Source organism: Allomesorhizobium camelthorni (genome assembly GCF_011045125.1).
Lineage (GTDB): Bacteria > Pseudomonadota > Alphaproteobacteria > Rhizobiales > Rhizobiaceae > Allomesorhizobium > Allomesorhizobium camelthorni.
Map to the genome: position 1 here is coordinate 1 of NZ_JAAKZF010000039.1, position 57,377 is coordinate 57,377.

Below are 57,377 nucleotides of genomic sequence, written 5' to 3' on the forward strand. Positions count from 1 at the left end.
TTGTATCGCTGCCTTGAGCAGTGTGCCACCGCTGGCGCCAGCTCGTCTCCCGTGGAAACCCGGCAGTGGCGAAATAGAGAAGCGGGTCCTGTTCAACCTTGCGTCGGGATGGAAATGCTAGAGCGCCGGCGGCGCGAAAGCGATCAGCACCCTGCATCTTACCGCGTAGATAGAGCCTCGAAGTTTCCGCGTGGATTTCGTCGCCACGGTGGTCGTACTCGCGACGGTGCCCGCCCCAAGCCAGGTAATCGGAAAGCCGGTAGCCGGCGACCTTATCATCAATGATGACTTCGTCGGCCTCGGTCACACTGAATTGGTCCACGGCGCGATCGGCTGCGTCGGCAAGTCGGTAATAGCCGCAGTGGGCGACCACGAACTCTGATGACGTGTGTGCCACGCCCTCAATCATGGCCCCGGGTGCGCCCATGGCGGCATGGACCATCTCCGAAACGTAACCAGGCTCATAAAGCGTATCTGCATCGGCCTGCAGGATGAGCACATCATTGTCCGAACATCCGTCGCGCGCGACGCGATCACGTGCGACCAGAACACCGCGATGCCGGGGCGGAACGTAGCCTCGCTCGGCTTCCTGTGCGAGGATTACCCGGTCTGGGCTCGCGCGCTGTACCGCTTCCATTACCTCCAATGTTCGATCGTCGGAACCGTTGTCGACAAGGATCAGGGTTGCATCCGCCGGCGGCGAAACATCGGGATCGCCAAAGCCGAGGGAGGTGCAGGTCGACCTCAGCGTCGCTTCTTCGTTGAGGCAAGGAATGACGATCGCCGCATGCATGGCCGCCCCACATTGGCGAGTCCGCGCCATCGCGATCGCCCCGCAGTATACTCAACCCTTTCGAGCATTTTGGCTAACTTCAACGAAGCGACGCAATTTGGTGCGCATGGAATATGGCTGATCATTGCCTTCCCCTCGATATAGCGGGTGACGTCAATGGCAGCGAATTGACCAATGAACCGCCGCCGTGCCAGTCGATCGGCCCAAGCGTCCAGCTTGTCTTCTCCGACGCGGCCAGCGGCACGCGTGCAACATGCGGGGTAGCCAAGCCAGTGCCCCAACCACGCCGTGTGAGTGCCGGGCGCACGATCGATTGCCATTGCGCGGGCGGCATGGCCTGGATGACGGGACATCACGAGGAAGTCCTCTCCGTCACGAATTCCATACAGCCCCAGCCCTCGACACCAACGGCCTAGTTCGGCGTCGCTGACGACACTCGCAATCTCAGTGCGCAGAGCAGGTCGAAGACTGGCTAGCACTTGGCGCAGGTCAACGATGGCTGAAGGCTTCAACCAAAAAGGCCAAGGCCTCATGGGCGACGTCGCCATACCAACAGGAGTTGGGGATGCCCGGGCCGCGGGTCTTCTGCAAAGCCCGCTTCTTCCGCGGCGCGGCGAGAGGCATGGTTGGATTTTCGCATGTGGGCGTAGATGACGTCGTAGCGGCTGGCCTCGCAAGCCTTCCTATATGCGACTCTGCCGATGCGCCGGCCCTGGTTGGGCTTGTTTAGGTAAATCTGGATGGATGCATGAGAGCCAATTGGGGGTTCATCGATCTTGTTGATGAACACGATACCAGCGCGCTGTCCCTCAACTTCGATTCTCCAGGCTTCTCCGCCGGAACCCCCGCCACGATCCTGTGTTCCCTTGGTGGCGATGAGCGTCACTTGGTCGGGTTCCACGGGGTCCAGGATCTTCGTCGGTCGTGTTGCCTTCGGTTTTGGAGTCGGGCGTTTAGGGGCCGCTCTGCGGGCGTGAGCCTTTGACCGCGGCTTAGTGCCCATAGAGCTGCTCGAGTGCGGGGCGGAGGCAAGCCTCCGCGGGCCGCCAGAATTCAGCCGGGAAGAAGCCCGGCGAATAAGCGACCACGATATCTTCAATACGGGCGCCAACGCCGGTCCGACGAAGTGCATCCACGACCTCGTCAATCTTGCTGATGATTTGATCGAGGGGAGGATCGAATAGGTTCGGTCGGGTTTGCCAATCGGTGTCGCCATCGAAACGGTTGTTGAAGTAGTCCATATCGATATGCAGCAGCATCGGACCGTCGCCGAGGCCGTCAAGCCAAGCGTTGGTGTCCGGAGTTAGTCGATAATATCCAGGGCCGATCTCACCTGGGGTTTCGACGAGCTCTATTGCCGGTCGCGATTGGCTAGGATCCAACAGGGTGTCCAGTTGGCTTGTCGTCTCGATACGGAAGTCTGATGTAGCCGTCACCTTGGGCGGCTGGCAGAGATGGCGGACTTCTGTCTTTGGGAAGGAATGCAAAAACGGTGTCAGAAAACTCCCCATACCCAAAGCTCCGCTCTCGATCGCCATTTGCACACTATCGGGCTGAGTGAGGCTACAACTCGCGCCCGTGATCGGGTCTCGCCATTGACCATCTTCAAGGAAGAGGCGAGGGCTCGCAAGATCGCGATGGTCATCGACATGCAGGACAACGGTGTTGCCTGTCGGCTGGGGCCTCCGGCTTGCGATCCATTGACTCCAGCTGTGCAAGGTCCAAGTGTCGTAAAGAGCGCTTAGGATTCGGCCACTGCGGCGTTGCGCAGCGGCCATGGTTGGTCGGGCGACGCCACTGCCCCACCAAGCCAAGCCCTCGTCGAGCATTGGATCGACGTGGCGGGCGTCGCCATCAGGCCAGGCTAAACACAAGGCCCAGCTTTCGGGCTCGGGGAGCGCCTCAGCATCCTTGTCGCAGAAATAGTCCCGCAGGGCGGCGTGGCGCATCGACGGAGATGAGGGCAGGCGATCTCGGGGGATGCGTAATATGCTCACGCCGGCTCTGGTACGAGCTCAGCAGCGCGCTTCAGCACGTCTGTCAGCCGGCGCCCGGTCTCTGTGAGGGGGCAAGCCTCAAGGGTACGAAAGGCCTCCGCAAGATGCTCGTTGGTGTCCTGCAGTTGATTGACCGCACGGTTATGCAGACGGCCGGGGCCGTGGTCGCGAATATGCGCCCAGAGCCTTCGAAGTTCGACGAAGACGAACACCGCATGAAGCAAACCGGACGGTGGTCGTAGGTCTTCACGCCACGGTGAGACCACAGTCAGGTCCGTGGGTTCGACCGTCGGAGACAGGCGCTCCAAGAGATAGAGCTTCTGGTGCCGATGCTCGTGGACAAGGGAGTCTGCCAGATCGTATGGGTCGATCAGCCGATCTCCCTGCCAAACCGACACATAGAGCGCACCCGGCACAGAATTGTCGCTGAAGGAGACGATCTTTTCCGGATGAGCTACGGGGTCGCGCACGAATTGAACGGCGCGGCAGGCCATGCGAATCTCCGCAGCCAATGCGGGACGCCAAGCTTCGACGATGGCCAGGGCCTCCTCGACCACCGGCCGCGCTTTTCTGGCAAGGTCTTCATCCTCAAAGTAGATCGCCCCCCCGAACGGTATGCGGAGCCAGGGATCAGCGGCACCGATAGCCAGACGTTCCAAGGCATTAGTTGGGCGTTCAAGAAGGTCTGCGAGGTACGAGGTGTCCGCGACAATGGGCTGGCCGTCGACGGTATGAATTACACGGCCGGATGCTGCTGCCGTTAGCGTTTTTTGCCAGGCAACCGCTCCTGGTTGCAGGCTAAGCTCAGCGAGATGTTCCGGATCTAGGCCAGACAATGTTTCAACAAACGCTTGTGAGTCACTCGATCGTAAGGCGGCGACCGCCGCAAGGAATTCCTGGGTAAGCGTATTTCGGGCATCCGTGCACAGCTCGGCCATCTCGGCATGGCCGAGTTCAGCGCGTTCAAAGCGCTCGATATCGAAGCCAGCGGGCAGCTCGCCATTTCGTCCGGGACCGGCTGTGAGCAGCCCATCGAGGCGCGCCCGTACATGAGTCACAAGCGCGGTCATCTCGCCACAATAGACGGTAGGGTTGTCAAAGCCGTTGGCGCCGTAGCGATGGGGGAGTGAACCCCCGCCGCAGATGTCGACGATCAGACAGCTCTGGCACGTTGCGCTCAGACCCGATTTGCTAAGCAGTCGCCGATGGGCCTCGATCTGTTCGGAAGCAGCAATCATTGCGATAGGTGTATCTCGCACCGTACCGCCGATTTTGGTCAAGCCCTCTTGGGTAATCTTGAGAACGTCGAGATCATGATAACTGCCGTCAGTCTCGATGCTAATCAAGCTGACATCACCGAGACCGAAAGCGTCGGTTGTGGACGGCAGGCCAGCGACGGCATCGAGGAGGGCCTCGAAGGTGCGCACAGGAAGATGAGGATATTGATCGAGCCAAAGATCGAAGGCATCGCAGAGCCAAGACTCGTAAATGTCAGGCTGGTCGCTTCGTCCGGGAGGAGGACGCAGGTGGTGGGCGTCAGGCAGCAGAAAGTCGAGCTTTGGCGGTTGGTGTTCGTCGAAGAAGGCTAGGAGTTCCTCAGGCGGCGTCGAAACGTCAATCACCGCGATCACGCCCGCGAATACTTTGGGATGCTGCTTCAGGCGCTGAAGGGCACCAACCACTTTGTCGAAACTCGACCTGCCTTTGCGCGTCGTCCGGTGCTTGTCGTTGGCGGTCCTCGGACCGTCCAGGCTGATCGAGACGGCGATGTCAGCGTCTTCGAAGGCCTGGATTACAGCTTCCGTCAGCAAGAGACCATTGGTCTGAAGACCGATATCGACATCCGCAGTAGTAGCCTTGCGGATTTGTCGCGCGAACGTGACCAGTGTGTCCACTCCAGCCAATAAAGGCTCGCCGCCATGAAAGATTACTGTGCAACGAGTGATGTTCTGTTCGGTGATGTAAGCAGCTAGACGCTGGGCAAAAGCATCCTGGTTTTCAGAGGAGAGCATCTTCGGCATGGCACGCCAGGATTGATCTGCATGGTGATAGACGTAACAATAATCGCAATCGAGATTGCAACGCGAGGCGACCTTCACCAGAAAAGATGTGATCCGGGAAGGTGCCACGCGCGCAACGATCACGACCGGCTATGACGATGGTGCATCCGGTCGTAGCTCGTGATGACATCGCTCGGCTCTGCTTGAGCGAGAACCCGGCCTTGCAAGCGCTGGAGCGCTGGGTTGGCCGGACGACCGCGAAGCAGAGCGGAACGAACGTCGCGGTCAGGTTTGGCAGCGACGATTTTCGGGGCGGCTGTCGACATTGGAATCTCCCTTTTCGACGCACGCTGCATAATAGCGCGAATTTTCCAAGAATCCACGAGTTTCATATCATGCCCACAAAGTCGCCGCTTTATGGTTCCCTCGGAAAAATTAGGCTGCTGAGCGACAATTCAGGCATATGAATTTAGGATATCGTGTAATATCTCGATACATTATAGGTGAACTACAGCGCAATCTACAAATATATCATTATAATATGCGATTTGGCGATGCATATATCATAATATATTGCATTATATTCTAACTACGATTAGGGCGTTAAGATAACCGCCACCAAAAAAGCAGGACGATTACAGGTGTATCGTACCGTTCCTCTTGTTTTCTTCATGGTTGCGGAATTATCGTAGTGTTGCACAATGGCCGGAGGCAAGCCATAAAGATGGTGCTCTCCCTCACTCTCAAATGGCCTCGTCTCAATGGAAGCTTTTGCTACAGCGACGGACGGGCCGATCCCGGCTGAAGTGCGGGATCTCGCCATCCAGCTGCGACTCGCAAAGAATGGGTGCGAATGGAACAATAACACTGCCTGCACGGGCGCTGTTTTCCTCATAGGCGCGGGGTGCTCACGATCAGCAGGTATTCCTATGGCGAGCCAAATTGCTCAGGAATTGACGGTTGAGTTGGCACGAACCGAAGATGCTCCCGCCGCCGCTGTTCACGATCCGCAAAGTGCACTGACCTGGCTCGACGATCGTGATTATCTAAAAGGCATCGATTCGCTTCTGCCTGGCTTCAAAGTCAACACGCCCGATTGGGGGCGGCTTTATGGGTTTTTGTTCGAGCGGTTTTTCCGATCGGCGAGCAAGCAGCGGGCGATAATTAAGAGAGCGATCGACAGCGGCGATGGCAGGGTCAATTGGGCTCATATCTGCCTCGGTGAACTCGTGCGTCGCCACTATGCACACACAATTCTGACTACTAATTTTGACCAACTGGTGTTGCAGGGGATCATCCTTGCCGGGATGATCCCTGTAGTTGCCGACGGCCTTTCAGCGCTCAGTCGGATCGCTTCCCGTCCAGACTATCCGCAAGTAGTTCACCTACATGGGTCGATGTACACTTATGAGCTACGCAACAGTTTGGGGGACACAACGGCGACCCAAAACGAGCTTTCCATGCAGGGTACAATGTATGGCTTGAAGGATGCCGACATGCTTGTCGTGGTTGGTTATTCTGGGAGCGAGGAGGGTGGTGTGGTGACCCTTCTCGAACGGGCGTGTCACGCCTTTCCGAACCTTATGGTCTACTGGATACTCTACGATGACTCAATTGATACGCTTAATTGGCGGATTCGTCAGATGCTCGTGGGGAGAAACAAGTTCGTCATATTGCGTCAAGACGCAGACAATTTCTTTACTCAGCTCGCGCAGGATCTGGGGTTCGCGGCGCCAACCTGGGTGACCGACCCTCTATCGGTTATTGACGATCGCTCGAAATCCATCGCTCACTCGGAAAATCCTCTGATTGAGAACCTGATAAGTAACTATGGGCTCCGTCTTGGTCTCCTCCGCCGAGCCCCTGAACCCAGCGCCGACAACGTCATCAAAGAACAGGCCACAATCGACAGCTTGGGTGGCAGGGATGAAAAGGTCGTTGCCGACGTTACGCGCGCCATGGCGGAGGCCGATCCTGAAGCCGCGCGACTGCGGGCGATTAGTCTGGGACGGCTCGGCAATATCAGAGAGAAATCTGACCTACTCGCGGACAGTGTTCATGCTTGGGAGACGTTCTTTAAGACAGGTGGTGCGGACGATGGCCGGGCTCGAGCAAAACTTGCTCAAACCCTTCTGGATCTTGCGGAGTCCCTAGACGACAATCATGATGACGCCCAGTCCCAAAAGACATTCCTATCCGCGATGGAAGCGTTTCGTGATGTGACAAACGCCGTGGATCCCTCGCGGTCCCAATCGGATTGGACCGAATCCGCGCTGGGCTTCGCAGACTCAGTGATAGAACAGGGAAGCGAAGGCGCGGCCGAGCGGGAGCTGACGGCGGCAATTGAAATCCTGGAGCGTAGCCTGCCAATCATCCCCCGCGATACGCGTTCGCATCAACGTGCGTTGGTTCAAGACCGCCTGGGCGTGCTGTTGAGTATGCGCGGTCATCGTAATTCGAATGAACGTGACTTCCGCCACGCGGTAGCAGAGTTGGACGAGGCTGTAACACGAGCTAAAAGCCCCGAGTCTTGGGCGGTAGGCATCCGCCGGCACTTGGCTGGGGCGCTGCGTGGTTTGGGTGAGGTCCTCCTAAATGCTCGGCCTGACGAAGCCGAAGATTCCTATCGGCGCGCTGCTGCCCTGTATGTCGAGGCCGCATCATCCTATCTCGCCGGGCTACGTGACTTAGATGAGCATGATGCTAGATTGGCCGCGCTGTGGGCCTATGAAGAAGCTGAAAAGCTCTACCGTGCGCTGAGCGATCAAGTGAATCTTGATACCGTCAGAGTGGAAGTCCTTCGGCTGCAGGGCACAGTGACGCTATCAACAAAAGCAGAGGATGCGACAAGTTCAAATTCAAGTCGCATAATATGATGTCTGGTGGGCAATTGCGGGAGCGCGCGGTAAACCGCAACGCTTCCAAATTTGCTAGCTGGGAGAAGCTGGAACCCGCCATTGCTGGCGCTTCGGCATTTCTGTCCGAAATATGTAGACATTTTTCGGACGCCTCAAGGCTGGTCTTTGTCCGAAATTCGTGTACATATTTCGGACATGAGCGAGACTCGATCCGACCTGAAGGCTCTTATCCAAGATCGCATGGCGACAAGTCCACCACGCACGGTCTGGACGCCTGCGGATTTTCTTGACCTCGGCAATCGCGATGCGGTGGACAAAGTGCTGCAGCGGATGGTCAAGGCCGCTGAGCTGCGGCGGATTGATCGCGGACTCTACGATCGACCGACGTTCAACACGTTGACCCAGCAGAAAAGCCCACCAGACCCCCGCGGCGTCATCGACGCCGTGGCGCGGCGCGATCAGATCCGGGTCCTCGTCGACGGCATGACCGCAGCAAATGACCTCGGCCTGACCGACGCGGTGCCGGCCCGCATCGTCGTTCACGCCGACGCGCGGTTGCGGCCGATTCGCCTTGGCAACCTCGACATCACCTTCCGGCCCACGTCGGCCAGCAAACTCTATTGGGCTGGGCGCCCGGCAATGCGCGTCGTCCAGGCGCTGCATTGGATGCGCGATATGCTGGGCGAGGATGAGGCGAACCAGAAACTGTTGCGGCGCCTACGCCGATTGCTGAACGATCCCGACCAAGGTGACCGCCTCCGCGCCGACTTGGCCGAAGGCCTGCCAACCCTCCCCGCTTGGATGCAAGTTCTGTTGAAGCCCCTGCTGAAGGACGCCGCTGAGGTATCCCAAGGCCAGATCCAGCCGAGCGGGACGACGCCCCTGAGAATGCCGAGCCAATGAATTCTGCTTACGACCAGGTCCTGAGCGCCGACGCCGAGACAAGAGCGGGCCTGTTTACAACAACAGCTCAGCGTCTCAACTCCACGCCGCAGAATATCGAAAAAGACTTCTGGGTCTGCTGGACCTTGGACGCGCTGTTCAATGGCCTGCCTAGCGACAGTCCACGGCTACTCTTCAAGGGAGGCACCTCCCTTTCCAAGGGATTTGGCCTGATCAGCCGGTTCTCGGAAGACATCGACGTCACTGTGTTCCGCGATGACCTGGGGGAGGGGACGTCGATCGCCGAACTTCAGAACCTCAGTCGCACCAAGCGCGAGGGCAAGCTGGATGCCATCAAGGACGCCTGCACGGCCTACATCCAAGGCCTATGGCGACGGCCCTAACCGGCTTGGCAGCAGCCGTCGCAGAGCGCACGGGACTGCCGCCCGAAAACTTCCAGGTACGACCCGACGACGATGACAGGCAGACCCTCCTGCTTTGGTATCCGGCCGCGACGCCGGTTAAGGCGTATGTCCGTCCGGCGGTAAAGATTGAGTCAGGCGCGAAGTCGGCACTCGATCCGAACTCGCCGCAGATCATTCGACCCTATGTCGATGAGGACGCGCCAGGTCTCGATCTGAGCGTGGCCAACGTCACTACGGTCGATCCGGAGCGGACCTTTTGGGACAAGGTCGTGATCCTTCATGGCCTGCGGCGCTGGTTTGAGCGTCGGGGTGAACTGCGTGGTGGCGGACAACGGATCTCGCGCCACTATTATGACATTCATCGGCTCATGGAGTCCGAAACCGGCCGCCGGGCGATCGCGAACAAGGATCTTGGCGCCGACTGCGTGGCCCATGCTCGCATGTTTTTCAACCGCAGGGACTACGACCTTGCATCAGCCGAACCGCCGACCTTCGCCCTGCTGCCACATGACGAAATGGTTGACGCCCTGCGGCGAGACTATATTGCCATGACGGCCATGATCTTTGGGCCTGTGCCGAATTTCGACTTGGTGCTCGAGAGCGTCCGACGGTTGGAAACCCTGTTGAATGCGCCAGAATGCTGACGTCTAGCCTCCCGCATGTTCGCTTTTTGTGCTTCAAAAGTCGCATAAAAGGGCAGTCTGGAACGACATACCTCTCGGTATGATAAACGGGCCACTTCTCGGGCTCTATTCGGCAGCTTCTTGCCATGCCGTCGGGGCAACGCGGCGCGGTGCAGTATTGAATTCCGGGATATTGCCGTATGGATCCAGCATCGGATTGGTCAGCTTGTTGGCCGAGCATTCGTGAAGCAGAACGGCATGAAAATCAAACCGTCGGCGACTTCCCGCTCGGCGCGAAGGATGGGCCTCGACCGTGCCGCGGCGTGTGCTATCTCAGGTCATGCGTGCGCGTTGCATCATCGGGGATACGCCGTGGGCCGCACGATAGACACGGGAGAAATGTCCACAATTTGAAAAGCCGCAAGCAAGCGCCACCTCGGCGATCGCGCATTCAGTCTGCAGGAGCAGATGACGCGCGCGTTCCAGACGCATTTCCATCAAGTATTTCTTGGGCGAGGTGTTGAGGTAGCTACCGAACAGGCGCTCTATCTGGCGGGTTGATATGCCGAGTTCCTCCGCTACAGCCGATGGCGAAATCGGGTCGTCTATCCTCTTGCGCATGATCTCGATCGCCTTGGCGAGATGTTTGTTGCGTACGCCGTTGCGGGACTGAATAGAGACGCGCTGAGCCGCGGTGGCATCGCGCACGGCGTTGTAGACCATCTGATCAGCGACTGCGACCGACAGGTCATAGCCATGGTCAAGCTCGATCAGGTGCAGCATCAAATCGGCAGTGGCGGTGCCGCCGGACGCAGTGATGAATTTCTCATCCGCGACGAAAACGTTGCGCACCAGATTCACGTCGGGGAACTCCTCCATGAAGCCGTCGTGGTACTCCCAATGAATCGCGGCCTTCAGGCCATCGAGAAACCCCGCCTTTGCTAGGACATAAGCGCCAGAACACAGTGCCCCGATCCGGGTCCCGTGTGCCCGTTCGCGGCGCAGAGCGGCCAGCAGGCTGCGTGTGTCCTGGCGTTGCATGTTGATCCCGGACAGGACGAACAGCCGGTCGCAGGAAGGCAGCCTATCGAAGCGATGATGGACCAAGGTGACGATGCCGTTCGAACTGACGGCCGTCTCGCCGTTGGCCGAAGCGAAGGACCAGCGATATAGCTCCTTGCCGCCGATCAGATTGGCGATACGCAGCGGCTCCACGGCGCAGGAAAACGCCAGGTGGGTAAACTCCTCGACGAGAGCAAAGACAAAATGTTGCGAGCCCGTCATTCGCAGGCATCTCCGACATGATGCGCTGCGCGGCAGTTTTCCGCGTAGCGCCTTGGTCGCACTATTTCGCCGCGGCGCGGGCGGCTTCCAACCAGCCGTCGTAATCGGCGCGGTGTGCTTCGATCCAGTCATCGACATGGCGGTCGATGTCTGCCGAGCTATCTTCGCCGTCTGCGATCTGCTTGTTCTCGGCCGAGATGTCCTTGATGTCGATCTTGGCGATCTCGAACAGCTTCGCGGCAGCGGGATTTGCCTTGAGGAAATCGTTGCGGGCGACGATCCGCAGGTTGTCCACGGCAAAGCCAAGGTTCTTACCGTCGAACTCAGTGTTTCCCTTGCCGCCATCCGGCAGAGAGGTGTAGGGCACGCTCAGCCATTCGACGTCCTTGCCGGGAACCAGAGCGCCAGATACCCAGTAGGGCGTCCAGGTATAGTAGAGAACCGGATTGCCGTTCTTTTGGCGTGCGATCGTGTCGGCGATGATCGCGTTGTATTCACCCTGGTTGTGCGTGATGGTGTCGCGCAAGCCAAACTCGGTTAGCTGGTGCTCGATGACGCGTTCGCAACCCCAGCCCGGAACGCATCCAGCGAGATCGGCCTTTCCGTCGCCATTTTCGTCGAATTTCGCGGCAACAGCAGGGTCCTTCAGATCGCCAAGGTTCTTGATGCCGGAATCGTAGCTTGCCTTGTCGATGAGGTAGCCCTGAAGGGCACCTTCAACGAGGGTGCCGACCTTGGTCATCACCTCTGTACCGCCAGATTCCTGGAAGAACGTGTCGTGTAGTTGATCCCAGCTATTGGGGAAGAAATCCGCATCGCCAGTGCCTACAGCGAGATGTGCGGTCTGCGCTATAACCTCCTGAGGCGTTGCTACGGTGTAACCGAGATCTTCGAGCGCCCGGAAAACGATCCGCGCCTGGAACATTTCCTCGATGGTTGGCTGTATCACGGGGCGGGCAGTGACCCCATCGCCCGGCTTTTCCTGTGCCAGAAGCGGGGACGTAGCGAGCGACAACGCGAGCGCTGTCGTAGTTGCGAAAAGTCTCATGTTGCTTCTCCATGTTGAACTTGCGAGCGGTTGGTTTCTTGGCGACTGCGTTGAAGCAGGCGCAGGACGAGCCCGATCGGCCCCGACTGCCACCAATGGCGGTGTCCGCGCTCCCGCCCGGAGCGGCCAAGCCCTTGAGTGATGCGGTCGAGAACGATGGCGAGTATGACAATGCCGAGTCCGCCGACGATGGCCTTGCCCGCATCGAGTCGCCCCATGGCGCGAAGCACCTCGTTGCCGAGACCCTGAACAGCGATCATCGAAGCTATGACGACCATGGAGAGCGACAGCATGATCGTCTGGTTGAGCCCGGCAAAGATCGTTGGCGTCGCCAGCGGCAGTTCGACCTTGAACATGATCTGGCTGGGCGAGGCTCCGAAAGCGCGCGCAGCCTCGACAACACTGGGGTCTACCCCGCGGATGCCGAGCGAGGTGAGGCGCACAAGCGGTGCTAGGGCGAAAATGATTGTCACAATCACGCCGGAGACATTTCCAATGCCGACAAGCATCACGACAGGAACGAGGTAGACGAAGGCCGGGATCGTTTGCATTGTGTCAAGGACAGGTCTGATCGCAGCTTCAAAACGATCGCTCTTGCCTGCGAGGATCCCCAGGGGCAGGCCGATAATCACGCACAGGATGACTGCCGAGATCACAATGGCGAGTGTCGTCATCGCAAGCGACCAGGCCGTCGGATCGAGCAAGCCCAGCGCTATGAGACATGCGGCAACCAAGATCGCCACCCGTCCCCCGGCAAGCTGCCACGCGATCAACGCCAAAAACACAAGCATGATCGTCGGCGGCACAGCATGCAACGCAGCGTCGATCTGGCCGATCATCTGGCCAAAGAAGTTCTTGATCGGCTGGATTGCTTCGCGATTCGCGATCGCCCATTGCTTGATGCCGTCTGACCGCGCGTCGATATCGAGGTCTATAGAGGCAAAAGGATTGAGCCAGTCGAAAGTTTCGTTGTCCGCCATCACTGCGCCCCCATTGTCGCGGGCGCTACGTCCTCACGCCCTTGAATGCCGCGCAGAAGCGCCTTCTTGGTCACGACCCCGACGCTTGCGCCCTCGGCCTTCACAAGGATCGGATGGTCAGTGCCGATGGCGAGATCAACCAGCGTGTTGAGCTTGTCTTCCGGCTTCGCCACCGGCCATTGGCCAGGATCAGTCTGCCCGTTGGCCTGGCAGTACTGAGCGAAAGGCTGCATGATGCGCGCAGCCGTGACGAGATCCAGCTTGGAGATGCCGGCCACGAAATCCGCAACATAGTCGTCGGCAGGCTGGGTCACGATCTCCTCCGGCGTGCCAATCTGCACCAGAACGCCGTCCTTCATGATCGCGATGCGGTCGCCGATGCGGATCGCCTCGTCGAGATCATGGGTGATGAAGACGGTTGTCTTGTGCAACTCAGCGGAAAGCTCCATGAAGGTCGTCTGCAATTGCCGGCGGATCAGCGGATCGAGCGCGGAAAACGGCTCGTCCATCAGCAGAATCGTGGGATCGGCGGCGATGGCTCGCGCGAGGCCCACGCGCTGCTGCATGCCGCCGGAGAGCTCGTCCGGATATTTTTGATCCCAGCCGGTGAGTTCCACGGCATCGATGGCGCGTTTGGCGACCTTGACGCGCTCCGCTTCCGCAACTCCGCGCACTTCGAGCGCGAAGACGACATTGTCGCGCACCGACCGGTGTGGCATCAGCGCCATGTTCTGAAAGACCATGCCGATCTTCTCGGCCCGCAGGGCGCGCAATTCCCTCTGCGACATCGCGTTGACGTTCTGGTCCTCGATGAACACCGAGCCGGCCGTAGGCTCGATCAGCCGGTTGATATGCCGGATCAGGGTCGATTTGCCCGAGCCTGATAGGCCCATGATGCAGAAGATCTCACCGCGAGCGACGCTGAAGGACGCGTCGCGCACGCCGACAATGCAGTTGCAGCGGTCCCGGATTTCGTCCTTCGACAAACCCTGGCTCCGCACCGCGTCCATCGCCTGCTGCGACTGCACGCCAAAGATTTTCCAGATGCCGTCGCAGCGGATCACGACTTCTCGGCTATTTCCGGTCAAACGGCTGCCTCCCTTTTCCGGTTGAGGCTTTTCCCCTGAAGGATCAAAACCACAAAAAAGCCCTGTAGACAACATGTATTTCTTCAGACTACAACATGGTGCCAGCGGACACTCTGTGAAACCCAGAGACGCCAGCTATCGCGTGACGCCGTTTCGGACGAGACAGAGGCGGGAGGAGGCGTGCAGTGAGCGACGACACCAGGAGTAAAAAGGCGATCTGCCTGGAGGATCTGCAGCGGCGGATCCTCACCCAGGAACTCGATCCTGGCAGCTACCTCGACGAGTCCAAGATCTCCGAGGCCTATCAGATCTCCCGTCCCCCGCTGCGAGAGGTTCTGCGCCAACTCGCGGGCGACGGCTATGTCGTGCTCCACGAGAACCGCGGCGCGCAGGTCGCGCCAATGACGCACAAGACGCTCAGGAATTTCTTTGTCGCCGCGCCGATGATTTATTCGGCCGTGACGCGACTGGCCGCCGAGCACGCAAAGCCCAGCCAGATCATGCGGCTCAAGGATACGCAGCTTCTCTTTCGCGCCGCTATCCGCGACGGCGATACGGCCGGGCGCGCGCTGATGAACGAGCGCTTCCACGCGATCCTTGGGGAGATGGCGGACAATGAGTATCTGATGCCAAGCCTGCGCCGCCTTCTGATCGACCATACCCGGATCGGCATGACCTTCTACAATTCGCGCAAAGTGGCACTGGCTGAGCAGCGCGCGGTCGCCGCCGACCAGCATGACCAGTTCATCGCTTTGATCGAGGCAGGCGACGCTGATGCGGCCGCCGAACTGGCCGTCGCGCATTGGGAACTGTCGCGCGCCGAGATCGAACATTTCGTCACCCCCACAGCCATCAATATTCCGCTTGGCCGCGCGCCGGACGTTCAGGATCAAAGAGGAGCGTCATGAAGTTCGAGGGCATCTACACACCCGTCATCACACCTCACCGTGAGGACGGCACCATCGACCGCGACGCCTTCGCCGCGATGATCGAGCATCTGATCAACTCGGGCGTTCACGGCATCATCAACGGCGGTTCGACCGGCGAATACTACGCCCAGTCGATGGAGGAACGGATCGAAATGGCGACGCTCGCCAGCGAGGTGATCGGTGGCAGAGTGGTGCTGGTTATCGGCACCGGCGCGATCCGGCTGCCGGATTCGATCACGATGGCTGAGACGGCTGCCAAGATCAGTGCCGATGCGATCCTAGTAGGCTCACCGCCCTATTCGGTTCCGACCGAAGGTGAGAATGCTCTCAATGCTCTCGCAATCGACCGGGCAGCTGACCTGCCGATCATGCTCTACAACTATCCCGGCCGCATGGGCATCAACATGGGCGAGGAGTTCCTCGACCGCGTCGGTCGTAGCCGCAATTTCTGCGCCATCAAGGAAAGCTCGGGCGACATCAACCGTGTCCACCTGCTGGCGCGCGACTATCCTCATATACAAATGTCCTGCGGCATGGACGATCAGGCGCTGGAATTCTTCGCCTGGGGTGCACGGAGCTGGGTCTGCGGGGGATCGAATTTTCTGGCGGCCGAGCACATGGCGCTGTGGAAGGCCTGCGCGGTCGAAGGCAACTTCGACAAGGGCCGCCGGATCATGTCGGCGCTGATGCCGCTCATGCGCGTTCTCGAACAGGGCGGAAAGTTCATCCAGTGCATCAAGCACGGCTGCGAGATGGACGGTTTGCGCGCCGGGCCGCCGCGTCCGCCGCTGAAGGCCCTGAACAAGGACGACAAGCGGCAGCTTGAACAGGTGGTGCGTGTCCTGAAACGAGCCGTCGCCGCCATTGATGACGAACCCACGTTAAAACTGAGAGCTGCCGAATGACCGATCTTCTGACGACCGAGGAATACAAGGCCATCGCTGCTGGACTGAACTTGCCGACGCAGGCTTTTATCGACGGCAGTTTCCGTCCTGCGAAGTCGGGCAGGACTTTCGACACGCTCAACCCGGCGACCGGCGAGGTGCTCGCGAAGGTCGCTGCGTGCGGCGCCGAGGACGTAGACTATGCCGTCCTAAAGGCGCGCGACGCCTTCGAGGATGGCCGCTGGTCTCGCCTGCAGCCGCGCGAGCGCAAGGAGGTGCTGATCCGGCTCGCCAAGCTGATCAAGCGCAATACGCGCGAACTGGCGGTCATGGAAAGCCTCGATAGCGGCAAGACGATCTACGATTGCGAAACCGTGGACGTGCCGGAGACCATCCACTGCCTGACCTGGCACGCGGAACTGACCGACAAGATTTACGATCAGGTCTCCCCGGCCTCGGACAACCACATCGCCATGATCGTGCGGGAACCCGTGGGCGTCGTCGGCCTTGTCCTGCCGTGGAACTTCCCACTCCTGATGCTCGCCTGGAAGATCGGACCGGCCCTTGCTTCCGGTTGCTCGATCATCGTGAAGCCCGCGGAGGAGACCTCGCTCACCGCGCTGCGCGTGGCCGAACTGGCGATGGAGGCGGGGGTGCCATCGGGCGTTTTCAACGTCCTGCCCGGCAGCGGGCCGGATGTCGGCGAGCCCCTCGGGCGTCACATGGACGTGGACATGATATCCTTCACCGGCTCCACCGAGACGGGCCGGCGTTTCCTGCGCTACGCCTCGGACTCGAACCTGAAGGAAGTGACGCTCGAGATGGGGGGCAAGAATCCGGCGATTGTACTGGACGATGCCGATAACGTCGATCGCGTGGCGGCCCACATCGTCAACGGCGCCTTCTGGAACATGGGCGAAAACTGCTCGGCATCGTCGCGGCTGATTGTTCAAAAGGGCATCAAAGACGCGCTTCTGAAACGTATCCTAGCCCATGCCCGCGAATGGCCGGTTGGCGATCCGCTCGACCCCGCGAACCGTGTCGGCCCCCTGGTGTCGAAGACGCATTTCGACAAGGTCTCCTCCTATCTCGGCAAAGGACCCAAGGTGCTTCTGGGCGGCAAGGCAGATGCAGGCTTCGTGGAGCCTACCATCCTCGACATTTCCGACCGCGATGCTCCGCAGGTCCGCGAGGAGATCTTCGGCCCCGTCCTGTCGGTCCTGACGGTGGATAATTTCGACGAGGCGATCGCGCTCGCGAACGACACGCAGTATGGGCTTGCCGCCTCGATCTTCACGTCGAACGCAAAGCGCGCGATTCGTGGCGCGCGGGCGATCCGGGCCGGGACTGTCACCGTCAACAGCTTCGGAGAGGGCGATATCTCGACTCCTTTCGGCGGCTTCAAGGCGAGCGGCTTCGGCGGGCGCGACAACGGCGTCCAGGCGCACGATCAATACACTCAGATCAAGACGATCTGGGTCGACCTTTCCGACGATGCCGACGAGGCCGTGGCTTGACGATCAGAACCGCGCGCCGGTTGCCGGTCCACAGGGGGCCGGCCGCATGGAGCGCCATCCTGCCAATGCAGGAGGCGCCAGACGTCCTTGCCACGACGCTGATCGCCGATTTTGTGGTGATCGGCGCAGGATTCGCCGGCCTTTCCGCGGCCCGACGGCTGAAGCAGCTCAATCCGGGCGCCCGGATCGTCGTGATCGAGGCCGGACGGCTGGCGGAGGGAGCGTCAGGCCGCAATTCCGGTTTCATGATCGACCTGCCGCATGACCTCTCATCGGAGGACTATGCCGGGCAGGGTGTGGAGAGCGACAGGGCGATGACCACGCTCAACCGCAGCGCGATCGCCTTTGCGCGCGAGGCGGTCGAGGAATACCGGATCGATCCAGCTTTCTTCGATCCTTGCGGCAAGGTGAATGGCGCGGCGAGCGCGGCGGCCGACGCCAACAACCAGAGCTATGCCGACCATCTTACACAGATCGGCGAACCGAGTGAAATGCTCGACGCCGACGCCATGCACGAACTCACTGGCAGCCGTCACTATTTATCGGGCCTCTCCACGCCGGGAACTGTGATGATCCAGCCCGCCGGCTACATCCGCAGCCTAGGCGCCGGACTTCGTCGCGACCGGGTCGAAGTGTACGAAAACTCGCCTGTAAGCGAGATCGCACGGACCGGCTCCGAATGGGTATTGACGACCCATGAGGGACGCTTAACGGCGGGAAAGGTGATCCTCGCCAATAACGGTCACCTGGAAAGCTTCGGCTTCGCGAAGCGCAGGCTGATGCACATCTTCCTCTACGCCTCGATGACGGTCGATCTCGACGTCGATGCGCTGGCGAAGCTCGGCGGGCGGCCGCGTTGGGGCATCACGCCCTCGGACCCGATGGGCACCACTGTGCGGCGGATCGATGCCGCCCAGGGCGGCAACCGGATCATCACGCGCACATGTGCGAGCGTCCGCCCTGATATGGAGGTGACCAACGCAGACCTTGAACGTGCCGCAGCCGTGCATCGCCGGAAATTTGACGACCGGTTCCCGGCGCTTAAAGACGTGCGCATGGAATACAGTTGGGCAGGTCATCTCTGCCTCAGTCGTAACGGCGTCTCGGTGATGCGTGAACTGGAGCCTGGCCTTTTCGCCGCCTGTGTCGACAACGGGCTAGGCACCACGAGGAGCACATTGGCTGGTATAGCGGCGGCGGAACTCGCAAGCGGCGAGTCCAGCCCGATCTCCCGCCATTTCTGTGCGGAAGAGGCTCCCCTGAAGCTCCCGCCGCCGCCGATCGCGGAGATCGGCGCGAACGCCTATCTGTGTTGGCGGGAGTGGCGAGCATCTAAGGAATGAAGGCAGCTACGCGGCATGAAGTCAGTCCGATGGCGCGAAGCGCTGTCAGTTGACTACTCACGTCGTCGACAGCAATAGCTGCTGCGGCGCTTTGATTGACTAACGGGATTTTGCGTTATCCCTACCATCAAGCACATCGAGTCCGTCGAACGAGGGGCTCTCTGACAACTCACGGGAAACCCAATCTTTGAACAGGGAAAGCTTGGACTCCGAGCCAGGATGGCCAGTCGTAACAAGATAATAGCCTACGCCTTGGTCGACCACGGAGCGGAACGGCATCAATAAGCGCATATCACGCAATTCTTCCTGGATGAGGTTGTAGTCAGCCATTGCGATGCCGAACCCACTGGTCGCAGCGAGCAAAGCCGCATCAAGCGTATCGTATTCTTGGGCCGCCTTTGGCTCTATCCCATCTTCACCCACTGTCTCCAACCATCGGCGCCAGTAACTGCGACTATCCTCGTCCTTTGCATCATTCGGAACTTTCACGGCGATAACCGCGTGGCCCAATAGATCGCTCGGACGACCGAAAGGACCGTATTGGTCAAGAAATTCCGGAGAACAAACCGGTACAAGCAGCTCTTTCATAAGCAACGCGGCCTTGAGCCCCGAGGGAGCCGACGCTAGTGTAACAATTGCTGCGTCAAACGCGTCGTTTCGAAAATCAATCGCATCGAGGGATGTCGTGATGCGAAGTCGAATATCGGGATATGTATGTTGGAATTTGTGCAGTCGCGGCAGAAGCCAACGCGCCGTGAAGGCCGGCTGCACCTTGATCCGAAGGTCACTCGTCTCGTTATTTAGCTCTTTGATTGAGCTCGCGATGTCGCCAAACGCACGCTTTAGCACGGCAAGCAATACCGTGCCTTTCTCGGTCAAGACAACGCCACCGCTTACCCGGCGAAACAAGGAGAAGCCGAGCTCTTGTTCCAGGATGTTGATTTGGTGGCTTATCGCCCCCTGCGAGACATTCAGCTCTTCGCTTGCACGAGTAAAGCTCAGGCGCCGACCAGCTACTTCGAACGCACGCAAGGCTCTAAGTGACGGCAAACGTTGCAAAACGTCCTCCCGGGTGACGCCTCAAGACCGAGGCATTCTCTTTGCTGAAACAATACCATCAAACCTGCTGCCCACAGGCAAGGGGTCCCCTCCGCACAGGACGAGACCCCTTGAGCCGTGAATGCTGAGTTCAAGGCTGACGAAGCGTCGGAAAGTGACCTCCGTTGCTCAAGCGCTTCGACCGGGCGTATCGCGCGTTCAGCCACACCTAATGTCCGAGCCACACTCCAAGCTGCGCCCGCGGCGTGGGCTGCGAAGCGATTGGACGTGACATGTCCTGCGCAAAGGTCACCCACGGGCACTCAAACGCTCGCCGACACTGCATTGATCCAGTGCAGGGATACGCTCCCAAGATTCGTATTAGATTTTTGGATGAAGGCAGTGAATTCTTTGAAGTTGGTTCAAGGCCTACCGGGGGCTATCAACGGTAGAAGTTTTCGGACCTGATGGATGGAGAATTCGATTGTTCAGCGCAATCTATGACGCGATGGAAGCTGAACATCAGCCGAAATTCTATGTGAAGAACGGGAAAGCGTCTCGTGGACTCGAGCAGCCGGCCCGGGCCGCCATCCTGCTGAACGCCTTTCGAAGCGCTGGTTGGCCAATTCAGAATCCGGATGCCTTTGGCCTGGATCCAATTCTGAAAATTCATACAGAGAGATATTTGAGCTTCCTACAGCGCGCGAACGCTTATCTGGGATCGAGTGCCGAAGGTGATGCTGAACTCGTTGCGACCATCACCAGAGATTCTTCCGGCAACTATCCACTTTCTCTTCTTGGGCAAGTCGAGTGGCATATGTTCGACGTGTTCTCGCCGATCGGGTCGAACACATATGCCGCGGCACTTGGATCAGCAAGCGTTGCATTGACCGGCGCTCGGTTGCTGCGAGACGGGGCGCGATCCGCATATGCACTTTGCCGCCCCCCAGGCCACCATGCTCATGCGGATTATGGCGGGGGGTATTGCTATTTCAACAACGCGGCGATTGCCGCGGAGGAGCTTTCCTCCGGTGGAAATCGAGTGGCGATTTTGGACGTCGACGCAGATCATGGCAATGGCACACAAGACATTTTCTATGAGCGGGATGATGTTCTGCACGTTTCCCTGCATGCCGATCCAAGTGTTTCTTATCCATATTATTCCGGCTATGAGGACGAATCTGGCAAGGGCGCCGGTATTGGAGCCAACATAAATATTCCTTTAGCCTTGGGTACAGACGACAAAGCATACCTAAACGCACTGTCCCGTGGTCTTGATATTATTGCCAAGTTTAATCCCCGGTATTGTGTCGTTGCGCTAGGTGTCGACGGGCACGTGGATGAGCCAAACCAGGTGTTCAAGCTGACGACTGATTGTTACTACAAACTTGGTGAGGCACTTTTCGAACTTGGGCTCCCTACCCTATTTACTCAGGAGGGAGGATATAATCTAACAACGCTGGCAAGGAACGTCCTCGCGGTTGCTACGCCCTTTGCGCGCGGGGCCGATGGAGCCATTTTCCCGCCAGAGGCGAACAGAGTCCTCCCCGGTCTGGCATGGGCCACGCGCTGCGGACGCATGGTGAAGCTGATCCCGCCACCCCCCGCATCTCCGGAGAAACATGATGACAACGAATGCCGAACTGGAGAGGCGACGTCGCGAAGCCGTGGCCAAAGGAGTTTCGTGTTCTTTTCCGATGTTTGCTGCGCGTGCTGAAAATGCGGAACTGTGGGATGTCGAGGGCCGACGCTACATCGATTTCGTCGGGGGAATGGGTGCTTTGGCTGTAGGCCATTCGCATCCCCATGTTGTCGCTGCCATACAAGACCAGCTTACGAGATTTAGCCACACATTCTTTGGCACTGCGCCATACGAGGGCTATGTGGCCGTTGCTGAGCGCCTGAATGCGATGGCCAAGGTGGGGTCCCAAGCGAAGACGCTCCTCGTCACGACTGGGGCAGAAGCAGTCGAGAATTGCGTCAAGATCGCCCGTGCCTTTACGGGCCGGCGTGGCATCGTTGTGTTCGGTGGCAGCTTTCACGGGCGCACGCTTCTTACAATGGGAATGACCGGCAAGGTCAATCCGTACAAGGGAACATTCGGGCCGTTCCCTGGCGAGATCTATCGTGTGCCATTCCCCTATCCTTACCGCGACATCAGCAGCGACCACGCGCTTGCTGCTCTGGATTCCCTCTTCGAAACGGAGATCGAGCCGGCTGCAGTTGCCGCTTTTGTCATAGAACCTTTCCAGGGCGAAGGTGGCTTCCTTCCGGCGCCAACCGACTATCTAATCGCGCTAAGGCAATTGTGCGATCGTCATGGCATCCTGCTTGTCGCGGATGAAGTCCAGTCAGGATTTGGCAGAACTGGCCATCTGTTCGCCATAGAGCATTCGGCCGTCGAGCCAGACTTGATCGCTGTGGGCAAGAGCCTTGGAGCTGGCCTGCCGATCGCCGCCGTCGTCGGCAAAGCAGAAATCATGGACTGTGTTGGATCCGGCGGATTGGGTGGAACCTATGCGGGGAACCCGCTCGCCTGCGCCGCCGCGCTATCAGTCATGGACGTGCTTCAGGAGGAAAAGCTTCTCGATCGAGCTGTCGAGATCGGCGACCGACTTGACGCCGGTTTACGGCGAATAAGACGCAAGGGAAACCGCACTTCCATTGGGGACATCCGAAGGCTGGGCGCCATGATCGGGGTGGAGTTCGTCGAGGACGAAGACAGTCGCGTTCCTGCTCGTGATCTGACCGCGAGGATTATTCAAGAGGCTGCAAGCCGGGGCCTACTGCTTGCAGCCGCCGGGCGTCACTTCAACGTTATTCGCGTGCTGGTTCCACTGACGATTTCAAATGACCTGATCGACGAGGCGATTGCCATTCTCGAGGAGTCGATCGATCGCGCGGTCTCCGGCAATGCATGAATTGGCTATGGCATGTTCAGGAATCGCCCAGGTTCGTGACTCCCACTTTGGCCGTTAGGATATGCAGCGAAAGCAATGCCGATAATAACATCTTTCAAACCCGAAGAAAGGGAATGACATGTACAGGAATCTCTTACTTGCTGCGACGATTCTCGGGTACGGGGTAGGAGCCAGCCATGCCGAATGCAATGTTGGAGAAGGTCGGCGGATTGTACCGATCGAACCTTTGTCTACAGTGGAAAAATTCTTTCATGAAATTACATATCGGGCTCTGGAGAAGATCGGCTATTCGATAGCTACCCCGGTCGAAACCGAGTATGCGACCATGCATATCGCCGTTGCAACTGGGGATGCCGACTTTACAGCTTCTCATTGGAATGTCCTTCACAAGGCTTTTTTTGAGGAAGCCGGTGGAAGTGCAAAGATGACAAAAGTCGGGAAACCGATTTCAGGAGCGGTTCAGGGCTATCTCGTCGACAAAGGAAGCTACGACGCCGGTGTCCGCAGTCTGGCGGACTTCAAGGACAAAAGCGTTGCAGAGCGTTTCGATGGTAATGAAGACGGAAAGGCGGATCTCGCGGGCTGCGCGCCGGGATGGGGCTGTGAAACGGTGATCGAGCATCATCTGACGGAGGTAGGCGTGCGAGATACCGTATCGCACAATCAGGGTGCCTACGACGCCATTATCGCTGATATAATCGCGCGGCATGAACAGGGCAAACCGATACTTTACTTCACTTGGATACCATATTGGGTGTCAGCCGTACTGGTGCCGGGAGCTGATGTCGAATGGCTTGACGTGCCGAGGCTCGCCGGCGACGAAGCCCTCTACACCGACTATAACGGGAGGAATCTGGGCTTTGGTATCGATTACGCCAGTTACATTGTGAACAACGCGTTTCTGGAAGAGAATCCGCCCGTGCGGGCACTGTTCGAAGAGATTTCGGTCGATGTCAACGATGTGTCGAACGAAGCCCAGCGACAGCAACATGGGGAAACTTCTGCTGAAGAGATCAAGCGTCACGCCGACGAATGGGTTGCGGCTAATCAGGCGGAAGTGGATGCTTGGGTCGATAAGGCGTGCAGCGCAAAGTGACAGCGTACACGGTAAGACGATCGAGGAGCCGGCCGCCGGCCGCCTTTTCGCCAAGGGCCTCCCCGTCGATGAGATGAGCTGCACCTGGCCATCACCGGGCGGCGGTCGAGCCAGGAGGCGATCATGACCGTCTCGCCGTCATAGCCTTGAGAACGGCCCCGGCTGTCGGATTGAGGATCAGGGTAGGCTGAGCTTGGCCATACGTCCGCCGTCGACGGTCCAGACCTGACCGGTGACGAACCCGGCCTCGTCTGAGGCAAGCCATGCCACCAATGCCGCGACCTCGTCCGGCTTGCCGGTGCGGCCGACAGGATGGATGCGGCCGATGTCTCGGCGGAACGCTTCAGGATCGGGCATGCTCTCGATGAAATCTTCATTGAGATTCGTGTCGATCCAGCCCGGAGCGACAGCGTTGCAGCGGATACCCTCCGGCCCGTGGTCCACCGCCACGGCGCGCGTCAATCCATGCAAGCCTGCTTTCGACGCACAATAGGCGGCATGTCCGGGATTCGCGCCCAGCCCCTCGATCGAGCCGATATTGACGACAGCGCCGCGTGTTTTTCGCAAATAAGGCAGAGCAAACTTGATCAAAAGGAACGGAACGGTGAGGTTCACCGTCAAGGTTTGCGCCCAGTCCCCGGCAGTCATGTCCTCGATCCGAGCTTCGCGCATCATGCCGCAATTGTTGACCAGCACGTCGAGTTGCCCCGCACGGTCGATGACCTCGCTCATCACGCGTGCGGGACTGGACGGATCGGTGAAGTCGGCGGCGATTGCGTCGGATTCGTCATCCTTGCCGCGTTGGGCAGTGAAGAGCCGGGCGCCTTCGCTCCTCAGGCGTCTTGCAATCGCCTGCCCGATCCCGCTGCGACCACCGGTCACAAGTGCAACCTTGCCTTCGAAGCGACTCATGACACCGCTTTCCCGCCATTGACCTCGATCAGGGCGCCGCATATGTAGCGCGCCGCGTCCGAGGCGAGGAACAGGATCACGTCGGCTATGTCTTCCGGCTCCGCGATCCGGCCCAGCGGCACCGTCTTGCCTAGTTCCGCCACCGCGCTGTCAGGGTCGAAGCCGCGCCTGGCGAAGCCGGAGCGCAGCATCGGCGTGTTCACCTCGTTCGGGCAGACCGCATTGATACGGATGCCTTGGTGAGCGTGATCGCGCCCCATGCACTGGGTCAGCGATGCAATGGCGGCCTTGGTCATGCAGTAGACCGCGTGGTTCGGGCCGGGACGCAAGCCCCAGCAGGATGCAATGTTGACGATGGCGCCGCCGCCCGCTTCGGCCATTATGGGAATGGCGGCGCGGCAGATCCGGAAAGGAGCCTCGACATTCACCCCCACTGACAACGACCAATCCGCGTCGGAGGTATCGGTCACCTGCCCGCGGGTGATGACGCCTGCGTTGTTGACCACGATATCGAGCCCGCCAAGCGCCCCAGCCGCAGCAAGCGGGAGTGCATCGGCATAACGCGCGTCCAGAAGATCGCCGGGCAGGTGCGCATCGGCCTCAATGCCGGTCACATCGCGATCGGCCACCGCCACCCTCGCTCCAGCCGCGCGCAATCGCGTAACGATCGACGCCCCGATACCGCCAGCCGCTCCGGTGACCAGCGCCTTTTGTCCCGAAAATCGCATCAACGCTCTCCGATCAGAACGACGCGACGGGGATGCCGAACAGGCTCTCGTCTGGGCTGATGCCAAGACCCGGTCCCTGCGGTCGTCTGATATGGCCGCCGTCAATGCGGATTCCGTTCTCGGGATCGAAATGACGTTCGATATAGGGGGCGGCCAGCCAGACGCCTTCGAGCAGATGGGGAGCGACAGTCGCGCCGATATGGGTGCAGGCCGCTGCGATGATATCACCGCCCCATGCATCGTCGCAGGTATGCGGCAGATTCCGCGCAGCACAGATGTCGCGGAAAGCCCGCATCGGGTGCAGTCCTCCGATCCGGGTGACTTTCATTCCGAAGCCGTCGACCAATCCGGTGCCGGCGGCAGTGATTGCTGTGTTCAGGCTGGTGCCATTCTCATCCATGTAGATGGCATGATTGACCTGTGGACGGATCTTCTGCAAATCCTCGATCGTGTTGCAGGGCTGCTCCATGATGAAGGGAATTTCGGGACATTCCCGGCTGACCCGGAGCGCGTCACGGGTCGTCCAGCCGCGGTTTCCGTCGACCGCAAGCCGCATGCCGGATCCGCGGATCACCTCCCAGACCATGCGTATCACCTCGATGTCGATCTCGACGGGCCGACCGCCGACCTTCACCTGCAATCGGGGATATCCCTCCTGGCATTTTTCGGTCGCGATCCGGGCGATCTCGTCCGGAGAGCCGACACCGGTCGCGTAGTAGGATGGCACGCGGTCCGTCAACGCACCGCCAAGCAGATCGGAGACGCTCACACCCAACTTCTTGCCCAGCAGGTCGTGCGCTGCGATGTCGAAGGCAGCCTTGGCGTAGCTGTGTCCGTTGAGCAGGCTGTCCATGCGCCGGTGCAATGGCACCGGCAGGATATCGGCCCCGATCATCCCCGGAGCCATCTCGGCGAGCGCCGCGGAGGCTCCGGCGACGTGTGACTCGGCATAGGTCGGGCCGACAGGGCAGGTCTCTCCCCAGCCGACAAGTCCGTTGTCGGCCACCAGCTTGACCAGCGTCGTGGTCAGCGACCAGACTTCGGCATTGGCCATTGTATAGGGACCGTTCTTGACCGGCAGGTCGTGCCGGTAGATGTGGATTTCGGAAATCTTCATTCAGAGACTCCAGGCTTGTACGGGAGCGCCGAGCGCCTCGCGGTTGACGTTGATACCCAATCCCGGCGCATCTGGCGGCAGAACACGACCGTCGCGCATGACAGGATCGAACCTTGCTGTTTCCAGCGTGACCATGTCACGGGAATTGAGAATGCAGCGCAGCAGGCGCGGCGGCACCGTCGCCCCCATATGAACGATCGCGGCATAGGCGATATCCGATCCGACGGTGTCCTGGACGCTCATCGTCAGGCCGGCGGCGCGACAGAGGTCACGCTGGCGGCGCGAAGGCGTGAGACCGCCTGCCTTGGTTATCTTGAGTCCGATGCCATCGGCCGCATCAAGCGCGATCAATCGCGCGAGATTCTCGTCCTCCATGACAAGCTCATCCAGAATGATCGGCACGGTGCAGTGACGGCGCAAAGATAGGGTCTCCCGCCATGTAGAGCAGGGCGCCTCGAGCACGAAGTCGAGCCCGTCGGGAAGGAGCCTGAGCATACGCATCGCAGTTTCCGGCACCAGCCCGCCATTGGCATCGGCGATGAAGTATTCGCCGGGCTGCCTGTCGGCGAGACAAGCACGTATTCGTTCGGAATCGAGCATGGGACCACCTTCGTGGTCGAGCGCTCCGATCTTGATAGAATGGCCGAGATAGCCGCGCGACCGATGCTCCACGACCCGCTCCCGCATTTCTTCCGGCGCCCCCGCATAGATCGACGAAATCGTCGCCATCGGAATGCCCGTCGAGCCGCCTAGCAGCTCGCAGACCGGGCGGTTCACCGATTTCCCAAACAGATCCCAGCATGCGGCGTCGATGGCGGCCTTGGCGTGGTTGTGTCCGACGAGCACCTCATCCATCGCGTCGTAGATCCGGTCGGTCTGACGAGGATCACGGCCGAGAAGATGCGGAGCGATTTCCTCGACGCCGGCGCGCGCGCCGCGCGCATGCGCGGCAATGTAGGTGCCGCCGAACGGGGTGCTTTCGCCCCAGCCCTCGGTTCCGTCATCCGCCTCAACCCTGACGATCACGGCATCGAAATGGCGATACTCGCGCCCGCCCGACAACTGATAGACGCCGCCGGAATAAGGCAGGGTCACTTCGTACAGCTCAATTGTCGCGATCTTCATCCGATAGTCTCCTGAGACGGCAGCAAGACCAGCTTCCCGACATGAGTCTTGGCAAGAAAATCCTTTTGAGCCGCGACGATATCCTTCAGTGGATATGTTTTCGCCACGACGGGCCGGATGGCGCCGGTCTCGATGTAGGAAACAAGATTCTCGAACACGGCATCGTCCTGGAAGGTGCATCCGAACAGTGTCAGATCCTTCAGGTAGAGTGTCCTCAGGTCGATCTCGGCTATGGGGCCAGCGATGGCGCCCGCGACCGCATAGCGGCCTCCTCGGCGAAGAATGTCCATGAGCGGGGGCCAGCCTGCTCCGCCGACAATATCGAGAACGACATCGACGCTGCCGTGTCCAAGCTCCTGTAGAAGATCCGCATTCCTGTCGATTACCTGCTCCGCTCCCAAGGCGAGGATCTCCTGAGCCTTGGCTGCCGAGGCTATCGCGATGACTCTGGCGCCCCTTCGGCGAGCGAGCTGGACCGCGGCCGATCCGACACCTCCCGATGCTCCGGTGACGACGACGGTCTCTTCGCCGACTCCGGCCCGGTGCAGCATGTTCTCGGCCGTCGAGTACGCGCAAGGAATGGAGGCGAGCTCGGCATCCGACCAGTCGCACCGGACCGCGTAGGTCTCCCGCGAAGGTGCGACCGCGAACTGCGCGAATCCGCCATCGCATTCGGAACCGAACGTCCAGCACTTGTAGGGCCGGTAGTTGACGTAGGAACGCAGCATATTGCGCACCAGCACGCGCTCGCCGATCCGCGAGGCCTCTACGTTGTCGCCGACCGCAACGATGCGGCCGCACGCGTCCGCTCCCTGGATCCGGGGAAACGCCATCGGCGTTCCCGACCAGCTGGCATCGCCTCCTTCGGCCGTGGCGAACCCGTCCGCACCACCCGAATTTGTTCCGACAGCCACGCTCTTGGAATACCAGGCTGTGCGGGTGTTGATGTCGGTGTTGTTGACACCGGCCGCCGCGACCCGGATCAGAACTTCGTCGGGGCGCGGCGTAGGCACTGGCACGTCAGTGCGATATTCGAGCTGTTCGAATCCGCCGTGCCCAGTGAGAAGTATCGCCTCCATCTTCATCTCGTCTCCTCGCCTCGTATCGAGTGCGGTGGCCCGCTGAACCGCCGCTCGCGTTTCGTGTTGGGGCCGGACCATTTGAAAACGCCGACCTTGACGGCGGCTAGGTCGGGGAGCAAGTCAGTAGCTTTGATTGAGTTCGTCCGCCGCCGGGATTTCTCGCTCGCGCCGTGCGATGTAGTCGCGTAGAGCCTCGTCCTTGGCCGCGTCGAGCTTTGGTTCCTGGTATTCCGACAACAGCTTGCGGGCGTAATTCAGAGCGCGTTTCGTGGTGTCCAGACCGCCTTCGTCCTGCCATTGGCCGATCGAGTTGTTGTCGAAGAGTTCGGGCATGAAATACGCGGTCTGGAAATTCTCCTGCGTATGCGGATGGCCCAGATAGTGTCCGCCCGGGCCGACATCCGGTACCGCGGAAAGCGCCTGATCGAAGTCGTCCCATTTGGGACCCTCGGCCATTCGATAGGCCATGGCGCATTGCTCGGCATCGACAACGAATTTTGCGACAGAGCAGTGCATCCCGGCTTCGTTCCAGCCCGCCGAATGCCAGATATAGTTCGCCCCTGCGTGCAGGACAGCCGAGAGGGTCGTCGCGCTCTCATAGCCAGCCTGCGCATCGAAAGTCTTGGCCCCGCCGAGCAGGCTCGACGTGCGCCAGGGCACACGATAATACCGCGCCATCTGCCCGATCATGAAGTTCATCAGGGAAATCTCGGGCGTACCAGCCATTGGCGCACCGGATTTCATGCTGACGGTCGACAGGTAGTGGCCATAAATCGCCGGCGTGCCCTTGCGGATAACTTGGGTGTAGGCCAGCGCGGAAAGCGCCTCGGCGTTCAGCTGTGCTACGGTTGCAGGAACCGAAGCTGGCGTGTTGGCCCCACCGAGCACGAAGGGCGAGCACAGAACCGGCTGATTTCGGCGGCAGAACGCCCGCATCGCGCCCAGCATCACCTCATCCCAGACGAGCGGCGAATTGCCGTTGCAGTTGCCGGTGGTGACGGGATGCTCCTCCATGAAGTCCTCACCGAAGAGGATCGCGCACATCTCCATCACGTCTTCAGCGTTCTTGGGGCTGGTCGTCATACCCATGAACATCTTGTCGGAATGTTTCATCGAGGAATAGGTGATGCGCAGGTGCCGCTGGCTGATCGGATGATCGTAAGGTTCCACGATATGATGCGCTGACGAGTGGAGCGCCGGCATCATGTGGCTCAGCTTGTGGAACATCGCCAGGTCTTCGAGCATCGGATTGCGCCGAACGTCGTCCAGATCGCGCAAGTAGGGGGCACCCGTCATAGGGACGAATACCGAATGCCGACCGCCGAGACGTACATTGTTGGCGGGGTTTCGCGCGTGATAGGTGAAATCCGACGGGATGGTCGAAATGAGTTCGCGAACCAATCCGCGGTCGAGGTACACCATTTCCCCTTCGACCTTGGCGCCTGCACGTTTCCAGTCGTCCACCGCGATCGGATCGCGGAAAAGCACACCGACATTTTCAAGGATGTCCATAGACGCGGCGTCGATCCGCTCGACCTGGGAACCATCCATAACCTCACAGACAGGAATGCCGCGGGTCAGGCCAGGAAGCATCTGAAAGTCGGGCGTCGTGCGCAATGTTCTTCGGGCCGCTCGTCCGCCGGCTCGCGATCTAGGTATTATTGCAACTTCGCTCATTTCGGCACCTCTTGGTTCACTCCAGTGTCGCGCTATTCCGATCGCGTCGCTTGCTGGAAACCGAAATCCCACTGCAGAAAACGACAGTCTGCCATGTGCGCAGGCCTCCGCCGTCAGCGGTCGCATGCCGGCCGCATTCTAAGCGTCCACCGCGATATGGCCGATCGGATTGGTGCAGCAGGCGAGGATGTATCCTTCGTCAATGTCCTCGTCGGCAATGCCGCCGTTGTGCAGCATGTGCACTTGGCCCTCCGCCTTGCGGATCTTGCAGGTTCCGCAAATCCCCATCGTGCAACCCGATGGGATCACCAAACCGGCAGCGCGCGCAACGCTGAGCACGGTATCGGTCTCGGTGCATTGGCTGTGATACCGGACCGGGTGAAGTAGATTTCCGCCGTGTTAGCCCCATGCGGCACCACGTCGTCGGAGACATTCTCGGCTTCAGCCGGCGGTGCTTGGAAGCTCTCCTGATGGTAGCGCTCCATGTCGTAGCCGAGACCGGCCAGCGCTTCGCGGACGGCCCGCATGAAGGGTTCGGGCCCGCAGCAAAACACTTCCAAGTAATCCTGCGCCATTAGGTCCGGTATCAGGTGTTGGACATGCCCTGGTGGCCGGTCCACGGCCGGTATGGATCGGTCCCTTCGACCACCCAATGCAGGTCGATCCCGGTGACGCCTGTCGACATCTGCTCCAACCTCTCGCGAAAGACGATGTCGGAGGGGCGGCGGGCGCAATTGACGAAGACGATGTCCATCAAGCGTCCGGAATCGAAGATGGGTCGTCATCGACATCATCGGCGTGATGCCCGAACCAGCCGAGATGAAGAGATACTTGTCCGCCAGGTGGCGCACGGAGGAGAAACCGCCTGCCGGACCGATGGCCCGCATCCGCATGCCCGGCCGCAGATTGTCGAACATCCAACGTGTCCCGATGGAGTCGGCCTGCGCCTTGATCGTGATCGTCAGAGAGGTCGGACGCAAGGGGAAAGAAGAGATCGTGTAAAGCAGAGCAAATTGGTAGGATCACCGACCTCGAACTCCCTTCTCTTGGGGGGAATTATCTCACCCGGAACGACAACCGAACGCTGTCGCCAGCTGCCGAGCTACTGCGAGAATGGCTGAGAGAGATCGCGGCTGAGGAGCCGGAAGCTTAATTGCTAAGCCCGCGCCCGGCACGCCTTTGCATGGCCAAAAGTCGCAAGGGTGTTCCGAGTGCCATCAAGGGCTGAGGATATAGCTTGCTTTGTGTTGGTTCTACTTTGATCGGGTCGCTTGGAACGCCAAAAATCAATCCCTCTGCCCAGCATCAAGGTGCGGGTCGGCATAGCACAGCGCCAGTGTGCTTACGTCATACAAACGACGCTTACAAGTTGGACCCACTCGTCCCCACGCTATTCGTACAAAATCACGGTTTGCAAAGGAATCGCCGATTTCCAGGTCGGAATGCGAAAATTACTTCTTTGTCGGACTCACCAGTCGGGTCGATCTCGCATTTAGATTAGAGCATCTTCGATGAACGCAGAGTCTGTTTGGGACCTTCACGCGATAGGTCCTGTCTGATTCACTGTCCCGGTGATTTGCGAGGAGGTGATGATGACGAGGAGCCTGAGCGCGGACCTTCGTGGGCGCGTGATTGCGGCCATTGAAGACGGGGTTTCGACGCGGGAGGCGGCGCGTCGCTTCCGGATCGGTATTTCGACGGCCGGGAGTTGGTATCGCCGCTATCGCGAGACCGGCGAGATGGAAGCGCGCAAGCAGGGCCAGCCGTCGCGTTCGAAGCTCGATGCGCATGAGGCCTTCATCCTTGGCCTCATCGAGCACACGCGGGACATCACGCTTGCCGAGATCGGCGAGCGCCTTGCCGCCGAGCGCGGAATGCGGGTGGCGCCGTCCACGGTCTGGCTGTTCCTCGAGCGGCGCGGCATCACGTTTAAAAAAGACGGCGCACGCCGCCGAACAGCAGCGCCGCGATGTCCTGCGCCGCCGCAGGACCTGGTTCGATGACCAACTCGATCTCGACCCCGAGAGGCTGATCTTCATCGATGAGACCGCGGCTTCCACAAAGATGGCGCGGTTGCGCGGACGCAGCCTGCGCGGCGAACGATGCCGGGCGGCCGTTCCTCACGGCCACTGGAAGACCACCACCTTCACGGCCGGCCTGCGGCTGGGCGGCATGGCGGCGCCAATGCTGCTTGATGGCCCGATGAATGGTTCTGCCTTCCTCGCATATGCGGAGCAGGTTCTCGCACCCGAGCTTCGTCCCGGCGACATCGTGGTCATGGACAACCTACCGGCCCACAGGATCAGCGGCGTGCGCGAGGCAATCGAGAAGGTTGGCGCGCGGCTCCTGTTCCTGCCGCCATACTCGCCCGACTCAAGGCTCTCCTCAGAAAGGCTGCAGCCCGAACCATCGACGAACTCTGGTCGGTCGTGGCCAACTGCCTCGCAGCTTTCACAGCCGAGGAATGCAGGCACTATTTCGAGGCAGCCGGCTACGACCCGGAGTAAGTCGAATCTGCTCTAGACCTCGCACTTGCGTCGGTTTCGACATTTTCGGCGGCCTTGCTCACAGTGCCAGTGTCTGCGAAAACCTCTGGCTTCGACAAAGACGAAACACGAGATTAATGCGGACCAAGGCGCTATATCGGAACATTCAAAGGCTGTTGCCAGCCTTCGAGGCGGCTGCTCGAAATGAAAGTTTCACGATCGCGGGCGAAGAAGTCGGTTTAACGCAAAGTTCGGTCAGCAAGCAGATCATGGAACTTGAGCGTCGACTGGGCCAACCCCTATTCGTCCGTTCACATAAGCAAATTAGCTTGACTCCAGCGGGCCACAGGCTGCTCAAAGCCTACACTCGCGCAGCCTCTCAGATTATTGACGCCCTGGACGATCTGCTGCTGGAGCGCTCCAAAAAACAGATCGTAATCTCAACCTCGACCGCCAATGCCGCGTTCATGCTCCTGCCACGGGTCGCGGAGGTGCGAGAGTGCTTTCCAGGTGGCGAGATATTCGTGGTCACCTCCGATCCGCAAGGCATCCAACCGACGGACCAGGTTGATCTCGCGCTGGCATTTGGGAAACCGGATTATGCGGGTTTCAAGTCCCGCGCGTTGTTCGCAGACATTCTGACGCCGGTGTGCACCCCCGACTTTTTGAGAAAGAATGGTCCGCTTCGGGCCGTGGTCGACCTGCTGAATTGTGAACTCCTTTATATGCAGGCCCAGCATCCGTCCTGGCTCGGCTGGCGCCAATGGTTAAGAGAGTTCGGGCTGGAACTGCCGAAGAAACATCAGCCGATGGGCTTCAATAGCTATTACAACACGATCCAGGCCTGCCTTGCGGGCCAAGGTGTGGCGCTGGGCTGGCTACGCCTGCTTGGCGACCTTCTCGAGTCCGGCCAACTTGTAACGCCCCTTCCAGACTTCCTGGAGACGGAGGAGCGGTATCATCTAGCTTGGCCCAGCCACAGAAGGCAGGAATTCGACATTGAACCGTTCGAGGCTTGGCTATCCCGTCGGTACGGCGGAAATATCCCCGGTTACACGCGGGCATCCACCGCTCTCATCTAGCCCAATCTCGCGGGTCCCAGCCCTCTGATTTGAGGAATGCACACTCAGCGCCGTCTCGGCCTCAGCCAGCGGTCATTGCACCCTTTGAAAACAGCCTGTGGCACAGCGCACAGTGGCAGCGACCTTCCTCAAATGCCCACGCATGTGCATTCCTTCTGGGAATGCAAAAGCCCGCTGACTTTCATTTGATTCTGAAGCGCTCCGACGACAGTTATAGACGACCCCACCGTACGGAGCCGCGACGCCGCGGCTCCGGTAAAAGAGATTTTGATGCGCAACATTTTTACTTTCGGCCATAGGCCCGCTCAACGGAACTGGAATGTAGCAGACTTGCGGGCCAACAAAGGCAAGCTGCAGCTTACCGAGGTCACTGCCATGAACGGCGAGCAGGCGGCGCGAGCAGCGGCCGCAGGCATCGATACGATCATCACGCGCTCCCAGATGCTGAAGGAAGTCCGTGAAGCGGCGCCGAAAACGTTTGTCACCGCCGCCCTCATGCTGATCGACCATCCCACCGAAAACGACGTCCTGACGGGTGCGATGCGGGCATTGGACGAAGGTGCCGACGCGCTTTATACGACCCGAAGCCTCGATACCATCAAGATGCTGGCGGACCTTGACTTCCCGGTTATGGGTCACGTCGGACTGCTGCCGCCCTACAGCACCTGGATCGGCGGTTTGCGTGCCTATGGCACCACGGCGGATGAGGCGATGGGGCTGGTGGATCGGTTCCGGGCAATGGAAGAAGCCGGCGCATTTGCCGTCGAAGTCGAGCTCGTGCCGCAGCAGGTTCTGGAGTCGATCAATAAGCAGACGAGTCTGATTACATTCTCGATCGGTTCGGGCTCTGGCGGCGATGTAACCTTCCTGTTCTCGGAAGATATCTGTGGTGAAACGAACAACCCGCCGCGTCACGCGCACGCCTACGGCAACGTGCTGAGGCTGCAGGAGCGGATTGAGCGTGAACGGGTGGAGGCGTTGAGCGCCTTCCAATCCGCCGTCCGCAACGGCTCCTTCCCCTATAAAGAGGTCACAATCTCGATGAAACCCCATGAGCTTGAGGCGTTTCAGGCTCGGCTCGGCGAAACAGCGCCCCTAGGCGCGCGCAAAGGATAATCCCCATGGCACTGGACGACACAAAGCCCGACGTGACGCTCCCGGTCAAATCGACGTGGAACTACCATCCTAACCTGCCTCTTCAAGATCGCTCGCTCTTCAACCTCAAGCGTGGTCCGCTTGAGGGACTGAAGCTCCTGTGGAACTCCTGGCTGCCGATCTCTGATCGTCTGATCGTGGTGGGTATGTCATTTCTAACCTGGTACTACCTGTCACCTTCCCTCGAAACGACGCGGACATTTTCGTTCGATTGGATCGCGGCTGTGTACCTGCGCAACCTCGCACTGATTGTGCTGGTGGCCGGCGGCATGCATCTGTACCTCTATACCTTCAAGATGCAGGGCAATCGCCTGCGCTATGACGCCCGCCCTTTCCATAAGAAGAACGCGCTCTTTACGTTCAACAGCCAGTTCCTCGACAATGTTTTCTGGTCGATCGCCAGCGGGGTCACAATTTGGACGGCGTACGAGGTGATCGGCCTCTGGGCTTACGCGAACGGCTACATGCCGATGCTGGATTTTGCCACCCATCCAGTCTGGTTTGTCTTGTGGTTCGTGTTCCTGCCGTTTTATGGCGTCGTCCATTTCTACTGGATCCACCGGCTGCTGCATTGGGGACCGCTCTATAACTACGCGCATTCATTGCATCATAGGAACGTGAATGTCGGCCCGTGGTCCGGCATGTCGATGCATCCCATCGAGCACATTGGCTACCTTAGCTCCGTCCTGATCCATGTGGTGCTGGCATCGCATCCGATCCACTTTATCTTCCACCTCCAGCAGAAGGTGCTGTTGGCCGTCAGCTCGCATGCCGGATATGAGTCGGTAACGGCGGGAGAAGACAGCGATGCTGGCCTCAAGGTCGGCGATTTCTTTCATCAGCTGCACCACCGCTACTTCGAATGCAACTATGGCGAGCCTGAGGTGCCCTGCGATAAATGGTTCGGCACATTCCACGATGGATCAGAGGAAGCGACCGCCCGCACGCGAGTGCGCACGAAAGAGATGCGCAAGAAGTAGGCCTGTCTTTGGGCGTTCTGTTTGGATGGGTCGCTCGCAACCGATCCGATAGATAGTGGCTTACTGCAGCCGTGCTCTCTGTCAGCCGGCGCCAAGCACGCTCGCCCACGCTGACATGCCATCCTCCAGGAGGTTACGATGATCAAGATTACTTACGTTGAGCACAACGGCCGGGAGCACGTGATTGACGTTCCTCGCGGCGCAACGGTTATGGAAGGTGCTCGCGACAACGGCATCCCCGGCATTGAGGCAGATTGTGGAGGCGCATGTTCCTGCGCGACCTGTCACGCCTACATCGATTCCAACTGGGTTGGAAAACTTCCTGCCAAGGAGGCCATGGAAGCGGATATGCTGGATTTTGCTTATGAACCCGATCCATCCCGCTCGCGCCTGACCTGCCAGATCAAGGTCAATGAGGCTTTGGAAGGCCTGATTCTCCACATGCCGGAGAGACAGGCTTAAATCGCATGGACTGTTGCCTGGGTTGAGAGAACCGCCCGATCTTTAAGTCAGAGGAAATCTAAATGTCGGGGATCGTGATCGTTGGGGCCGGCCAAGCAGGTGCGTCACTCGCAGCTAAGGCCCGGATGCTTGGCTACTCGAGTTCCATCACGCTGATCGGCGAGGAAGCGATCCCGCCCTATCAGAGGCCGCCACTCTCAAAAGGCTACCTTCTGCGTGATATGGACCTTGAGCGGCTCTTCCTTCGCGCGCCCTCTTTTTGGAAGCAGCAGGACGTCGATCTAAAGCTCGGCGCGCCAGTCACGGCGATCGACCGAACGGGAAAATCCGTAAGATCAGACGGGATTTCAATTCCGTACGATCAATTGGTGCTGGCCACGGGGTCCTGTCCTAGATCGTTGCCTAAGAAGATAGGTGGCGAGCTGAAAAGCGTCTATACAATCCGTACAGTGGCCGACGTTAACGCGATGGCGGCGGAGTTCCATCCTGGCCGGAAGCTGCTCATCGTTGGAGGCGGGTACATAGGACTGGAGGCCGCCGCGGTCGGCGCAAAGCTGGGTCTGGATGTAACGTTGATCGAGATGTCGCCTCGGATACTCCAACGTGTGGCAGCATTTGAGACCTCCAACTTTTTCCGCAGGCTTCATATTCAAAACGGAGTGCGCATCCTAGAGAACACCGGCCTTGATCGGCTTACCGGCGATGGCCGGGTCTCGGGCGCGGTCCTGTCAGATGGCACCGAACTCACTGTTGACTTTGTCATCGTCGGAATTGGTATTTCGCCCAGGACTTTGCTCGCAGAAGAAGCTGGCCTCACAGTCGAAAACGGCATCATGACCGATGCGCATGGCCGCACTTCCGATCCAAGCATTTGGTCAGCCGGCGAATGTGCGTCCTTCCCGGCTGGCGGCGGTCAAATACGTCTTGAGTGCGTGGGTCACGCGATAGATCACGCCGAGCTGGTCGCCTGCAACATCCTCGGCGCATCTTCGCGCTATGAACCGAAGCCTTGGTTCTGGTCGGATCAGTATGACGTCAAGCTGCAAATCGCAGGGTTGAACACTGGCTATGACCGGGTTGTGGAGCGATGGGGTGAGGATCGCTCGGGATCGATTTGGTACTACAGGCAAAGTCGTCTGTTAGCGCTGGATGCCGTGAATGACCCACGAGCCTACTTGATCGGTAAGCGGATTATTGAGGCTGGGCAGACTATTGCACCGCAGTTCGTCTCAGACCCTTCGACGGACATAAAAGCGCTCTTGTCGGCGGCGACGAGCGTGGAACCGTCCGTAACCTAACAAAACTTGGATGTGCGCTCACTTCGATGCAATGAACCAACGATGTCGCAATCACATCGTAGGCAGGCGTCAAGCGTCGCCCGGCGGAGCGAACAAACCCTGTAGCTTCACGGAATAGGACGTTTCGGCGAACGACTGTGCGATACAGGGGGCATGAATGACTACCGATGCAGACCTACGAGCAGCTATAGCAAACGCCATTGAGCGGTTTGCATTGGTTAGGATGGACAAACCGGGAGCGTATAGATGGAAGAGATTTCTACCGTTGGCATCGACTTGGCGAAGTCGGTGTTTCAGGTTCCTGCGATTGATGCCGCGGGCAGCGTTATCGTCCAGCGACAGCGGCCGGCAGATGGTGAAGTTCTTCGAGCAGCTACCGCCTTGCCTCGTGGGAATGGAAGCGCGCGGCGCTGCCCACTATTGGGCACGCGAGCTGTCGGCCTTTGGGCACGATGCTCGGCTGGTGCCCCCCAGCCGATGCACCGCCTGCAGGCCATGGGGGAATGGAAAACCGTGACCGTGGTCAGCTGATACCAGCGGTCACAGCTCTCAACGCGTTTATAAGCAGACAACGTGACATCGCCTGAAATAGCCCCCGAATGACCCGGACCGGACTCGCACCGGCTGGAACGCGCCAGCTTGGCCTGGCGCACCTCATCCAGATTGGGTTCTTCCGCATATTTGGTGCAGGTTGCGGGATTCACGGACGGTGCGAATAAGTTCATAGAGTCGGAATCGCAGTCGACGCCGTGATTTGCCCGTGCTCCATGCCTTCCGCTCGCTGATTCCACCCGAGCTTTCGATTGTCCAAATTCTCCCGCAGGCTGACAGGGTGGTGCTCGTCGCTCGGCCGAAGGCGATGGAAACGTGCTGTCCATGTTGCGGCCGCCGAACCCGCCGCGTCCACAGTCACTACATGCGCCGGTTGACCGATCTGCCGTGGCAGGGGCGGGTTGTGGAAATCCGGCTCCACGCACGACGGTTTCGATGCGCGAATTCACAATGCCCGCGACGGATCTTCACCGAGAGGCTTCCTGAGGTTCAACCGAAAGCCCGGCGCACGGTTCGGCTCGGCGAAAGCCAGATGGCGATCGGCTTTGCGGTGGGTGGCGAGCCGGGCTCGCGCCTGTCGGACAGGCTCCCCATGCCGGTGAGCGGCGACACGCTGTTGCGGATGATCCGCGCGGCCGGGTTCGAGCCGCCGGAAGCGCCGCGGGTGGTTGGCATCGACGACTGGGCCTGGCGCAAAGGACAGCGCTACGGAACGATCATCTGCGATCTGGGGCGCAACCGCGTGCTGGATCTATTGCCGGATCGAAATGCCGACACGGTCGCATCATGGCTGGAACGCCATCCTGGCATCGAGGTCATCGCGCGCGATCGTGCCGGCGTTTATGCCGAGGGCGCCCGTCGCGGTGCTCCCGATGCAACGCAGGTCGCCGACCGCTGGCATCTTCTCCAGAACCTGGGCGAAGCGTTGCGTCTGGCCGTCGGTCGTCATCGCAAGGCGGTCAGCGCCGCCGGAAAGGCTATGGCGTCCGAGATGGCCGGAAACGCCGAAGCCGAGCCGGAACCACCGGTAGAAACTTCCTCGAAACTTGATTGCCTGCGCCAGTCGAGGCGCAACCAGCGCAGCGAGTTCTATGCTGAAATCCTTCAGTTGCGGGAGGCCGGTCTATCGCCGCGACAGATCGCGCCCCGGATTGGCATGAACGTGAGAACTGTCGAACGCTGGCTTGCAGCGGGTGGTGAGCCCGAGCACCGGCGGCCGCCCTCGCGCTCCGTGCTCATGGATCCTTTTCGAGACTATCTCGAAAAGCGCTGGGAGGAAGGCCAGCACAACGGGCTGCAGCTGTGGACCGAAATCAAGCACCGTGGCTTTGAAGGCAGCAGGGCGACCGTCTACAGGTGGACCGCCGCCCGTAAGGAGCAGTCATCGACCGCTCCACCAAATGCGCGGTGGAGGCCGCCATCGCGCCGGAATTGTGCATGGCTCTTGAGCGAAGACCCGACATCTCTCGATGAGCAGACCAAGCGGTTCCTTCACCATCTCCATGAAAATGCGCCGGAGCTTTCGATCGCGGGTGAACTCGCCCGCCGTTTTGCTGCAGTGATACGCGGCGACGATATGCCGGCCTCGAGCAATGGATCGCCGATGCCACGGGCAGTGAGCTGGCCTCCCTTGCAGCAGGCATCGGCCGTGACATTGAGGCTGTCCGGGCGGCAATCACCCAGCCCTGGAGTACGAGCCCGGTTGAAGGCCAAATCAACCGCCTCAAGACGATCAAGCGCCAGATGTACGGGCGCGCCGCCTATCCACTCCTCCGGAGCCGACTGCTGGCAGCCGCTTGACCCAACCGGACAAAGGGACACCCGAAAAAGTAGTCCCTGCACCAAATATGCGGAAGAACCCCGGATTGTCGCGGCGTCTCATCCTGATCGTCGTGTGTGTTGCGGTCGATGCGCAACCCGCATGGCCAGCATCCGGCACAGAACTGGCTGCCACCCGTATGGTTGAAACAGGACATCGGCGTGTTGCGCTGGGGCCGTGTCTATCCCCTGATCGTATCACGCTCAAACCCGGCGATGCTTAACGTCTCGCTGGCCCGGACGTTCAGCGAACAGGCCATACGATCGAAAGGCGCTTGGATGACGCCGTAGATAGTGATGTCAGGATTGCTCGTATCAACTTTATAGAGGCGGCGCAGCATCGGATAGCCGTTCGGGACGCCGAAGACCTCTGCGGGTTGGCCAGCCGCCGGAGCGGCATCGATGATCTGCGAGGCCGAAAACACTTCAATCGAATGCCGGCGAAGTGCTTCAGTTACAAGCCGTTCGCCGAATTCGTCGATGATGGCCTCATCCAGATCCGCCGAAACATAGGTGGCATCATACATGACGGGAGCGTCATCACCGAAAAGTACGATCTTCCGCACGCAGAGCACCGCATTCTGCGGCGGCTTGAACACCTGCATTGTCGGATCGGTGATCCTTTCGCGCGTGACCGAGAGCAGTTTCACCGTCGCGTTGGAGAAAGGCGATGAGAAGGCGTCCAGTTCGAGCAGAAACCGCTTCTGCACCTTGACGAATGTCCCCTTGCCAGCGATCCCCGTCAGAAGTCCGAGTGCCTGGAGGTCGCGGATCGCCCGCTTGATCGTGATCGGGCTGACGCCGAAGTCCTCGCTGAGCATCGCGGTGGAAGGGATCGCCTTTCCCGGTTGATATGTCCCCTTCTCGATGCGCTGCAGCAGTTCCTCCCGCACATTTTCGTGCAGCGACGATCCAGTCCATTGACGCGAGTAGGGCATGAGCAGTCTCCAATCCGGGGCCGTATTCCAAAGGTGCATAGGTTTTGCCAAGTCATGGGGCCTTCAACAAGGGCCAAGTGTCACAGGCCTAGTTGACATGCCTGATATACCCATTATGCTCAGATGGGCGAAGGTGCTCTCAAATATTGGGAAAAAGGCCTGATTTGATCACTGGAGCGCCACGAGGACTTCGCGGTGTCTACGCGGGCTTCGCCTCTGTGGAGGCCCCGTTGTGTTCGTGGAGGGGGGTGCAGTCCTCAAAGTCACATGCCGAAAATTCCTCGGTCGAGGACGAGATGGAGAGATGAACATGCCCAGTGCCGTGCCGTCCTGGCCCGATGCCGCGGAATGCAGCGCCAGACTTGCGCAATTGAAGAAGCATATGGCTGTCGCTCGGGTCGATGCACTGGTGGTGACGTCAAAACCTAATTTCGAATATTACACGGGGTTTCGCAGCCTGTTCTGGCTGTCCGACACGCGGCCCTTCCTGGCCGTGGTCCGGCAGGATCGACCGGATATCGCGGTGGTGCTGAGCAGTGTGGAGGCGCGCGACGCCGCCAGCCTTGGCAATCCGGATGTGACCGCAATCTTCTACGACGGCTTCACCGATGCCGGTATCTCCACCGCCGCCGCGGCGTTGGACGGGCTGGTCTCCGGCGCGCGGGTCGGGCTGGATTACGGCATGGACATGATGGGGCGCGGCTCCGTCACCCTTGTCGACCGGCTGCGCGCGGCCCCGAACAACTTCGAGGTCATCGAAGCCGCAGAGCTCATCTGGCGGCAACGGATGGTGAAGAGCGCGCACGAGCTGGCCGCAAAGCAGGACGCCTGCGCTATCGCGACGGATGCCTTCTTCGAAGGGCTTGGAGATCTCAAGCTTGGGATGACCGAGTATGAATTCGCGCAACTTCTCAAGCAGCGGATGATCGGGCTGGGCGCCGACAGCGTGGATTGGTTGCCGATCCGCTTCGGTGGCATGGGGATGAGCTATTCCAGGCTGAATGGTGGGATCGCGCTGAAGCGGGGCGATTTCGTCTGGGCGGACATGGGGGCGCGGCGTGCCGACCAGATCAGTGACGTCAACCGGATCGCCAAGATTGGCAAAGCAACGCCCGAGCAGGATGATATCTACGGCTTCGTCAGGGGCGTCACCTTGAGCACCGCGGAGCGGGTCCGGCCCGGCATGACGGGCGGCGATGTCTTCGCGATTTTCCAGGAGCTCTGGTCGATCCGACCGGGTTTGAAAATCGTGAGCGCAGGACGTGTGGGGCACGGATCAGGCATCTCCCTGACCGAACCGCCCTCATTGATGGCGGCTTCTACAGAGGTGATTTTGGAGGACATGGTCCTGCATGTGGAGCCAAAGCTCGAGGTGCTCGACGGCGTGTTCCAGGTCGAAGAGGTGTTCCGGGTCACCGCTGGTGGTCCTGAGTTTCTTACCAAGACCGCCCCGGAGAAACTGCCGATCGTCGATCTCTGAACGTTCATGAAACATCCGCCGCAGGACATCTGGACGCACGATGCCTTGCATCGACTCATCTCTGGCTCGGTTCCAACATGAACCCTTGGAGCGGCGTGACGACATTCGCTCTGCGCCCAAACCCCCTGATACCCGAGGTGTCTTTGCGCAAGCTTGTGCCCGCGCCAAGATGCCCGTCCCATCCTGAACAATAGCGAGAGGACCCAATGCGCAGCCAGGTCTGGACCACCATCGATTTCGACGCGATCGGAGTGCAATCCGATTTCGCACGAGTGCCTTACTCTTCCAACACTTCGGCTTACGGATGGATCCCCGTACCGATGATCTGCTTCAACGGTGGAGACGGTCCGACCGCATTGCTTACAGCGGGTACCCATGGCGACGAATACGAAGGTCAGATCGCCCTGCGTCGGATTGCGCGAACACTGTCGCAGAGCGAGGTGAAGGGCCGCGTCATCATCCTGCCTGCGCTGAACCAGCCCGCGGTTGTCGCTGGGCGCCGCAACTCACCGCTCGACGCCGGCAATCTCAACCGCCAGTTCCCGGGTACGCCGCAGGGCGGACCAACAGGCATGATCGCGCATTATATAGCAACGGAGTTGTTTCCGATCGTCGATATTTCCATCGACCTGCATTCAGGGGGCAGTTCGCTCGACTACCTTCATGTCGCACTGGCGCATCGCGGGCGCACCGATGCGCAAGAGCAGAAGATCCACGACTTGCTCAATATTTTCGGTGCAGGGCACAGCATCCGGACGGATGGTTCCGGCGGCGGCGGGGCGACGACGCTCTACGCAGCGGCCGTGGAACACGGGCTGGCCGCAATTACCACCGAACTTGGCGGGGGGCCAGGGCTTTCGGCGGCAGGAACCGACCTGGCCGAACATGGGGTGCGCCGCGTGCTGAAGCATTACGGCATCGCTCCCGGTCTTGACGCGCCCGAGGCTGCACTGACGAAGATGGTCGATTCGATTCCGCCGTCTAGGTCGCTTTATGCCCCCTGCCACGGTCTTTTCGAGCCCCTTGCGAAGGTGGGAGACAGGGTCAAGGCAGGTCAGCCCGCGTGTCTTGTGCATCGGCTGGATGACCCGCTGGCCGAGCCGATCGAGCTGACTTTTATGGCCGATGGGATCGTGAAGTACCGGCGTTTCCCGACCCTGACCGCACCGGGCGATGCTCTCTATGGCCAGGTTTACGAACTCGACCAATGAATTTTTAGAGATGCGGTGCGCGTTGCGCCCTTCCCAACGCGGCGGCCCTTTTCGTGAGTTGACTGAGATTCCGGATGGATGCCCCAGCATCTCAGCCCTTTCTCCTGCTAGACTGGGTATTGTTCGTTACTTTCGGGCTCGTTTGCCGAGGCCCACCGTCAGTGCAGGATCTGCTTCAGGAAAAGCTTGGCTCGCTCATGTTTGGGGTTGGTGAAGAACTCTGACGGCGGTGCTTGTTCGACGATTTGGCCCTGATCCATGAATACGATCCGATCCGCGACCTTTCTCGCGAATCCCATCTCGTGCGTCACGCAAACCATTGTCATGCCGTCCTGCGCGAGCAATGTCATGACGTCGAGAACCTCGTTGATCATCTCGGGATCCAGCGCCGACGTCGGTTCGTCAAACAGCATCACCTTCGGTTTCATGCAAAGTGCGCGGGCAATCGCGACACGCTGCTGCTGACCGCCCGACAACTGGCTCGGGTATTTGTCAGCCTGTTCGGGGATACGCACACGCTCGAGGTTAGCGTGTGCAACGGCCTCGGCTTCCCTTCGATCGAGTTTTCGGACGCGACGCAAGGCTAGGGTGCAGTTGTCAAGTACGGTCAGGTGAGGGAACAGGTTGAAATGCTGAAAGACCATGCCGACATCGCGTCGGATTGCCGAAAGCCCCTTCATACCAGGCACAAGCGTCACACCGTTGACGACGAGGCGCCCCTTCTGGTGCACTTCCAGCTGGTTGATGCAACGAATCAGGGTCGATTTGCCCGAGCCGGACGGCCCGCAAATCACGATTCGCTCCCCATATGCGATAGTCAGGTTGACATCGGTGAGGGCGCGGAAACTTTCGTACCACTTGGACAGGTTCTCGATCTGGATAGCGGGCGCTTGCATTGTGTCCTGAGCGTTGTTGTGAACGGATAGCTCGTGAATGGGAGTCATGATGTCTCCTGACGTCAGCGTTCAGAGATCCTTGGCGGGTGTCAGTCCGAGCCGGCGCTCCAGCCTAGTCACAAGTGCCACGCCGATCATCGCCAGCGCCAGGAACAGGATTCCGGCCACGACCATCGGCTCGGCATAGCGATAGGTTTCGGATGCCACGTCGAAGGCACTGCCCAGCATTTCGGGCACGGCAAGTACGGCCAGGTAGGGAGTCGACTTCAAAATTGAAACCGAATAGGCGCCAAGCGGGGCTGCAATGTTCCGCAGCATCTGGGGCATGATGATATACCCGATCGTGTCTGGCCTGCTGAGCCCGAGGCTGCTCGCGGCCTCGCTCTGTCCGCGCGGGATTGCGTCGATGCCGGCCTTGAATACCTCTGCGATGTAGCCCGAGAAGTAGACGCTTATCCCGAGCACGCCGGTGAGCATCGCCGGAAGGACGATGCCGTAATGGGGCAACACGAAGAAGAGGAAGTAAAGCTGCACCAGAACCGGAGTCGAACGGATCGCGTCGATCCACAATTGTGCCACTGGCCGCACGAAGCGGCTGGATCGCCGGAGGATTTCCCAGATAAATCCCAGCACCGACGCGCCGATGAAGCTGGCGATCGCAACCAGGATCGTGTTTCCAATCCCCTGCAGGACCTGCGGGAAGATTTCCATGGCAAACGCGAAGTCAAATTTCACTAATGCTCCTCCGACCTTCGCTGGCCCTCCGTTCGAGGTAGCGACCGAAGATGGTCACCGGGTAGCAGACTATGAAGTAGGCGAGCAGCAAGCTCGAATAGATCCGCACGGGATCATAACTCAGTTGCGAGATCTCCTTGGCCCGGAATGTCATATCGGTGAGCGTCAGCAGCGAGACGAGCGCGGTGCCCTTGATCAGCTGGATTGCAAGATTGATGAAGGTAGGAATCATGACCGTGATGGCTTGCGGCAACTCGATCAGCCGCAACACGTCGAGGCGGCCTAGGCCAAGGGCGAGTCCCGCTTCGACCTGACCTCGGTCAAGGGCCTGAAGCGCGGCGCGAATGGACTGGCTACCGTAGCCCCCGATATTCAGCCCCAGCACCATCGCACCAACGGCTATCCCTGACAGGTAGATCCCGAATGCGGGAAGGGAATAGTAGAAGGCATAGAGCAGCACGATTAAAGGCGAGCTGCGCCAGAACTCGATGAGGATTGTCACCAGCAAGCGGAGCCAGCCCTGCGAAAAATGCTGGAGCACACCCGCGACAAGCGCGAACGGAATCGCATAGGCCAGTCCAAGCAGCGTCACGATAAGGGTGACGTCGAAGCCCTCAAAAATGCCCCGCAAGATGTCGACAAAACTCATCGGCCAAAGGCCCCCCGGCCAGTTGCCGGCACAGAGATCTTTCGCTGTGGTGCCGGTTGACGGAGTATTCGACGCGGTAAAGTCGTTATGCTGGATTGCCTGGCGGGATGGATCCACCGCCCCGTACCCAACAGGTTTTGCGTCGCACCCGTCTCCAGGAGCCTGGCCGTGAACAGATCATTTTCGACGCTCTTTCCGGCTATTGTTTGGGAGCGGCCATAGGCTTGGTTGTGGAGCGCGATTGCGAGTGCGCCTCTGCTGACGAGCCGTACCAGGAAGTCCAAAATTCCTTCGGCATACGCCACCACCACGGCGGCAAGCTCGCAGACGCGCTGCAAACAGTTCGGCTTTGAGCTGCCCGAAGGCCTCATTGGTCACTCTCCCCTGTGACATTCCCTTTCCGGGTTTTCTCAGGTATGTAAAGGAGGTATACCTAGCATGTCAATAATAACTTCATGCCGAACGTTTTCTAGACCGCCATTGGGCTCAACCGTTCAGCAATCTCGGCCGTCGGGCATAAACGAGGAGAGCTACAGTGAAGTCAGTACAATCACGCCCACACCCGCTGAGAGCCGGCGCAGCCCTGTACGAATCCATTCGCGAGGAAGTCCGGCGGCGGATTCGGACAGAGGTGTACAAGCCCGGTCAAGTCATCCCCTCTGCTGCCGCGCTCGCCGATGAATTCGATGTCAGCGTTATTACCGTGAAGCGGGCGCTCAGCGACTTGCGTGCAGCGGGGCAACTGCGCGCCACCCCAGGGAAGGGCACCTTCGTGAAGGAACAGCGGCGCTTCATCCGGGAATTGGATGTGTGGATGTCCTCTTTCCAGAATGCGAAGGTCCAGGGGCTGGAGTTGTCCCTGCAGGTCATATCGGTCACGAAAGAGCCGTTGAAGGATCCGGTTTTTGCGCTGCTTGGCTCGCACGATGTGGCGCTCTACTGCATTCGGAAAGTTATCTTTGCTGACGATTTGCCGATCATGTACGACACGACCTACCTGCCGTTGAGTCTCGGCGATCACGTCATCGATGCCTGCAGCGAGCGGATGGTCTACGATGTACTTCGCGATCAGGGGCTGAAACTCGACAAAGTACGCCTTTTGATAGACGCGGCCCCCGCGTCGTTAACAGCTCAGAAGATTTTCAGCGTGCCAAACGGTTACCCCTCGTTGCGGCGCTTCTACCACCACTCGACAGATCAGCTGGACGTCTTCATCGCAGGCGTTGTCGAGTCTCCCTTCGATCGCGTTGTCTGCGCAATCAATCTGCCCGACGGCGCCGATCTGAACGACACCATTCGCTGACCGCTGCAGGTAACCCAGCCCGCTGAAAACCCATTGAGCAAGCGACCCGGGGGCGGTCTGCTGCGCGCGGCTTAGACGCGCAGTAGACCAAAGAGCGCGCTCATGGACTCTGATTTGTCGAGGGTCATTACCGCCTCAATGATCTTGTCGCCCCTCTTCTCCAGCGGGGTGTCCCGAAGGTTGTTCAGGAATTTCTCCTCCAGCATGCTGTCGCTGACCGGACGGCGCCAATGGCCCGGTGCCCAGTCGACGGTCTCGGTGAAGCTTCGTCCGTCCTTCATACGCAGGACCACCGTCGATCTGTATTTGCGCTCCGCCCAGAATGCCTCATCGGCAATGGGGTCCAGCTCGACGCGCGTTTTCTGCATCAGCGCCGCAACTGCCGGGCTTTCCATTATTTCGGGTGCGTACCAGTGACGACCCGGCTCGCGTGAGAGCAATCCCATTGCCGTAACGTATTCGATCGAAAGTTGCGCATCGATTTCAGACGCCGGCGACGGATCGGAAAACCAATCGGTGATCCGCGAAATGCACCTGACCGAGATCGATTCGATCTCGTCCGGGTCGATGTGGTGCGTGTTTGCCAGTGTTGCTGCCGCGTCGACACTCGTATGGAGAAAGGCGCAGCAAGGAAAGAATTTGATCGACAGTTCGGCGGTTCGCCATCTGCTGCCGAGTTCGGCCGACAACTGCCCGGCATCGAACTGATCGGAGCCGATAATCCTTGCGAAACCGCGTTCCAAGTCGCTCAGCATGGCGAAAGGCCCGACGATGTCGCGTCGGGCGCAGAGGGCCGCGTCGATCCCTCCGAGCGCCATCTGTCCATAATTGGCCTTGAGCGCATGGGCTGGCTTGCCATACTGGACGTACCAGATCGGCACCGACGTATTGGCAGCCGCGTGCCCGAGTGCCGAACGGAACTGGGCTTCCGTGCCACCCGATATTGTCATCGCAGCGGCGCCGGCCGCGATACCATGCCAGGCGTGATAGACGGCGAACCTCCGATAGGCTTCCGGGCTTGCCTGTGTCGCATCGTGAACGCGCAAGCCTGCTTCGTAACCCGCGACGACACCCGCGAGGAAGCGGCGCGGCGAAGCGCCAAGATGTTCCGTCATGGCGAGTGCGGCGGGAATTACTGTCGCGCTCGGATGACCCGAGGCGACGTCCTCATAGTCGAGCACATCGGAGAGCCACGATGACACTTTGCCGGCGAGGGACGGCGGCAATGACAGCGATGTGCCGGGCACGCAGCAGCCCGTACCCGATGTCCCTTCGGAATAGGCTAGCAGGATCTTCCGGCCAAGTGAGGTATCGGTGCCGGCGACGATGCAGCCGATTGTATCAAGAGCCACGCGTTTCGCCGTGTGTAGGACGGCGTCTGGAATGGTCATGCAGTCGAGGCCGGTCAGGAACCGCGCCAGCAGGCCAGCATCCCGGTGGATAGGCGCGCGCGGAAACAAAATGTCCTCGAAGGGCCCGGGCCCGGTTATGTTGTCGATGGAGGTGTTCATAGTTTCGTGCTCGCTGATGGGAGGTTCGGCATAGGTGTGCGGCTTAGGGGCGCGGTGCGCGGGTGATTAGGATACGACTGGGATCGTTTCGGGCGACAGTTCGCTCAGGAACTCGCATCCGTCCTCGGTCACGTAAACGACCTCTTCAAACTGAAATACCGCGCCGTCGCGTTCCAGTTTGGGCTCCAGATGAAGGATCATGCCCGGGCGGATCTCCGTATTGTCAACTGGAGAGATCGAAGGCGGCTCGGTGATGTCTAGACCGCCTCCATGGCCAATGCGCGAAACCTTGGAATAGCGCGCACCCAGATCAGCGTCGCGCCACATCCGCTCAAAACGGGTATAGAGCTCTGCGCAGCTCATGCCCGGCTTCACCGATGAGGCAAGCCCGATTGTGAGTCTGCGGACTTTGTCGTAGGTCTCAACCTCCCACGAGCTGGGCATGCCTGCCCGCGCGATCCGGTTGCGATCCGCCGGATAACCGCCATAGGTCGATCGGAAGTCGGTCCATATATAGTGACCCTCCACCAGCATCCGTTCAGACGGAGGCCGACCGTACGCGAAATCGCCCTTTGAAAACAGCATAGCGATAGGGGCAGCGGTTTCGGCTCCGTTGAGATAGATCTGGGCCTGAAGTTTCTGGCACAGTTCATATTCCGGTATGCCGATATATGCCGAAGCGATCACCGTATCGAAAGCTCGGTTCACGATATCGAATGAGATCCGCTTCATCTCCGCCTCAAAGCGCGATTTGATCAGGCGGACGTTCCAAAGAACATCACATGCCGAGACGACCCTGCCATCCAATGACAGATCGGCGAGGGCGTCGATCAGTTCTAAAGATCCGAGGCCTCGCGAGTCCGAGCCGTAATCGACCGCAATCCGCCGAAGACCGGGACCGGCCTGCTTGATCCAGCCGGCAATGACGTCCACCGCCTCGGGCAAATAGCCGTCGTAGTAGTGTGCAGTGAAAGACCGCTCCCTCGCCTCGACGGTCCGGGCTTCGGCAAGACTACCGAACAGCTGCAAGTCAGCCGTCGAGATCGCCGCGAGAACCGGTCGCGCGTTGTAGGTCCAGGACAAGGATTGATAGTCCGTCAGATATTGTATGTTTTGATGATCCGTCAGGACAATGACGTCGATGTTCGACCGCGCCATCTCTTCCATGACCGCTAGACGGCGGCGCTTGATTTCATCGATTGGAACCGCGGGCGCAGGCGGCAATGGGCGTAGCAGAGGCTTCTTCGAGAGCATTTTCATCGGTACGTTCTTTTCATCCCAGTTAGTGAAGAAGATGGCGCGAGCACCTGCGGCATCCTGCATCGGACGCCCCGCGGAGGCTCAAGTTCGGATTTCGATTGTCCCCGCCATTCCTGCCATTCAGCTTTGCGTGCCGCGCAGAATTACCGGACGGGCTGAGGCTGCCGCGCATCGTGGACACAGCTTTCGCTCCCCCACTTTTGGTGCCGCGGCGCCGAAATCGCCCCCTTGTACAAGACTGCATTTGGCCAGCATCGATAGAGTTGACAGATTGGGTATACCTGGTCTAGCATGGCGATGCAACAAACAACTGAGCTGACGGAACAGGAGGTCTAGATGGGTTTCATCGTCAGGGGCGCGATACCGCGCGCCGGGTACTTGCGAGTTCTCACAGGGGCCGCCGTTTTGGCCCTTGGGGCAGTCGTTGCGACAGTCGCGCAAGCTCAATCGACGCTCGATCGCGTGGTTAAGGAAGGCAAGATCTCGATCGGAATTCACAACGCCGTTCCGTGGGGCTTTCGGGATGAGGGCGGGCAGGTGACGGGTTTCAGCCCCGATCTGGTCCACGAGGCCTTCGCGCCGATGGGCGTGACGGAAATCGAGTTCGTCATCTCGGATTTTGGCGCCTTGATCCCCGGCCTCACCGCAGGCCGCTTCGACGCGATCGCCTCCGGGCTCTACATCACACCGGAACGCTGCAAGGCAGTTGCGTTCAGCGACCCCGATCTCAGCCTGAAGGACGCAGTTCTGGTCTTGGCCGGGAATCCGAAGAACATCAACAGCTACAAGGATTTCGTGGAAAATCCCGATCTGACGATCGGGGTCGGTCGCGGCAGCACGACCGTGAAAAATGTTCTCGATGCCGGCGTGCCTGAGGTGCAGCTGCAACAGTATCAGGATATCCAATCGAACATCGCAGCCCTGATCGCCGGCCGGATTGATGCTGCGGGATTTTCGGCGCCAACGGTAATTGGCCTGGCGGCTGACCCCAACCTCACCGCTGTCGAGCGCGCGGTGCCATTCGAGGGTTATGTTCAGCCGAACAGCCTGGAGCGGTCAGGTTATTCGGCGATTGCGTTTCGCCTCGAGGACACAGCTTTGCGGGATGCCTACAACGCGCGGCTGACCGAGATGAAAGCGGATGGAACTGTCGCCAAGATCATGGCCAAGTACGGTTTTACCGATGCCGAGAAGGCGCCTGAATTGACCCAAGCAGATATCTGCGCCGGCCAAAGCTAAGAACCTCTGGAGCCGGCGGCTCGCTCCCCTTGCCGCCGGTTGCCGTGTTCCGTCGAAATCACATTGCCGGTTGTGGCGGCGCAGACGCGGGCCGCCGCATATTCTCCTTCCAGAACATGCCGGCTGACAAAACATGAAGGAGTTCGGATTGCTCGTCCATGACACCCAGTCCAAAATCATCGGCCTGTCCTGCCTGCGCTGCAACACGCTCTACCCGGCCGATTTGCCAATCGATTCGACCGGGTGCCCCGCATGCCGCGCCGTTGCGCCATCAAATTTCGAGGTGGTCTATGCCGAAGCGGCGATTGCCAAGCGGGTGTTGCCCCGGCTCAGGGTTGGCGGAGGGTTTTCGTCCTTTGCGGATTTCCTGCCCGTCGATGCGGCGGATTTGGTCTCGCTGGCAGAGGGCAGTACCCCCCTGATCGACGTCCCAGCGATTGCAGGGGCGATGGGGCTTGGCGCGTTGCAGATCAAGGACGAAAGCCGCAATCCGACATGGTCGCACAAAGACCGCTTCTCGGCGGTGGCCGTCTCGTATGCGAGAAAGCAGGGTCACGGTTTTGTCGCCACCGCGTCCTCTGGCAATGCGGGTGCATCCCTGGCTGCCTATGCAGCCAAGGCCGGAATGGACTGCCTTGTCCTGACTTTCGAAGGTGCCGCAGCGCCGCTGGTTGAACAGATCCGGCGCTACGGCGCGATTGTCGTGGAACTCAAGGACAAGGCGCAACGCTGGACGATACTTGCCGAGGGGCAACGCCGCTTCGGCTGGTTCGTTACTTCGCCATTCTCGGCCCCTGTCGTCGGCAGCAATCCCTACGGCATGGAGGGCTACAAGACCATTGCCTACGAAATTGCCATTCAATCTGATGACATTCCCGAATGGGTCATCGTCCCGACCGCGTATGGCGATCTTCTGCGTGGCATCTGGAAAGGCTTCAAAGACCTTCATGAAGCGGGATGCATCTCGCGGTTGCCAAAAGTTGCGGCCGCCGAAGTCCTTGGTTCCTTGTCCAGGACTATAAGCAGCGGATCTGATGCAGTTTGGCTGATGGAGGGAGCAGAGCCGTCGCAGGCAATGTCGATCGGCGTTCTGCAGGGAACCTATCAATCACTGGTCTCCATCCGGGAGTCCGGCGGAACCGTTGAATGTATCGACGACACGGCACTTTGGGCAGCGCAGGCGCAACTTGCGCGGCATGAGGGTATCTTCGGGGAACTCTCAGGCGTCGCAGCCATCGCCGCCGCGCAGCGAATGCGCCAGAAAGGCGTGATCGGCTCAGACGACAAGGTCGTCTGCCTCATGACGGCGAGCGGCCTCAAGGATATCGACCAGATGCCTCCGGCAAGGCCGAGCCAATACCGGATTGAAGGTCGTTTTGAAGAGGTCGCGAAAATCCTCACCAACGAGCTGGGCACGTCTTCAGTCGACAGGTGATCGGATAGTCCGCTGGGCATGGTGCAGCAGGGCCGACCTTGGGAGAGAGCTGAGGCCTGACCAGGCGCAACCCTTTTGCCGAACTTGCGAGGCATGGCGTGACCTGCGGTGCAGTTTTGGCTTGCGCCGAATAGAGCAACGTCGTTCCTGAACTCGACGCCTTTTGATGAAGAAGGGCGAGTGATTCATGCTGTTGAGCTTGCGCCATTCTTGAATCCGGCCGCCTCCATGCCGCCGGCATAACAGTCGCACACGTATGGTCTACGACCAGTCTCGAATTCAAAGACGTCCGCCAGCTGCGCATTTGAATCGGGGCGCAAAACTCACCCCTGCCGCAGCGTACGATTTGTCTTTAGCCCTTCGTGCGGCAGAAAGCTCGCGTCACGACCGTTGGGCAGCCGCAGGCTTCGCGCGGGCACTGCTGGACGTGGATGGGCTACCCGATACCCGATCCGGCAGACTTCACACGCCGTAGCGAAACGGAAGACTGGATGGACGCGATACCAGGGATCTTCGTCAGCGTCCCAGTCAGGAACGTTTCATACTCCTTCAACCCGGGTGTCAGGACGCGAAGGAGGTAATCGTTGTCGCCCGTCATGAGCCAGCAGTCGACAACTTCGGGATGCTTCTTGATCTCGGTCTCGAATGCGACGAGCGCGGAATCGATTTGGCGCTCCAGCTTCACCGACATGAAGATTGCAACTGGCAAGCCCAGCTTTTCGTCGTCGAGCGTCGCAGAGTAGCCCGTGATGATCCCCTCGGATTCCAATCGGCGCAGGCGCCGCAGGCAAGGGGACGGGCTAAGGCCCACCTTTTCGCTCAGCTCCTGGTTCGTCAGCCGGGCATTGGCCTGCAATTCGCGCAGGATCTTCCGGTCCGTCGCATCAAGATTGGCAGATGTCACTTGAAATCCGATCACATTCTAGAATTTTCTGCCGCACAAATGCCAAAGCGGGGAGGCAATAGCAAGGAAATAGCGCCAAAGGTTCGATAGATTGCCACGAAACGTACCGCAGCAAGAGAACCCGCGAAATGGCCAGGGCAACCCGTGACCTCAAAATACTCCGCCAACTAGAAAAGAAGAGCCTCTGGCTCGCTTGCTGGATGATCGACCAAGCGAACCGACGCGAGAAGGTGGATGGCGTCAAGGTCGGTGGTCATCAGGCGTCGTCAGCCTCGATGGTGTCATTGATGACGGCGCTCTATTTCGACGTGTTGCAGCCGCAGGACCGTGTGGCAGTCAAGCCTCACGCTTCACCGGTCTTCCATGCGATCCAATATCTGATGGGCAATCAGACGCTGGAAAAACTCGAGAACTTTCGCGGCTATCACGGCGCCCAGTCCTATCCTAGCCGCACCAAGGATGTGGACGATGTCGATTTCTCGACCGGCTCCGTCGGGCTCGGTGTCGGGATCACGCCTTTTGCATCATTGATCCAAGACTACATCGTCGCGAAGGGCTGGAGCGCCACCGGCGATAGACCTGGCCGGATGATTGCGCTGGTCGGCGACGCCGAACTCGATGAGGGTAACGTCTATGAGGCACTGCAGGAAGGCTGGAAGCAGAATCTGCGCAATTGCTGGTGGATCATCGACTACAACCGCCAGAGCCTCGATGGCGTGGTCCGCGAGGGCCTCTACGATCGCATAGAGACGGTGTTCAAGGCGTTCGGCTGGGATGTCGTCACGCTCAAATACGGCGCGTTGCAGCGTGCTGCCTTCGAAGAACCTGGCGGCGAGGCGCTCAAGGAATGGATCGACACCTGCTCGAACCAGCTCTATTCGGCGCTGTTGTTCCAGGGCGGTGCTGCTTGGCGCAAGCGCCTGCTCGACGATCTTGGTGACCAGGGCAAGGTGAGTGCGCTGATCGATCGGCGCTCCGATGAGGAGCTGTCGGGGCTGATGAACAACCTCGGCGGGCACTGCCTCGAGACGCTGAGCGAAACCTTCAACGGAATTGAGCACGACCGCCCGACAGCCTTCATCGCCTACACCGTAAAGGGATACGGTACGCCGCTTGCAGGCCACAAAGACAACCATTCCGGGCTGATGACCTCTGCACAGATACTGGCCTTTCAGGAACAGATGAAGGTCCGGCCGGGCCATGAATGGGATCGGTTCGAGGGGCTGGACGGGCCGGCCTCAGAGATGCAGGCCTTCCTCGATTCCGTACCGTTTTTCGCAAAAGGCCGCCGACGCCATCGGGCGGAGCGCATCGAGGTCCCGCAGACCGTTGCTGTCAGCCCGGCCGCGGTGCGGGACGAGATTTCGACCCAGGCCGCCTTCGGCCGTATTCTCGACGCGATCGGCAAATCCGACAGCGAACTCGCCGCCCGCATCGTCACGACGTCACCTGACGTGACGGTTTCGACCAATCTTGGCCCGTGGGTCAACCGCCGCCAACTCTTCGCGCGTCGGGAGCTTGCCGACCTCTTTCGCGACCAGCGCATTCCGAGCGCGCAGAAGTGGGATTTCTCGCCCAAAGGGCAGCATATCGAGCTCGGGATCGCCGAGATGAACCTGTTCCTGCTGTTGGGCGCGGCGGGGCTTTCCCATTCCCTGTTTGGCGAGCGGCTGCTGCCCATTGGTACGCTCTATGATCCCTTTGTGTCGCGCGGCCTCGATGCTTTGAACTACGCCTGTTACCAGGACGCACGCTTCATGGTCGTCGGCACGCCGTCTGGCGTCTCGCTTTCGAGTGAGGGCGGCGCGCACCAGTCGATCGCTCAGCCGCTAATCGGCATGAGCCAGGACGGGCTGGCGAGCTTTGAGCCGGCCTTCGCCGACGAACTCGCTATCATCATGGGCTGGGCATTCGATTACCTGCAGCGCGACGGGGAGGGCGATCCGGATGAGCGCACCTGGCTACGCGACGAGACTGGCGGCTCGGTTTACCTTCGCCTCAGTACCCGTCAGATTGAGCAGCCGGGCCGCAAGCCCAACCCACATTTCGCCCAGGAGGTGATCGACGGAGCGACCTGGCTGAAGGAACCCGGAGCCAATGCCGATCTCATCATCGCCTATCAGGGGACGGTCGCGACGGAGGCCATCGCAGCTGCGGGGATGCTAGCCGACCGGCGACGCGACATCGGTGTCTTGTCCATCACGTCGGCCGATCGCCTTAACGCCGGCTGGCAAGCCGCCCAGCGCGAACGTGCCCGCGGCAACCTGCATGCATTGAGCCATGCTGAGCGCCTGCTTGGCAAGTTGCCTCGCCATTGCAGAATCGTCACCGTCATCGATGGCCACCCGGCGACGCTTTCATGGCTGGGTGGGGTAATGGGTCACAAAACGGTCAGCCTCGGAGTGGAGCATTTCGGCCAGACGGGCACGGTGAGCGATCTTTATGAGCACTACGGGATCGACGTGACATCTATCGCCGAGACTGCGGCCAGTTTGACGAGTGGTAGGGAATACGCTGCTACAATGAAAGGTCTCTAACTGTGGCGGCGATGTCGATCACGCTTCACCCTCCGGTTCGATGCCCTCGTCGAGCTCGTCATGGCGTGGGCCGCGATTGCCTCTCAGGATAGACGTTAGCGGGGGGCACTGCTCTTCACCGTCGGCCATCGTTGCCCGCAAGCCGGCAAAGGTCTGGTCGCGATAGGTACGGACAGTCTTTTCGGAACGACCTAAAGGCATTGGCGATGGTTATGACGTTTGGCTCCTTCGAGTTGATGGAGAAGCCGTCCACCAATTCGCTCGATGCGTGTTGCATAAGATTGCAGTGTGGAACTGCGGCGGCGTGACTTCGGAGCAACCTGCGATGCCAGGCTGGGGGCATGCCAACCTTGCGCATTGTCCTTCTGGCGCTCACGTGGCTTTTCCGCTCTAGGCTATTTGCTCCTTAGTCGTTGGTACTCATGAACAGCATCGCACGAGCAGCGTTTCGCCGAGGCTCTGCGCTCGCTCGAAAGCCGCGGCGCTCTGGCGGAAGACGACTGGACCCCGCTTGAGGCGAACTTGCTGGAAAAACTGTCTTGAGCCCGGCGTGTCTTCGCGGCCGTCGCGCCTCCACCGAACTCCTTTACGCCAGCCGTTTCGGCCGAGAGAGGGGAGGAAAAGGAATTGCGCGCGATGGCGCAAGCATCCTCACCGATCCGGCAGACGGCGCGCACATGTTCGGCTTCCATCCAACTTCCTCGCCTTATCGGCCCGAAGCTGACCGCTCGGAACCGATGGTGGTGTTTGAATGATAAGAACTGCACGATCTGCGGCTGGTGACAGAATCTGTCATTAGCCTGTGGAAACAGTTCACGTTCCCCGACGATGCTTAAATCTTCATGTTCAAGGTGCTCTCCGCTTGCCTCGAAGGCGGTTATGGGCGCCTCATCCAAGTGGCTCGACTCGAACCGTCTTGCCTTCCTTGGCCGACTTCAAGGCGGCGTCGGCGAGCGTCAACGCCACTAGCCTGTCATGGCCGCTGGGCGACGGCTTCTCGCGGGAATTCACGGCTGAGATAAAGCTCGCGATCTCGTTGGCGTAGGCGTCAAGGTAGCGGGTCATGAAAAGTCGTGCAGCGGCGGGCGGGTATAGCCCT

At 59.7% G+C, this 57,377-nt stretch carries 45 protein-coding genes and 6 pseudogenes; 26 read left to right on the forward strand and 25 right to left on the reverse strand.

Annotated features, from left to right (window positions below; all coding sequences use genetic code 11):
• From G6N73_RS22285 to yhhA, 5 genes are all read right to left on the reverse strand, one after another.
• Positions 1-793 (reverse strand): glycosyltransferase family 2 protein (locus tag G6N73_RS22285; protein WP_165031633.1); only part of this gene is annotated, 793 nt, incomplete at its 3' end.
• Between the two features lie 529 nt (positions 794-1,322).
• Entirely contained in the window at positions 1,323-1,679 is a 357-nt protein-coding gene (locus G6N73_RS22290; RefSeq protein WP_165031635.1) for a GNAT family N-acetyltransferase, read from the reverse strand.
• A 106-nt stretch (positions 1,680-1,785) separates the two neighbouring features.
• Entirely contained in the window at positions 1,786-2,742 is a 957-nt protein-coding gene (locus G6N73_RS22295) for a hypothetical protein (protein WP_165031637.1), read from the reverse strand.
• A gap of 44 nt (positions 2,743-2,786) precedes the next feature.
• Positions 2,787-4,934, reverse strand: a complete 2,148-nt coding sequence (gene yhhB, locus G6N73_RS22300; RefSeq protein ID WP_343044702.1) for a cyclophane-forming radical SAM/SPASM peptide maturase YhhB — start codon at positions 4,932-4,934, stop codon at positions 2,787-2,789.
• On the reverse strand, positions 4,931-5,182 hold the full coding sequence (gene yhhA / locus G6N73_RS38655) for a YhhA family cyclophane-containing RiPP (protein WP_425484126.1): 252 nt from the start codon (positions 5,180-5,182) through the stop codon (positions 4,931-4,933). Before yhhA ends, yhhB begins: the two co-directional genes overlap by 4 nt.
• Positions 5,183-5,719: 537 nt before the next feature.
• On the opposite strand from yhhA, the gene G6N73_RS22305 reads away from it, so the two are divergent.
• The 4 genes from G6N73_RS22305 (at position 5,720) to G6N73_RS38355 (ending at position 9,599) form a co-directional block, all read left to right on the forward strand.
• Positions 5,720-7,666: an SIR2 family protein gene (locus tag G6N73_RS22305; protein WP_165031639.1), complete on the forward strand. Its 1,947-nt coding sequence runs from the start codon at positions 5,720-5,722 to the stop codon at positions 7,664-7,666.
• Between the two features lie 81 nt (positions 7,667-7,747).
• Positions 7,748-8,551: a DUF6088 family protein gene (locus G6N73_RS22310; protein ID WP_246252419.1), complete on the forward strand. Its 804-nt coding sequence runs from the start codon at positions 7,748-7,750 to the stop codon at positions 8,549-8,551.
• On the forward strand, positions 8,548-8,934 hold the full coding sequence (locus tag G6N73_RS38350) for a nucleotidyl transferase AbiEii/AbiGii toxin family protein (protein WP_343044703.1): 387 nt from the start codon (positions 8,548-8,550) through the stop codon (positions 8,932-8,934). Before G6N73_RS22310 ends, G6N73_RS38350 begins: the two co-directional genes overlap by 4 nt.
• A 5-nt stretch (positions 8,935-8,939) precedes the next feature.
• Complete coding sequence (locus G6N73_RS38355; protein ID WP_343044704.1) at positions 8,940-9,599, forward strand: nucleotidyl transferase AbiEii/AbiGii toxin family protein; 660 nt, start codon at positions 8,940-8,942, stop codon at positions 9,597-9,599.
• A gap of 312 nt (positions 9,600-9,911) precedes the next feature.
• Here G6N73_RS38355 and G6N73_RS22320 read toward each other — a convergent pair whose 3' ends face one another.
• The 4 genes from G6N73_RS22320 to G6N73_RS22335 form a co-directional block, all read right to left on the reverse strand.
• Positions 9,912-10,862 carry a GlxA family transcriptional regulator gene (locus tag G6N73_RS22320; RefSeq protein WP_165031641.1) on the reverse strand — a complete coding sequence of 317 codons (951 nt, stop codon included), beginning with the start codon at positions 10,860-10,862 and terminating at the stop codon, positions 9,912-9,914.
• 61 nt (positions 10,863-10,923) lie between these two features.
• Positions 10,924-11,910: a glycine betaine/L-proline ABC transporter substrate-binding protein ProX gene (proX, locus tag G6N73_RS22325; RefSeq protein ID WP_165031643.1), complete on the reverse strand. Its 987-nt coding sequence runs from the start codon at positions 11,908-11,910 to the stop codon at positions 10,924-10,926.
• The gene (locus tag G6N73_RS22330) at positions 11,907-12,890 is read right to left on the reverse strand and encodes an ABC transporter permease (RefSeq protein ID WP_165031645.1); all 984 of its coding nucleotides are present in this window, start codon (positions 12,888-12,890) and stop codon (positions 11,907-11,909) included. Before G6N73_RS22330 ends, proX (G6N73_RS22325) begins: the two co-directional genes overlap by 4 nt.
• Positions 12,890-13,978: a quaternary amine ABC transporter ATP-binding protein gene (locus tag G6N73_RS22335; RefSeq protein ID WP_246252421.1), complete on the reverse strand. Its 1,089-nt coding sequence runs from the start codon at positions 13,976-13,978 to the stop codon at positions 12,890-12,892. Before G6N73_RS22335 ends, G6N73_RS22330 begins: the two co-directional genes overlap by 1 nt.
• 185 nt (positions 13,979-14,163) lie before the next feature.
• Here G6N73_RS22335 and G6N73_RS22340 point away from each other — a divergent pair, with 185 nt between their 5' ends.
• The 4 genes from G6N73_RS22340 to G6N73_RS22355 are packed head-to-tail and all read left to right on the forward strand — an operon-like array spanning position 14,164 to position 18,651.
• Positions 14,164-14,886, forward strand: a complete 723-nt coding sequence (locus G6N73_RS22340) for an FCD domain-containing protein (protein ID WP_165031650.1) — start codon at positions 14,164-14,166, stop codon at positions 14,884-14,886.
• Positions 14,883-15,812, forward strand: a complete 930-nt coding sequence (locus G6N73_RS22345; RefSeq protein ID WP_165031652.1) for a dihydrodipicolinate synthase family protein — start codon at positions 14,883-14,885, stop codon at positions 15,810-15,812. The genes G6N73_RS22340 and G6N73_RS22345 overlap by 4 nt, the downstream gene beginning before the upstream one ends.
• The gene (locus G6N73_RS22350) at positions 15,809-17,308 is read left to right on the forward strand and encodes an aldehyde dehydrogenase (RefSeq protein ID WP_165031654.1); all 1,500 of its coding nucleotides are present in this window, start codon (positions 15,809-15,811) and stop codon (positions 17,306-17,308) included. Before G6N73_RS22345 ends, G6N73_RS22350 begins: the two co-directional genes overlap by 4 nt.
• Positions 17,305-18,651: an NAD(P)/FAD-dependent oxidoreductase gene (locus G6N73_RS22355; RefSeq protein WP_165031656.1), complete on the forward strand. Its 1,347-nt coding sequence runs from the start codon at positions 17,305-17,307 to the stop codon at positions 18,649-18,651. The genes G6N73_RS22350 and G6N73_RS22355 overlap by 4 nt, the downstream gene beginning before the upstream one ends.
• A 99-nt stretch (positions 18,652-18,750) precedes the next feature.
• Here the strand turns inward: G6N73_RS22355 and G6N73_RS22360 are convergent, their stop codons facing one another.
• Positions 18,751-19,710, reverse strand: a complete 960-nt coding sequence (locus G6N73_RS22360; RefSeq protein WP_165031658.1) for a LysR substrate-binding domain-containing protein — start codon at positions 19,708-19,710, stop codon at positions 18,751-18,753.
• 463 nt (positions 19,711-20,173) lie between these two features.
• On the opposite strand from G6N73_RS22360, the gene G6N73_RS22365 reads away from it, so the two are divergent.
• The 3 genes from G6N73_RS22365 (at position 20,174) to proX (G6N73_RS22375) (ending at position 23,706) form a co-directional block, all read left to right on the forward strand.
• Positions 20,174-21,406, forward strand: coding sequence for a histone deacetylase family protein (locus tag G6N73_RS22365; RefSeq protein WP_165031660.1), 1,233 nt, complete (start codon positions 20,174-20,176; stop codon positions 21,404-21,406).
• Positions 21,315-22,610 (forward strand): 4-aminobutyrate--2-oxoglutarate transaminase, encoded by a 1,296-nt coding sequence (gabT, locus tag G6N73_RS22370; protein ID WP_165031662.1) that lies wholly within the window; start codon positions 21,315-21,317, stop codon positions 22,608-22,610. The genes G6N73_RS22365 and gabT overlap by 92 nt, the downstream gene beginning before the upstream one ends.
• 118 nt (positions 22,611-22,728) lie before the next feature.
• Positions 22,729-23,706: a glycine betaine/L-proline ABC transporter substrate-binding protein ProX gene (gene proX, locus G6N73_RS22375; protein WP_165031664.1), complete on the forward strand. Its 978-nt coding sequence runs from the start codon at positions 22,729-22,731 to the stop codon at positions 23,704-23,706.
• 177 nt (positions 23,707-23,883) lie between these two features.
• Here proX (G6N73_RS22375) and G6N73_RS22380 read toward each other — a convergent pair whose 3' ends face one another.
• From G6N73_RS22380 to G6N73_RS22410, 7 genes and pseudogenes are all read right to left on the reverse strand, one after another.
• Positions 23,884-24,618, reverse strand: a complete 735-nt coding sequence (locus G6N73_RS22380; protein ID WP_165031666.1) for an SDR family NAD(P)-dependent oxidoreductase — start codon at positions 24,616-24,618, stop codon at positions 23,884-23,886.
• Positions 24,615-25,346: an SDR family NAD(P)-dependent oxidoreductase gene (locus tag G6N73_RS22385; protein WP_165031668.1), complete on the reverse strand. Its 732-nt coding sequence runs from the start codon at positions 25,344-25,346 to the stop codon at positions 24,615-24,617. The genes G6N73_RS22380 and G6N73_RS22385 overlap by 4 nt, the downstream gene beginning before the upstream one ends.
• 13 nt (positions 25,347-25,359) lie before the next feature.
• Positions 25,360-26,463 (reverse strand): mandelate racemase/muconate lactonizing enzyme family protein, encoded by a 1,104-nt coding sequence (locus G6N73_RS22390; RefSeq protein WP_165031670.1) that lies wholly within the window; start codon positions 26,461-26,463, stop codon positions 25,360-25,362.
• Entirely contained in the window at positions 26,464-27,588 is a 1,125-nt protein-coding gene (locus tag G6N73_RS22395) for a mandelate racemase/muconate lactonizing enzyme family protein (protein ID WP_165031672.1), read from the reverse strand. It lies immediately after the preceding gene.
• Positions 27,585-28,667: an alcohol dehydrogenase family protein gene (locus G6N73_RS22400; RefSeq protein ID WP_165031713.1), complete on the reverse strand. Its 1,083-nt coding sequence runs from the start codon at positions 28,665-28,667 to the stop codon at positions 27,585-27,587. The genes G6N73_RS22395 and G6N73_RS22400 overlap by 4 nt, the downstream gene beginning before the upstream one ends.
• Positions 28,668-28,790: 123 nt before the next feature.
• Positions 28,791-30,347, reverse strand: a complete 1,557-nt coding sequence (locus G6N73_RS22405; protein ID WP_165031674.1) for a trimethylamine methyltransferase family protein — start codon at positions 30,345-30,347, stop codon at positions 28,791-28,793.
• 138 nt (positions 30,348-30,485) lie between these two features.
• Positions 30,486-31,348: pseudogene (locus G6N73_RS22410) on the reverse strand (flavin reductase family protein); the annotation flags it as partial.
• 591 nt (positions 31,349-31,939) lie between these two features.
• Here G6N73_RS22410 and G6N73_RS22415 point away from each other — a divergent pair.
• The 9 genes and pseudogenes from G6N73_RS22415 to G6N73_RS38360 all read left to right on the forward strand — a co-directional run.
• A pseudogene (locus G6N73_RS22415) lies at positions 31,940-32,854 on the forward strand (IS630 family transposase).
• A 116-nt stretch (positions 32,855-32,970) separates the two neighbouring features.
• A complete protein-coding gene (locus G6N73_RS22420; RefSeq protein WP_165031676.1) occupies positions 32,971-33,915 on the forward strand; it encodes a LysR substrate-binding domain-containing protein in 945 nt (314 codons plus the stop codon).
• A gap of 270 nt (positions 33,916-34,185) precedes the next feature.
• On the forward strand, positions 34,186-35,031 hold the full coding sequence (locus G6N73_RS22425; protein WP_165031678.1) for a 3-methyl-2-oxobutanoate hydroxymethyltransferase: 846 nt from the start codon (positions 34,186-34,188) through the stop codon (positions 35,029-35,031).
• A gap of 5 nt (positions 35,032-35,036) precedes the next feature.
• Positions 35,037-36,050, forward strand: coding sequence for a sterol desaturase family protein (locus G6N73_RS22430; protein ID WP_165031680.1), 1,014 nt, complete (start codon positions 35,037-35,039; stop codon positions 36,048-36,050).
• Positions 36,051-36,188: 138 nt separating this feature from the next.
• Entirely contained in the window at positions 36,189-36,512 is a 324-nt protein-coding gene (locus G6N73_RS22435) for a 2Fe-2S iron-sulfur cluster-binding protein (protein WP_165031682.1), read from the forward strand.
• Positions 36,513-36,574: 62 nt separating this feature from the next.
• Positions 36,575-37,810, forward strand: a complete 1,236-nt coding sequence (locus G6N73_RS22440; RefSeq protein ID WP_165031684.1) for an NAD(P)/FAD-dependent oxidoreductase — start codon at positions 36,575-36,577, stop codon at positions 37,808-37,810.
• Positions 37,811-38,056: 246 nt separating this feature from the next.
• Positions 38,057-38,285 (forward strand): annotated as a pseudogene (locus tag G6N73_RS37100) (IS110 family transposase); the annotation flags it as partial.
• A gap of 384 nt (positions 38,286-38,669) precedes the next feature.
• Positions 38,670-39,884: pseudogene (locus G6N73_RS22455) on the forward strand (ISL3 family transposase); the annotation flags it as partial.
• Between the two features lie 53 nt (positions 39,885-39,937).
• Positions 39,938-40,162: pseudogene (locus G6N73_RS38360) on the forward strand (transposase); the annotation flags it as partial.
• A 200-nt stretch (positions 40,163-40,362) separates the two neighbouring features.
• Here G6N73_RS38360 and G6N73_RS22460 read toward each other — a convergent pair.
• On the reverse strand, positions 40,363-41,073 hold the full coding sequence (locus G6N73_RS22460) for a GntR family transcriptional regulator (protein WP_206079020.1): 711 nt from the start codon (positions 41,071-41,073) through the stop codon (positions 40,363-40,365).
• A 349-nt stretch (positions 41,074-41,422) separates the two neighbouring features.
• Here G6N73_RS22460 and G6N73_RS22465 point away from each other — a divergent pair, with 349 nt between their 5' ends.
• Entirely contained in the window at positions 41,423-42,598 is a 1,176-nt protein-coding gene (locus tag G6N73_RS22465; RefSeq protein ID WP_165031689.1) for a M24 family metallopeptidase, read from the forward strand.
• Positions 42,599-42,804: 206 nt separating this feature from the next.
• Positions 42,805-43,809, forward strand: a complete 1,005-nt coding sequence (locus tag G6N73_RS22470) for a succinylglutamate desuccinylase/aspartoacylase family protein (protein WP_165031691.1) — start codon at positions 42,805-42,807, stop codon at positions 43,807-43,809.
• Positions 43,810-43,967: 158 nt separating this feature from the next.
• Here G6N73_RS22470 and G6N73_RS22475 read toward each other — a convergent pair whose 3' ends face one another.
• From G6N73_RS22475 to G6N73_RS22485, 3 genes are read right to left on the reverse strand one after another with little or no spacing between them, the layout of a single operon-like run.
• A complete protein-coding gene (locus G6N73_RS22475) occupies positions 43,968-44,753 on the reverse strand; it encodes an amino acid ABC transporter ATP-binding protein (RefSeq protein WP_165031693.1) in 786 nt (261 codons plus the stop codon).
• 21 nt (positions 44,754-44,774) lie between these two features.
• Positions 44,775-45,440 (reverse strand): ectoine/hydroxyectoine ABC transporter permease subunit EhuD, encoded by a 666-nt coding sequence (gene ehuD, locus G6N73_RS22480; RefSeq protein ID WP_165031695.1) that lies wholly within the window; start codon positions 45,438-45,440, stop codon positions 44,775-44,777.
• Positions 45,430-46,089, reverse strand: coding sequence for an amino acid ABC transporter permease (locus tag G6N73_RS22485; RefSeq protein WP_165031697.1), 660 nt, complete (start codon positions 46,087-46,089; stop codon positions 45,430-45,432). The genes ehuD and G6N73_RS22485 overlap by 11 nt, the downstream gene beginning before the upstream one ends.
• A gap of 535 nt (positions 46,090-46,624) precedes the next feature.
• Between G6N73_RS22485 and G6N73_RS22490 the strand changes: the two genes are divergently transcribed.
• Positions 46,625-47,392, forward strand: coding sequence for a GntR family transcriptional regulator (locus G6N73_RS22490; protein WP_165031699.1), 768 nt, complete (start codon positions 46,625-46,627; stop codon positions 47,390-47,392).
• Between the two features lie 71 nt (positions 47,393-47,463).
• Here the strand turns inward: G6N73_RS22490 and G6N73_RS22495 are convergent, their stop codons facing one another.
• Both G6N73_RS22495 and G6N73_RS22500 read right to left on the reverse strand, forming a co-directional pair.
• Positions 47,464-48,903, reverse strand: a complete 1,440-nt coding sequence (locus G6N73_RS22495; protein ID WP_165031701.1) for an MmgE/PrpD family protein — start codon at positions 48,901-48,903, stop codon at positions 47,464-47,466.
• A gap of 66 nt (positions 48,904-48,969) precedes the next feature.
• The gene (locus tag G6N73_RS22500; protein WP_246252423.1) at positions 48,970-50,226 is read right to left on the reverse strand and encodes a M24 family metallopeptidase; all 1,257 of its coding nucleotides are present in this window, start codon (positions 50,224-50,226) and stop codon (positions 48,970-48,972) included.
• A 273-nt stretch (positions 50,227-50,499) separates the two neighbouring features.
• Between G6N73_RS22500 and ehuB the strand changes: the two genes are divergently transcribed.
• On the forward strand, positions 50,500-51,402 hold the full coding sequence (gene ehuB, locus G6N73_RS22505) for an ectoine/hydroxyectoine ABC transporter substrate-binding protein EhuB (RefSeq protein ID WP_165031703.1): 903 nt from the start codon (positions 50,500-50,502) through the stop codon (positions 51,400-51,402).
• A gap of 283 nt (positions 51,403-51,685) precedes the next feature.
• Positions 51,686-52,837, forward strand: coding sequence for a pyridoxal-phosphate dependent enzyme (locus tag G6N73_RS22510; RefSeq protein WP_206079021.1), 1,152 nt, complete (start codon positions 51,686-51,688; stop codon positions 52,835-52,837).
• 436 nt (positions 52,838-53,273) lie between these two features.
• Here the strand turns inward: G6N73_RS22510 and G6N73_RS22515 are convergent, their stop codons facing one another.
• Positions 53,274-53,741 carry a winged helix-turn-helix transcriptional regulator gene (locus G6N73_RS22515; RefSeq protein WP_165031705.1) on the reverse strand — a complete coding sequence of 156 codons (468 nt, stop codon included), beginning with the start codon at positions 53,739-53,741 and terminating at the stop codon, positions 53,274-53,276.
• Between the two features lie 200 nt (positions 53,742-53,941).
• Here G6N73_RS22515 and G6N73_RS22520 point away from each other — a divergent pair, with 200 nt between their 5' ends.
• Positions 53,942-56,278, forward strand: a complete 2,337-nt coding sequence (locus G6N73_RS22520; protein ID WP_246252426.1) for a transketolase-like TK C-terminal-containing protein — start codon at positions 53,942-53,944, stop codon at positions 56,276-56,278.
• 888 nt (positions 56,279-57,166) lie between these two features.
• On the opposite strand, the pseudogene G6N73_RS22525 reads toward G6N73_RS22520, so the two are convergent.
• A pseudogene (locus G6N73_RS22525) lies at positions 57,167-57,377 on the reverse strand (inositol 2-dehydrogenase); the annotation flags it as partial.

Bases quoted from the DNA above. Each gene is read 5' to 3' on its own strand.
- G6N73_RS22520 (WP_246252426.1), top strand. From the start codon at position 53,942: ATGATCGACCAAGCGAACCGACGCGAGAAGGTGGATGGCGTCAAGGTC.
- G6N73_RS22425 (WP_165031678.1), top strand. From the start codon at position 34,186: ATGCGCAACATTTTTACTTTCGGCCATAGGCCCGCTCAACGGAACTGG.
- yhhA (WP_425484126.1), bottom strand. From the start codon at position 5,182: ATGAAACTCGTGGATTCTTGGAAAATTCGCGCTATTATGCAGCGTGCG.
- G6N73_RS22430 (WP_165031680.1), top strand. From the start codon at position 35,037: ATGGCACTGGACGACACAAAGCCCGACGTGACGCTCCCGGTCAAATCG.
- gabT (WP_165031662.1), top strand. From the start codon at position 21,315: ATGACAACGAATGCCGAACTGGAGAGGCGACGTCGCGAAGCCGTGGCC.
- G6N73_RS22380 (WP_165031666.1), bottom strand. From the start codon at position 24,618: ATGAGTCGCTTCGAAGGCAAGGTTGCACTTGTGACCGGTGGTCGCAGC.
- G6N73_RS22385 (WP_165031668.1), bottom strand. From the start codon at position 25,346: ATGCGATTTTCGGGACAAAAGGCGCTGGTCACCGGAGCGGCTGGCGGT.
- G6N73_RS22330 (WP_165031645.1), bottom strand. From the start codon at position 12,890: ATGGCGGACAACGAAACTTTCGACTGGCTCAATCCTTTTGCCTCTATA.
- G6N73_RS22420 (WP_165031676.1), top strand. From the start codon at position 32,971: ATGCGGACCAAGGCGCTATATCGGAACATTCAAAGGCTGTTGCCAGCC.
- G6N73_RS22345 (WP_165031652.1), top strand. From the start codon at position 14,883: ATGAAGTTCGAGGGCATCTACACACCCGTCATCACACCTCACCGTGAG.
- G6N73_RS22485 (WP_165031697.1), bottom strand. From the start codon at position 46,089: ATGAGTTTTGTCGACATCTTGCGGGGCATTTTTGAGGGCTTCGACGTC.
- G6N73_RS22440 (WP_165031684.1), top strand. From the start codon at position 36,575: ATGTCGGGGATCGTGATCGTTGGGGCCGGCCAAGCAGGTGCGTCACTC.
- G6N73_RS22405 (WP_165031674.1), bottom strand. From the start codon at position 30,347: ATGAGCGAAGTTGCAATAATACCTAGATCGCGAGCCGGCGGACGAGCG.
- G6N73_RS22495 (WP_165031701.1), bottom strand. From the start codon at position 48,903: ATGAACACCTCCATCGACAACATAACCGGGCCCGGGCCCTTCGAGGAC.
- proX (WP_165031643.1), bottom strand. From the start codon at position 11,910: ATGAGACTTTTCGCAACTACGACAGCGCTCGCGTTGTCGCTCGCTACG.
- G6N73_RS22350 (WP_165031654.1), top strand. From the start codon at position 15,809: ATGACCGATCTTCTGACGACCGAGGAATACAAGGCCATCGCTGCTGGA.
- G6N73_RS22400 (WP_165031713.1), bottom strand. From the start codon at position 28,667: ATGGAGGCGATACTTCTCACTGGGCACGGCGGATTCGAACAGCTCGAA.
- G6N73_RS22390 (WP_165031670.1), bottom strand. From the start codon at position 26,463: ATGAAGATTTCCGAAATCCACATCTACCGGCACGACCTGCCGGTCAAG.
- proX (WP_165031664.1), top strand. From the start codon at position 22,729: ATGTACAGGAATCTCTTACTTGCTGCGACGATTCTCGGGTACGGGGTA.
- G6N73_RS22320 (WP_165031641.1), bottom strand. From the start codon at position 10,862: ATGACGGGCTCGCAACATTTTGTCTTTGCTCTCGTCGAGGAGTTTACC.
- ehuB (WP_165031703.1), top strand. From the start codon at position 50,500: ATGGGTTTCATCGTCAGGGGCGCGATACCGCGCGCCGGGTACTTGCGA.
- G6N73_RS22295 (WP_165031637.1), bottom strand. From the start codon at position 2,742: ATGCGCCACGCCGCCCTGCGGGACTATTTCTGCGACAAGGATGCTGAG.
- G6N73_RS22395 (WP_165031672.1), bottom strand. From the start codon at position 27,588: ATGAAGATCGCGACAATTGAGCTGTACGAAGTGACCCTGCCTTATTCC.
- G6N73_RS22470 (WP_165031691.1), top strand. From the start codon at position 42,805: ATGCGCAGCCAGGTCTGGACCACCATCGATTTCGACGCGATCGGAGTG.
- G6N73_RS22435 (WP_165031682.1), top strand. From the start codon at position 36,189: ATGATCAAGATTACTTACGTTGAGCACAACGGCCGGGAGCACGTGATT.
- G6N73_RS38350 (WP_343044703.1), top strand. From the start codon at position 8,548: ATGAATTCTGCTTACGACCAGGTCCTGAGCGCCGACGCCGAGACAAGA.
- G6N73_RS22465 (WP_165031689.1), top strand. From the start codon at position 41,423: ATGAACATGCCCAGTGCCGTGCCGTCCTGGCCCGATGCCGCGGAATGC.
- G6N73_RS22475 (WP_165031693.1), bottom strand. From the start codon at position 44,753: ATGACTCCCATTCACGAGCTATCCGTTCACAACAACGCTCAGGACACA.
- G6N73_RS22305 (WP_165031639.1), top strand. From the start codon at position 5,720: ATGGCGAGCCAAATTGCTCAGGAATTGACGGTTGAGTTGGCACGAACC.
- G6N73_RS22500 (WP_246252423.1), bottom strand. From the start codon at position 50,226: ATGCAGGATGCCGCAGGTGCTCGCGCCATCTTCTTCACTAACTGGGAT.